We start from the raw sequence: 55671 nt of genomic DNA on the forward strand, positions 1-55671 counted from the left end.
CGGGGCTTTCCCCCAGAACCCAACTCAACGCCACCCACCGGACCAGCCGGGATGCTCATGCAACCCTGGAACCCCGGGCCGATCAAGCGCCGGAGTCCTTTACATGAACCCACGACCCCTTGACCCCCAGCATGGTCAGAGGGGTTCTGGGACCGGGCCCAGCTCGGAGAACCCCTGGTCACCGCGTTGGTCTGCGTTGGTCTGGCGAGGCGTCGCAGAGCGGCTCAGGCAAGATCGTCTCCCAGATTTCTCCCGAAGGGCTGGCCGCAGTGAACTGGCGGACTCTTCGTCCCGAGTTAAGTGCAGGGGTCGTTTTGGCCAGCACCGATATCTATACCGGCTGGTCATGACGCTGGTAGCTGTCGGTCTGCCGAGGTGTGTCGAAGTCCTCTGGATCGCGTTCGCTCCCAAGTTGCTCCCAGACGACAGGGCCGGTGGGGTATCCGTGGCGGTTGCTCTCGCAACATACTTCCGCCCCGGAGAGGCTTCCCGTTGCGCAGGCTCTGCCCGGTCATGCTGTGCCGCCGGGGCGCCACAACGGACGGACCGTTTCACATATGCGAACGCTGGCGCCCCGGTGGTGCGGCATGGCTGCCTCCGGTGCGCAACGGGAGGACTCGGAGCCCACCCCCGGGTTCCCGGGCTGCCGAGGTCCACGGGCGAGCAGCCCTGGCCGCCGGAGGCCACTCCCGGGTCGTAGGGCCGGAGGCCCTGCCCGCCGGAGGCTCTGACTACCTTGATGCAGACTGTTGGCTGGACGCTCCAGTGAAGGTATGTCCGAGGCCAGACGGCTCACCGGTGTGGCGAGGTGGGCTGAGGCCGCCAGTTGCCGTACATCTGGACATAGCTCCTGCCGGTGACCTCCCTGCCTTCGTAGGCGCCGGTGAAGGCGGCCGTGGCCTCCACGTGGGGGCCCAGGCCGCCGGTGAATTCCCGGGCCTCGGTGCTGGTGATGTGCATGGTGAGATGGGTCTTCAGCGACGGGATGTCGATGCGCCAGCGGGTGGGGTAGGCCTTGCCGGTGGCGGGGCTGGCCCAGAGCTTGTCCGCGCCGTCGGCGAGGGGCTTGACCGCCGCCAGTCCGTAGGAGCCGTCCGGGTGCAGGACCGTCACCCAGCAGTTCTCGGTCTCGCCGCTGACGCCGTCCCAGATGGCGGCGTTGTCGCCGCCGGGGAGGCGGAGGGTCATCCAGGTCCAGCGCATCCATGGGTCCTCCGCGGGCACCCGGCCCCACTGGCGGGCCATCCAGCTTTCCCCGGAGACGTTGTGGGTCTGGCCCTGGACGGTCAGGCTGCCGGTGGTCCGCATGGACGGGAGGTCAAACTGCCAAATCGGCACACCGAACGATGGGTAGGTACCGGTACCGGCGTACTTCATGACCGGGCCCGTGGCCTCAAGATGGACGTCGAGGCAGCCCCACGGCGTGGTCGTCTTCACCGACATCTTCTGAATGTTGCCCGTCCAGGTCAGGCCGGGCATCTTGATGTTGAGCCCGCTCGCGCCCCAGGCGTAGTCGCTCTCGGCGATGTCGGTCTGGTAGTCCTTATACCAGCCGGTGGTCTCGTCGGTGACGGCGAAGGTCAGCATCCGCTTGTTGAGATTGGGAAGGTTGCACGTCCACACCAGGACTCCGAAGTCGTGACCGGCGGCCGTCACCTCGCTGGTGAGGGAGATCGCATCGCCCCACGTTCGTTCGGCGCCGGGGGGGTGGGCGGCAAGGTCGGTGGCGGGGTCGACCGCCGACGGGATCCCCGTGTCAACGATCGCGTCAATGCCCGGGCCAGTCCTCTTCATACGGGCTTCCCTAACCCGACACGGGCGCTACCTAACCTGTGAGGCCACAGCTGCCTGGTGAGTTTCTGCTGATCTTGGACGCTGTGCTAGGCGGCTCCGTTCGAGCGGACTCCCTAGGCCCCGGGCCGCAGGTTCGTCACGCTCGCATCTCCTGCCGCCTGATCAGCGTGGTGGCCATCGAGCGTGTAGCCCCGGTCGTCCTCGGCGACGATGGTCGGGGCATCGGCGTGTCCGCTGGCCCTGGCCGCGCCGCCGGGGTCGGCGCGCCGGGAGCGAAGCTCGGCGGGCGCGAACGGCACCAGTCGCAATTCACCTCATCAAATGCCCTCAGGGTGACGCTCTGTTTACGGACAAGGACGTGGGCCGTCCACGCCGAGAATCCGGATCTGCTTGAGATGAGCGTGTCGCCGGGGAGCCCGGTAGCGCGCGGTGTGGTCGTGTCCGTATCCGCTAACTGATGACTGCTGTGTGCGGCGGCTCATGCCCTTGTGGCTACGGAGAGTATAAGGACCCTCCATGACGCACTGCTGGCCTGGTCGGCTCGGCGGAGGCGCGGGTAAGCTGTAGCAGGCGCCCGGAAGGCAGAGAATTGGCTGCTCAGGGCCACGGGCGGCCGCAGAACATGGAGATTCTCACGCGATGACCGTTGCAGACTCTTCCTGGCCTATCTATCAGATTCTTTCCGACACGGATGAACAGACCGGGCAACTGGCGACATCACGGTGCGTAATCGATCTCGTGGGGCGCACGGCCGAGCTGGAATTGATCGACTCGCTGCTCGACGGGCATGGCCGGGTCGGCCCCGGCCTGCTGCTGCGCGGCGATCCCGGAGTGGGCAAGACCGCACTGCTGGACGCCGCCGCAGCACGGGCCGCAGCCGTCGGTATGCAGGTGCTACGCGCCTCCGGCGTTGAGTTCGAGGCCGAGATCAGCTTCTCCGCACTGCACCAGCTGCTCTACCCGCTGCGCGAACGTGCCGTTCGGCTGGCCGGCCACCATCGCGACGCCCTCAACCGGGTCTTCGACCTCGCACCGGGGCCGTCGCCGGACCCGCTGTTCATCACGGCCGTGCTGGCCCTGCTGGACGAGGTCGCCGCCGAACGTCCGCTGCTGCTGATCGTCGACGACGTGCCGTGGATCGACCGCGCCAGCGCAACCGTGCTGGCGTTCGCCGCTCGTCGCGTCGGCGCTGAGCCGGTCGTGTTTCTGGCCGCCGCACGTACCGGTGCCGGCGGCTTCTTCGACCAGGTACAGCTGCCCGAGCGGGAGATCGGCCCGCTGGCCGAGGAGTCGGCGGCCATCCTGCTGGACATCCGGTATCCGGACCTGGCACCGACGGTACGACAACGGCTGCTCGATGAGGCCGCTGGTAGCCCGCTCGCGCTACGGGAACTGCCCGGATCGCTGACCGACCGGCAGCGCTGCGCCCTGGACTCGCTGCCCGCGTTCCTGCCTCTGAACAGGCGGTTGGAGGCGGCCTTCGCTGCCGGGATGCACGCCCTGCCCGCAGCCACCCGACAGTTGTTGCTGCTGGCCGCGTTGGAGGCCGATGCGAGTCTGGCCACGATCCGAACAGCTGCGCAGGGCCGCGCGGACATCGATGACCTTGCCCCCGCGCAACGGGCCAACCTCATTCGCACGGATGCACACGAGGGCCACCTGGCGTTTCGCCATCCGCTGATTCGTTCGGCGATCGTGCAGACATCGTCGGCGAGTGAACGCCGAGCGGCGCATCAGGCCCTGGCCGCCACCCTGGTCGGCGACCCGGGTCGCCGGGCGTGGCATCTGGCCGAAGCCGCGGTCGGGCCAGACGAAACGGTGGCCCGGGCGCTGGAGGAGGCGGCTCTATCCGCCTCGCGGTGCGGCGGCGCGTCCGCCGCGGTGACAGCGCTGGTGCGCGCCGGTGAACTCAGCCCGCAACCGGCCGACCGGTCCCGCAGGCTGGTCGAGGCTGCCTTCATCGCCAGCAGGACCGGTCCGATGGACCGGGCGACCCGGCTGTTGGCCGACGCCCGGCAGGCGCAGGTCGCTCCGGCCGGATCGATCATCGACGGCATCACGGCGGTCTACCTCGCGCACGGTGAGGGAGACGTCGATGCCGCGCACCATCTCCTGGCCCGGGCGCTCGACGACAGCGCCGACACCGACCAGACCAACAGCGACTGGGACACCGACGCCCTGTACGCGCTGGTGTTGGTTTGTATCTACGGCGACCGGCCAGAGTCGTGGGAACTCCTCGGGAGCGCGCTGGCTCGGCTCGACCCGGAGGGGGTAACGCCCCTGCGGCTGTGCTACGACACGTTCACCGACCCGGCCCGCGCATCCAGCCCGGTGGAGGAGGGCCTCGCCCGCGCTTTCGACGCCCTGCCCGCCGACGCGGCAGCCTGGCAGCTCGTCCCGCTAGCCTACGCGGCCCTGTGGGTGGACGCCCTGTCCGACTATCGCCACCTGGTCCGGCGCATGATCGAACGAGAACGCGACGGCGGTGCGATCGCCATGGTCATTTCCGGGTTGCTGCTGCTCAGCGGCGACTCCTATCAACACGGGCAGTGGGACGAGGCCGAGAACCTGGCGCGGGAGGGGCTGGATCTGGCAGCCGCCCATGGCTACCACCTTCTCCAGGGGCAGCTTCGGTGCCTGTTGGCGTTCGTCGCGGCCGGCCGCGGCAAGGTGGACCTCGCCCTGACCCTGACCGACGAGATCACCACCTGGGCGGCGCCACGCGGCATCGGAGTAACGCAAGCGTTCGCCCGGTACGCGCGCACCATCGCGGCCCTGGCCCAGGGCGACTACGAGGACGCCTACGCCCAGGCGTCCCGGGTCACCCCGCCCGGCACACCCCCGTCCAGCGCTCCCGGCCGTTGGATGGTCATGAACCTGGTCGAGGCAGCCATCCGCACCGGGCAGATAGTTCAGGCCCGTGCCCACGTCGCCGCCGCCCAACAGGCCGGCATCGCCCGCATTTCCTCCCGCAGAGCCCTCATCACCGCCGGGGCCGCAGCCCTGGCCGCCGACGACCACGAAGCCGGCCGACTGTTCGAGACCGCCCTGTCCCTGCCCGAGGCCGATCGGTGGCCGTTCGAACACGCTCGCATCCACCTCGCCTACGGACAATGGCTACGCCGCACCCGCGACACCACCCGCGCCCGCCTACACCTACGCGCCGCCATCGACACCCTCGACCGACTCGGTGCCCGACCCTGGGCAGTGCGGGCCCACAACGAACTACGCGCCACCGGGATCGCCACCACCGCACGACCCGACACCCGCACGGCCGCACTCACCGCGCAGGAACGACAGATCGCCACGCTGGCCGCCACCGGCCTGACCAACAAACAGATCGGCCAACAGCTGTTCCTGTCCCACCGCACCGTCGGCGCCCACCTGCACCGGATCTTCCCCAAGCTCGGCATCACCTCACGCGCCGCCCTACGTGACGCGCTGGAGACGGTCACACCGGACGAGAACGACCAGGCCCCACAGCCAACGTCCCCCAGCGAAGATCAAGACGGCCAACGATCCCGGTCGGCAACGCACCGCTGAAACACTGCCGGATCGCATAACTCCAGGCTCAACGTGCTGAACACCCGCCCTGATTTGCCGCCGACAAAGCCCGCCGGCCGTCGGCGTCCATCACTGTCCGTACGCTTGTCGGCTGTCGCTGGCCGGCCCTGTTGGCCGAGTAGTCGGTCGTCCTGTCCCGGGGCTTGGGGCCGTTCACCTCTGTGGTGGTGATCCAGATCGCACCAGGACTCGATCGCGGCGTTGTCCGAGGTCGGCTGCAAGATCCGACCGCCCGGGCACGTCTAGGAGTTCGACAACCAGGCCGACCTGGCTCAACTGCTAGCCTCGCGCTTTCGCCAAGGCGGCCGGACGGTGGCGGCCGGGAACACGAAAGCGCCCTCTGGTCCGGGAAGATAGGACTTGTCGAGGGTCTTATCCATCCCGCCACAGGGCAATTCCAAGGTGAAGCGGGTCTTGTCCAATGTGGACGAACTGGCGTTGGCCCGGCTGCGTGACGCCCGTGCCCGGGCGCGGAACTGGCCTGGGCACAGGTATCGGAGACTGGCACGGGCCGACCGGAGTGCACGGCGGCCGGCCAGCCGGTCCCTGGTCTGGTCCTGGACTTGGACGCCACCATCGTGCTCTGCCACTCCGGGAAGGAATCCGCCACGCGGACCTGGACGAAAACGTTCGGGTACACCCGCGGCTGTGTTTCCTGGAGTGTTCTTCACGGTCGGCCCCGAGGTACGCCGCGAGTTCGCGATCGGGGAGCTGACGAGCTGGTCTCGCGCGATGCTGGCCGTCGCCGCAGCCATCGCGGGCCAGGTGATGCCCGCACTCCTGTTCGTCCTCATCTTGAGGGGCTCCGGAAACGAGTATCCGTGGGGAGTCGTGATTTCGACCGACACGGCCTTCCTCGCTTCGGGTGCGCATCCGGACCCTCGCGGGTGTCGCGATCGCGCTCCCTGTCCCGGTGTACCGTCCCAGCCGCACCGAAACTGACCACGCGGAGCTCGCGCGCACCTTCCGCCTATCCACTGTGCGCCCTCGCCAACGCGGGCGTCGTGCTGAGCCTCGAGTCCAACTAGATCGAGGACGACCACAAGTCCGGAGACGAACTGCAGGAGTTCGCCAGTACGGGCCCACCACAGCACGGTATGCCCTCAAAACGGCTCTGCAACAGCCGAGCGCCCACTGAACCAAATGCGCCAAGCGTGAACGAACGACACGGCCGTTGCGCTAGTGGGGCACAGCGACCTTCTGGGGTCCGGCCTGCAGTGCGATCCGCTGGAAGACCTCGGCCTGTGTCGGGTAGCAGTGAACCGTGTTGGCCAGCGCCTCCAGGGGCAACCGGTTCGTGATGGCCAGCGTAAGCTCGCTGATCATCTCACCGGCGTGCGCCGCCACCAGCGTCGCTCCTGCGATCTCGCCGCTGCCGCTGCGCGTGTAGATCACCCCGAATCCCTCCTCCTCGCCGTCGATGAACGCCCGCTCCACCTTGTCCAGGTCAACCCGGTAAGCGTCGATGGCGACACCTTCGTTGCGGGCTCGGCGCGGTGTCAGGCCCACCTCGGCCACCTCGGGATCGGTATAGGTGCAGTGGGGAATGACGAGGTCCCGTGCCGGGCGATGCGCTCCATCCAGCGCGTTCGCGATAGCGAGTCGCGCTGTCGCAATGGCCGCGTGCGTGAACTTCTGCGGGAAGGTTGCATCGCCAGCGGCATAGATGTCGGAGTTGCTGGTGCACAGGTATTCATCTACCTCCACGCCGTCTCTGGCGACGTGCACCCCTGCCGCGTCCAGGGCCAGGTGCTCCACGTTCGCCTTGCGGCCGGTGCCTATCAGCAACGCATCATAGGGCAGCTCGCGTGTCTCGTCGGCGGACTGCACCAGCAAGCGGCCGGCGCCCGCCCGCACTGCCACGAACCCCAGATGGAGCCTGATCCCCTCCTGCTCGAACCGGCGACGGATCAGCTCACCGACCTCCGGCTCATCATGGGGCAGCAGGGTCCCGGGGTGGCCGACCAGATCCACCTCGCTGCCGAGACGCCGGAAGGCCTGGGCCAGCTCGCATCCCAGCGGGCCGCTGCCGATGACGACCAGCCTGGCCGGCAGCTCGGTCAATGAGAAGACGGTCTCATTGGTCAGGTACTCCCCGGTCCGCAGTCCCTCGATGGGGGGCACCACGGGGTCCGATCCGGTGGCGATCACAGCCTTCCGAAATCGCAGCAGCCGGCCCTCGACCTCCACGGCATTCGGCGCGGTGAAGCGCGTATGTCCAAGGTAGACCTCCACCCCCGCTTGCTCGGCCGCCTCGACCGCATCGAACGAGCTGCTCATGGAACGGATCCTGCGGACCCGATCCATGACCGAGCCGAAATCAGTCTGGGGTGGTGCGTCGAGCCGAAAGCCGAACTCGGCACCGCGGCTCGCATCGTGTACCGCGCGGGCGGAGCGAATCAGCGCCTTGCTCGGCGTGCAGCCGAAGTTGACACAGGTGCCCCCGGTCAGTCGCTGCTCTGTCATAGCGACGCGGTGCCCGCCTGCGGCAGCAGTCGTGGCGGCTGTCAGGCCACCCGGTCCGCCGCCGAGCACCACCAGGTCATAGTCACCACCTTCGCGGTTGACCCAGTCAGGTGGGTGACCCTGGCGGATCGTCCGCTGGTTGTGAACGTCGTCCGGATACAGCTCGATAGTCGTCATGACGCATCCTCCGTAGGCCAAGTTGGTCTGCTTCAACACCGACGAGCCGACCGGTGGAGGTTGCGGTCGGCTTCACGCGTCGAGCCTTCTGTGCGACGTACGGCAGTTACTTTCCGGGTGCATCGTCCGTAAACCTAGGGCCTCACGTCCCCACATCAAGGGCCCTCGGGCCGTCGGTCGTTGCGGTGGCGCGCCCACGTGTCGGATTCACACCGGCGGGCCTTTGCACACCTCGCTGACGGTGTGGACTTGGAGATGGCCGCCTGGTCGCCGAGCGCGCCTTTCGGAGTCGCCTGCACGCGCTCGAGCCGGCGCCCGGTGGATACCCATCCTCATTTGCCCCAGCCCTGAGGACGATCTGCTGCTGTGCGCGTCGACGGTCAGCGGCCGACCGTTGCCGGGATCGGCGGGCAGGTCCAGGTAGACCAGGTCGGTCAGGCTGTCGCGTTGGGCACGGAATCCGATCCGACCGGCGGCCGGGTCGTGGAAGGGCGTGAAGGTGACGCCAACGCCGGTGGTGATCGGCTTGCCGGCGTCGAAGGTTCCCTCGTTGGTGCTGGTCATGGTCGTGTTCCCTTCGGCGAGACAGGTGGGTGGTGGGGAGGTGGCAGCGCACGGCAGCGCCGCCTCCGGCCCGGCTCCGGGGCTGGAAGCGGCGCCGGACGCTAACGGCGAGCACCGCCCGGCTGCATGCGGCGGTCAGTCGGTGCGGGAGATCTCGACGGCGTGGTAGGTGCCGTCAGGCGACCCTGCGGGGCGCCGGCGGCTGGCGGCGTGGCTCGTCGAGCGCGGCGACGCGGACGAGCTGCGCGCCCGGGCTGGCGCGGGCGACCGCCCGGCGCTCGAACGCCTGGTCGACCTGCTCGCCGAGCGAGGGGCCGAGGACGAGCTGCGCCGGCTCTGCGAGGCGGGCGACCGGCGCGCCTTGCTGCGCCTCGCCGAGGTCGTGGCCCAGCGCGGCGACGCCGACGCCGACGGCGCGGACGTCGATTTCCGCAGGCTGTCGGCGGAGCGCGGCCTGCTCGACGAGCTGCGGTTGCACGCGGACCGGGCGACTTCTTCGCCCGCAGTGACCTCGACAACGTGCTCGTCGGGCTGGGGCGCCTCGACGAGGTGAGGGTTCGCGCGTATGCCGGGGACCGCAATGCCGAATGGGCAGTGTGGCGCCTGTGGTGAGTCAGGCGATCTCGAAGGGGGCGCGCAGCAGGTCGGCGGGCTTGGAGCTGCGGCCGACCTGCAGCTCGAAGCGCCCCGGCTCGACGACGCGGCGGTTGTCGGACGACACCAGGGAGCAGGCCGACGCCGGCAGCTCCAGTGCGACCTCCACCCGCTCGCCGGGGGCGACCGTGACCTGGCGGAAGGTCTTCAGCTCGCGCTCCGCCCAGGTGACGCTGGTGACGGTGTCGCTGACGTACACCTGAATCGTCTCCGGAGACGGCCGCTCGCCCGTGTTGGCGATCGTGACGCGGGCCCGGATCACGCCGTCGGGGGAGACCAGGTCCTCGTCCAGGCGCAGGTCCGAGTACTCGACCGTCGAGTACGACAGGCCCTCGCCGAACGCGAACAGCGGCTCCTGCGTGAGGTCCGCGTAGCGGTTGCCGTGCTGGCCGCGGAGCTGGTTGTAGTACACCGGCAGCTGGCCGGCGTGGCGGGCGAAGGAGATCGGCAGGCGGCCCGACGGCTCGATGAGGCCGAGGAGCAGCTCGGCGATCGCGCGGCCGCCCAGCATGCCGGGGTTGAACGCCTCGATGATCGCGGCGGCGCGCTCGGCCGACGCCGGCAGGGTCGACGGCTTGCCCTGGACCAGCACGACGATGACCGGGCGGCCGGTGGCGACCAGGGCGTCCAGCAGCGCCGACTGGCCGCCCTGCAGGTCGAGGGTGGCCGTGGACTTGCCCTCGCCCGTCAGCGCCACGTTGTCGCCGAGGACGCACACGACGGCGTCGGCGGACTCGGCCAGCGACACAGCCTCGGCGATCGCGGCGGGGTCGGCCGCAGCGGCCTGGAACAGGGGCGGGCGGGGCTGGCCGTCGGGGAAGTGGCTGCCGGCCGGGTCGGGCTGCAGGCTTCCGATCTCGGCGCCCTTGGCGTAGGTGACCTCCCAGCCCTCCGGCGCCAGGGCGCGCAGGCCGTCGAGGACCGTGGTGATGGTCTCGCGCGGGTGGCCGTCGGGCATCCAGTCGACCTGGCCCGAGGCGCCGGCCCAGTCGCCGAGCTGGTTGTGGACGTCGTCGGCGTTGGGGCCCACGACCGCGATGCGGCGGGCGGCGCCGGTCAGGGGGAGGGTGCCGTCGTTGCGCAGCAGCACCAGCGAGCGGCGGGTGAGCTCGAGGTTGACGGCGGTGTGCGGGGCCGAGCCGATGACGGCGGCCTGACGCTCGGCGTCGGCGGCGCGCGGGTTCTCGAACAGGCCCAGCTCGAACTTCAGGCGCAGGATGCGGCGCACCGCGTCGTCGATCTTCTCCTCGGCGAGGCGGCCCTCCGCGACGGCCTGCTGCGCCGCCTCGAAGAACCCGGGCGTCGTCATGATCAGGTCGTTGCCGGACTCGACGGCCACGACGGCGGCCTCGACGTAGTCGGCGCAGACCTGCTGCTCCCAGACCATCCGCCCGACGTTGTCCCAGTCGGTGACCAGCGTGCCCGGGAAGCCCCACTCGCGCTTGAGCACGCCGTCGAGCAGCCAGCGGTTGGCCGTGACCGGCACGCCGTCGATCGCCTGGTAGCCGAGCATGAAGGTGGCGCAGCCGGCCTGCACGGCGCGCTCGAACGGCGGCAGGAACCAGGCGCGCAGCTTGCGCGGGGTGAGGTCGGCCTCGCTGGCGTCGCGGCCGCCCTGGGTCTCGGAGTAGCCGGCGAAGTGCTTGGCGGTGGCGAGCACCGCGGTGGTGTCGTTGAGACCCCCGCCCTGGTACCCCTTGATCATGGCCGCCCCGAGCTCCCCGATCAGGTAGGGGTCCTCGCCGAACGTCTCGTCGACGCGGCCCCACCGCAGGTCGCGGGCCACGCACAGCACCGGCGAGAACGTCCAGTGCAGGCCGGTGGTGGAGATCTCCGTCGCGGCGACCCGCGCGGCGCGCTCGACCAGCGCCGGGTCCCACGAGCAGGCCATGCCGAGCTGGGTCGGGAACACCGTGGCGCCGGGCCAGAACGCGTGGCCGTGGATGCAGTCGTCGGCCATGAGCAGCGGGATGCGCAGCCGGGTCGTCTCCACCATGGCCATCGCCTCGCGGATGCGGGCGGGGGAGGCGTGCAGCAGCGAGCCGGCGGTGCGGGTCAGCACTGCGTCGGCCAGGTCGAGCCGCGCGTCCAGCTGCAGCATCTGCCCGACCTTCTCGGCCAGGCTCATCCGGCGGACGAGATCGTCGACCCGCTCCCCGATCGGCAGTGCCGCATCCTGATACGGGAGTCTCTCGGTCACAGTCGTCACGATCCGCGTCCTCTGGAGTCTTGTCGCCGAAACTTTTTCCTGGTGTTTCCTGTTGATATCGACGTTATGGGTAACCTAGGCTGCTGTCAACGCGCGAAACTGTTTCTGGAGGAAGCATGGGCGACCCGCACGCGCGTGTGACTCTCGAGGACGTCGCGCTCGCCGCCGGGGTGTCCAAGGCCACCGCGTCGAAGGTGCTCAACAAGCGCCCCAACGTCGACCCCCGCACCCGGCAAAAGGTCGAGGAGACGATCAGCGCGCTCGGCTACGTGCCCAGCACCGGCCCCCGCGAGCCGCATGCCGACGTCGCCGTCGACGTCGTGTTCGACTCGATGGTGAGCATGTACTCCCTGCAGGTCCTCAACGGCATCCTGACCGCCTCCCGCGAGCTCGGCGTGGAGGTCGTCGTCGACGTGCTGGACCGCGAGGGCGGCGCCGAGACCCCGCTGAGCGACGCCTGGCTGACCCGCACCGCGGCCCGCCGCCGCCTCGGGGTCCTCGTGGTGTCCCTGGCCCTGACCGCCCGCCAGGTCCGCACCGTGGAGGAGCTGGGCCTGTCGCTGGTCTCGGTCGACCTCACCGGCCCGATGGGCGCGGGACTGGCCAGCGTGGCGTCCACCAACTTCGCCGGCGGCACGCAGGCCACCGAGCACCTCGTGGCGCTGGGTCACCGCCGCATCGGCTTCGCGGGCCTGCCCGCCCAGATCGCGGCGTCGCGGGAGCGCCTGCACGGGTACCGCAACGCCCTCGAACTGGCCGGCATCGACGCCGACCCGGCCCTCGTCGTGCACGGCGGCTTCACCGCCGAGGCCGGCTGCCGCATGGCCCGCGAACTGCTCGCCCGCCCCGACCCGCCCACCGCGATCTTCGCCGCCTGCGACGGCGCCGCCTTCGGCGTGTTCGAGGCCGCCCGCCAGCTCGGCCGGCGCGTCCCCGAGGACCTCTCGATCGTCGGCTTCGACGACGTCGAGCCGGCCAAGCTCTCCTCGCCCCCGCTCACCACGGTCCACCAGCCGATCGCGGACATGGGCCGGGTGGCGTTGCGCACCCTGCACACCCTGGCGCACGGCGGCACCCCCGACTCGCCGCACATCCAGCTCGCCACCCACCTGGTCGTGCGCGACTCGACGGCGCCGCCACCGCCGCGACGTTAGAATTCCAACCGTTCGGCCGGGTGGTTGGGGAGGGCGGCGTGGCGCGGATAGCGGCGAACATCGTCGCCGACGTGTGCCGGCGCATCACCGCCGGCGAGCTGCGCCCCGGCGACCCGCTCCCGACCGGCCGGGACATCGCCCGCGAGCAGGACGTCTCGGTCAGCGTCGTGTACCACGCCCTGGCGCGGCTGCGCCAGGACGGCCTCGCCGAGAGGGCACCGGACGGCACCGGCCTGTACATCACCGAGCGGGCCCCGGCCATCGCCGCGACCTGGCGGCCGCCGAACTGGCGCGGCGCACCCCGCCGGGAGGACGCCGACCCGCTGTACCTGGCCCAGGTCGTGCGCACCGCCATCGACATCGCCGACGCCGACGGCCTGGCCACGATGTCCATGCGCCGCATCGGCGAACGCCTCAACACCGCGAACGTCACGATCTCCAAGCACGTGCAGGGCCGAGCCCACCTGCTGACCCTGATGGCCGACGCCGCCTTTGCCGAGCACCCGCCCCCGCAGCGGCCCGCCGGGGACTGGCGCGCGCAGCTCGAGATCCTGTACCGCCACCAATGGCAGATGTACCGCGCCCGCCCGTGGCTCGCCGAGGCCGTGTGGTTCCGCCGCCCGCAGCTCTGCCCGCACGAGGCCGCGCACGCCGAGTATGCGGCCGCCGCCCTGGAGCCGGTGGTCCCGGCGGCCCCGACCCGCGCCAACCTGGTCGCAACGGCCGCCAACTACGTGCGCGGCAGCGCGATGAACCTGGACCGCCTCCCCGCCGAGTCCGGCGAGGACGAGCCGGACACCGTCGCCTTCGAGTCCGGCCTGCAGCGCCTCCTGGACGGCTTCGCCCGCCTGATCCCCTGACGCCTCAGCGGGCCTCGACGGTCAATCGGCGAGACGGCGCGCAACTACCGGGACTCGTGGAACGTCCGGCCGGCCCCGCGCGTCGCAGTGGTGTGGCCGTCGACAGGGACAAGTACATGGGCATCGTGGGGATTGCCTTGGTGCTCGTGGTCTTCGGGTGCATCTGCGGGTTGGTGTCCGTGCCGCAGCTGGCGATGCGGAACGGCGCCAAGCGGGAGGAGCGGGCCGAGCGGCGCGCCCGGGAGGAGCTTCCGGTGGCCGCGCGCTCGTTCGCCGACCAGGTCGTCGAGGCCGCGCGGACGCGGTCGGGGCCGGACGATGCGGCGCTGTGGGACATCACCCAACACCCGCGCTGCTGCGACAGCGTCCGGGTCTGGGTCGCCGGCCGTGCGCCGGACCTCACGCTGGTCGTGTACACCAGGGCCCCGTACGGGGTGCTGTTCGGCACCGCGGACGTCGACGCCTGTTTCCGGCTGGCGTTCCACGACCTGGGCGGGCCCGCCGCCCGCTACGACCTCGACCCGGCCGACCCCTGCCCGACCGGGTTGCCGCTGGTGTCGCCGAACCCGTCGCCTTCGGTCAGTTAGCCCGGTGCGCACGAAGCGGGCCACCCGGACGGCCGGGTGGCCGCTTCGCCAGCGGATCAGGTCAGGCGACGGTGTTGCGCCAGGCGCGGCCGCTGCGCTCGATCAGGCGGTTGGCGTCCGTCGGGCCCCACGAGGCGGCCTCGTACGTCGGGATCGGGCTGGTGTCCCCGGCCCAGCGCTCGATGATCGGGTCGACGATCCGCCAGCACTGCTCGACCTCGTCCGAGCGGATGAACAGGGTCGTGTCGCCGATCAGGGCGTCGAGCAGCAGGCGCTCGTAGGCCTCCGGGGACTCCTCGCGGAACGTCTTGTCGTAGGAGAAGTCCATGCTCGCCGAGCGCACGCGGAACGAGTGGCCGGGGACCTTCGCGCCGAAGCGCAGCGCGATGCCCTCGTCGGGCTGGATGCGCAGGATCAGGGCGTCCGGCTGCAGTTCGGTGAGCTGCGAGTCGGGGATCGGCAGGTGTGGTGGGCGCTGGAACTGCAGGGCGACCTCGGTCACCCGGCTTGGCAAACGCTTTCCCGTGCGCACGTAGAAGGGCACGCCCGCCCAGCGCCAGTTGTCCACGTCGAGGCGCAGCGCCGCGTACGTCTCGGTGCGCGACAGCGGGTCGACGCCGGGCTCCTCGCGGTAGCCGGCCATGAGCTCCTCGCGGGTGCCGCCCCGCGTGTACTGGCCGCGCACGGCGATGTCGTCGATGTCGCGGCCACGCGGCAGGCGGATGGCCTGCAGCAGCTTCACCTTCTCGTTGCGCACGGCCTCGGCCGAGAACGACGCGGGGGGCTCCATGAGGGCCAGCGCGAGGACCTGCAGCACGTGGTTCTGCACGATGTCGCGCATCGCGCCGGCGTGCTCGTAGAAGCTGCCGCGGGTGCCGACGCCCAGGGTCTCGGCGACGGTGATCTGCACGTGGTCGACCCAGGTGCGGTTCCAAATCGGCTGGAAGATCGAGTTGGCGAAGCGCAGCGCGAGGACGTTCTGGACGGTGTCCTTGCCCAGGTAGTGGTCGATGCGGAAGACCTGGGTCTCGTCGAAGGCGGCGTGGACGGTGTGGTCGAGCTGCTTGGCGCTGACCTCGTCGTGGCCGTACGGCTTCTCGATCACCAGGCGGGCGAAGGAGCCCTCGCGGGCCTGGTGCAGCCCGGCGCCGGCGAGGCCGTTGATGACCAGCGGGAACGCCTCGGCGGGGGTCGACAGGTAGAAGATCCGGTTGCCGGAGGTGCCGCGCTGCTCGTCGAGCTCGTCGAGGAGGGTGGCGAGGTTCTTGTACGTCTCGGGGTCGTCGTAGCCGCCGGCGATGTACCGCACCGCGCCGGCCAGCTGCGGCATGCCGGACAGGCCGCGGTCGCCGAGCACGTTGTGGATGAACTGGTCGTCGTCCATCGGCGTGCGGGCCACGCCCACGACCGCGAAGCGCTCGGTCAGCCGGTTGTGCCGGGCGAGGCTCTCGATCGCGGGGATCAGCTTGCGGCGGGTCAGGTCGCCGGACGCGCCGAAGATGACCACCGTCGCCGGTGGGGCGTGCCGGTTGTCGGACTCCTGCAGGACCGTCTCGCTGGACATTGGTTGGCCTCTCCGTCGGACTGCCGCGGTGACACTACGAGTCAACCGAAGCGGGCAGCAACGATTCCGGAACGTGACCGGCGTCTCTGCCGGGTCCGCGTCAAGCGTAGGCCGTAGGTTTGGCGCCTATGGGACGACCCGCGCGCCATGACACCGACAGCCTGCTGGACGCCGCCGTGCGCCTGGTCGAGGCGGGCGGGCCGCGGGCGCTCACCGTCGCGGCCGTCGCGCGTGAGGCCGGCGGGCCGAGCGGCTCGGTGTACCACCGCTTCGCCGGGCGGCCGGCGCTGGCCGCGGCGCTGTGGCTGCGGACCGTGCAGCGCTTCCAGGCCGGGTTCCTCGCCGCGCTCGCCGAGGGTGAGCTGGCGCGCGCCGCCCGCCACGTGGTCGCCTGGTGCCGAGCACATCGCGGTGAGGCACGGATCCTGCTGTACGGCGCCGCCGACTTCGACCAGGACCGCTGGAGCGACGCCGACCGGGCCGCCCTGGACGCGATGAACGCCCGGGTGTTCGCCGCGGTGCGCGCGCTCGGCGGCGACGTCGACAAGGTGACCCTCGCCCTGGTCGACCTGCCCGCCGCCCTGGTGCGCCGGCACCTGCGCGCCGGCGGGCCGATCCCGGCGCGCGCCGAGGACCTCGCGGAGGAGACGGCGGTGCTAATTTTAGAGACATGTCTCTAAAAGTGTGGGGCACCCTGCCGGGCGAGGACGAACTGCAGTTCGGCGGGGACCGGGTCGCGCCCGGGCGCGAGGGCTGGTTCCGGGCGGTCGACGTGCGCGCGGGCGCCCCGACCGCGTTTCGCTGGCTGTGCCAGCTGCGCGTCGCGCCGTACAGCTACGACTGGATCGACAACGGCGGCCGCCGCAGCCCGCGCGCGCTGACCCCCGGCGTCGAGGCGCTCGCCGAGGGCCAGCGCTGGATGACGATCTTCGACCTGGTCGCCTTCGAGCCGGGCGAGCAGCTGACGTTCCGGATGGCCACCCGCACCGGGCGGCGGCTCTTCGGCGACATCCTGATCACGTACCGCGTGCGCGACCTCGGCCCGGGCCGCTCCCGCCTGGTCGCTAAGCTGCACGTGCCCGAGCCGCACGGCCCGCTCGAGCGGCTCACCCGCCCGCTGCTGGCCGCCGGCGACCTCGTCATGATGCGCAGGCAGCTGCTGAACCTGGCCCGCCTGGCCGAGGCTCAGCTCGTGTAGCGCGCACGCTGCCGTGGTAACTTCGCCCCTCTGCACCGGCCGTTTGGACGTCTCCCTGCAGGCCCCGCGCGCGGTACCGTGTTCGCTCAGGCGGCGCGCGCCGCCCAGGGCAGGGAGCGTGTGCCGGGTGGAGCTGTCGATCAGCGTGCTCGGCGACATGACCGCCACCCTGCGCGGCGACCTCGTCGACCTCGGCGGCCGCCGCCAGCGCGCGGTCCTCGCGGTGCTCGTGCTCAACCGCGGCGACATCGTGCCCACCGACCGCCTCATCGACTGCTTGTGGGGCGACCGCCCGCCGGCCAACGCCGCCGGCGCCCTGCAGGCCTACGTCTCCCACCTGCGCCGCCGCCTCGAGCCCGGCGGCACCGCCCGCGCCCGCGGCAACGTCATCGCCAGCCGCCCGCCCGGCTACGCGGTCGCCCTGGACGCCGAGGCCGTCGACGCCTGGCGCTTCGACGCGACGGTCCAGCGTGCGTTGCGGCTGCAGCAGCGCTACGCCGAGCAGCGAGACCTCCTCACCGGCGCCCTGCGCCTGTGGCAGGGCCCCGCCTACGCCGAGTACGCCGACGAGCCCTGGGCGCAGGCCGAGACCGCGCGCCTGAGCGAGCTGCGCGAGGTCGCCCGCGAGGAGGTCCTGGCCGCGCGCCTGGCCCTCGGCGAGGCCGCGGTGCTCGTGCCGGAGCTCGAGGCGCTCGTCGCCGACCAGCCCCTGCGCGAGAAGCGGTGGCGGCTGCTCGTCCTGGCCCTGTACCGCGCCCATCGCCAGGGCGACGCGCTCGGCGCGCTGCGCCGTGCCCGGCAGACGCTGTCGGAGCAGCTCGGCGTCGACCCCGGCCCGGCGTTGCGCGCCCTGGAGGCCGAGGTCCTGGCCCAGGCCCCGACCCTGAACACGGCCGCCGGGCCGCCCGCGCCGGCCGTTTCGGGCGCCGAGCGCGTTCCCGACACCGCAGCCAAGGGGCGCGACCACCTCGTTGACCGGGAACGGGAGGTTGCGGCGCTGCGGGAGGCCGCGGGCGACGCGTTCGGCGGGACGGCGCGACTGGTGATGATCGAGGGGCCGGCCGGCATCGGCAAGAGCCGGCTGCTCACCGAGGCGCGGCGCATCGCCGACGGGCACGGGGCGCGCACACTCACGGCGCGCGGCAGCCAGCTGGAGAAGGAGTTCGGGTTCGGCGCGGCGCGGCAGCTCTTCGAGACACTGCTCACCGACCCGGCGGCCCGCGACCGGCTGCTGTCCGGCGCGGCCGCCTCCGCGACCGCGGTGTTCGACCTGACGCACGACGGGCAGACGCGCGGCGACCACACGTTCGCGGCGCTGCACGGGCTGTACTGGCTCACCGCCAACGCCGCGTCGGCGGGGCCGCTCGCGATCGTCGTGGACGACCTGCAATGGTGCGACACCGGGTCGTTGCGGTTCCTGGCGTACCTCGTGCGGCGCCTCGAAGGGCTGCCCGTGCTCGTCGTCGCCACACTGCGCACGGGCGAGCCGTTCGACGACGAGGCGCTGCTCGCCGAGCTGCAGCTGGACCCCGCCACGACCGCGGTGCGGCCGGGCCCGCTGAGCGCCGAAGGCGTCGCCGACCTGGTGCGGGAGGGGCTCGGCGACGCGGCCGAGGACCCGTTCATCGCCGCCTGCCACCGCACCACCTCCGGCAACCCGCTGCTGCTGCGCCAGCTGCTGCGGGCCCTCGAGGCCAGCGGCGTGCGGCCGACCGGCGCGCACGCGGGCACCGTGACCGCGATCGGCTCGCGGGCCGTGTCGAGCATGGTGCTGTTCCGGCTGCGGCGGATGCCGGCCGCCAGCACCGCCGTCGCGCGGGCCATCGCGGTGCTCGGCGACGGGGCGGGCCTGCCGACCATCGCGGCGCTCGCCGACGTCGAGGAGGCCGAGGCCGCCCTCGCCGTCGCCGCGCTCGCGCGGGCCGAAGTCGTCCGCCACGAGTACCCGATCGGCTTCGTCCACCCCCTCGTGCGCGACGCCGTGTACCAGGACCTGCCGCCCGGCGAGCGGCAGCTGCAGCACGAGCGGGCCGCCCGGGTCCTCACCGGCGCCGCGCCCGAGCAGATCGCCGCGCACCTGCTGCAGATGCCCGAGCGCGGCGACCCGTGGGTGGTCGAGGTGCTGCGGGCGGCGGCCGACACCGCGCTGCACCGGGGTGCGCCGGACGGCGCCGCGGCGTACCTGCGCCGGGCCCTCGCCGAGCCGCCCGACCCGCAGCTGCGCCCCGCCGTGCTGCTGGCCGCCGGGCAGGTCGAGACGCTCAGCGACGGGCCGGCGGCGATCGCGCACCTGCGCGCCGCCTACGACGACCCGCGCACCGACCCGGCGACGTTCGCGCTGGTCTCCCGGATGCTCATCCACACGCTGATCTTCGCCGGGCCGGAGGGCAACGCGCCCGCGTTCGCGCGGCGGGCCTCGGCCCGCCTCGCGCCCGAGTTCGTCGACGAGCGGCAGGCGATGACGGCGCTGGAGCGCATCGCGGCGTACATGTACAGCGGCGACGCGTTCGTCGCCGGCGACCTCGACGTCGAGATCGCCGGCGACGGCATCGGCGCGCGGATGCTCGCCGCGTGCCGGGGGTGGGAGCTGCTCGCACGTGGCGAGTCCCGTGACGAGTCGATCCGGCTGGCCCGCTTCGCGCTCGACGGCGGCTTCCTGCTCGACGGCGACCCCGGCCTGTTCTGGGTCATCGCCGGCGTGGTCCTGGAGAGCGCCGACATCGGCGCCGGCGCACTCTGGGACGACTCGATCGCGCAGGGGCACACCCGCGGATCGCTGTTCACGGTGCTGGCCGGGCAGCTGTGGTCGGGCTGGCGGGACTGGCAGCGCGGCGACCTGCCCGAGGCGGCGCACCATCTCGTCGCGGCCAACGAGCAGAGCCTCACCTGGGGCGGGGTGCCGGCGCTGGGCATCTCCTACGGCGAGGCGTTCCTCATCCGCGTGCTCATCGAGCAGGACCGGCTCGCCGAGGCGCGCGCGTTCGTCGACGCGCACCTGGACCGGCCCCGCGTCGGCGACGGGATCCGGCTGGTCAACCAGGCACACGCATACCTGCTCATCGCCGAGGGCCGGCCCGCCGACGCGCTGCGGCTGCTGCCCGCCGAGGTCAGCGCCGGCAACCCGCAGTGGTACGAGGAGCGCTGCCTGCGCGCGCAGGCGTTCGCCGCGCTCGGCCGCGCCGGCGAGGCCGTGGAGCTGGCGATGGCCGACCTCGCCGAGATGCGCGACTGGGGCAGCCCGCGGGCGGTCGGGCGGGCGTTGCGCGTGGCCGGCGAGATCGGCGGCGACACCGAGCTGCTGCGCGAGGCCGTCGACATGCTGAGCGGGACGCAGGCGCGGCTGGAGTACACCCGCGCGCTCTTCGCCCTCGGCCAGGTCGTCGAGGAGCCCGTGGACCTGCTGCGGGAGGCGCTGAAGCTCGCCGAGGAGTGCGGCGCCCTGGGCCTGCGCTCCGACATCGCCGCCGCCCTCGCCGCCCGGGGCGAGGACGTGCCCGCCGAGCCGCCGGTGCAGCTGACCACCGGCGAGCGGCGCATGCTCGCGATGGCCGAGTCCGGCGCCGACGAGCGGGAGATCGCGCAGGCGCTGTTCCTCACCCCGCACACGGTGCGCGACACGCTCGTGGCGATCCGTCGCAAACAGACGGCCAGCTGACACGTCGGCTCACGTTGCGCTCAGGTCCGGCGCAAGTGCGTCCCAACCGCGCGGCGGCACGGTGTTCTCCGAAGCGATCGAGACTGGGAGAACACCGTGACGACCATTGCCAACTCTCTGCGCGGCCTGTGCGGCGGCGCCGTCCACCTGCCCGGCGACCCCGGCTACGACACCGCCCGCATGCCCTGGAACGTGGCCGTGCAGCAGCGCCCGGCCGCCGTGGCCTACCCGGCCGACGCCGGCGAGGTCGCCGAGGTCGTGCGGGCCGCGGCCGCCGCCGGGCTGCGGGTCGCGCCGCAGGGCACCGGCCACAACGCCGGCCCGCTCGGGCCACTCGACGACGTGGTGCTGCTGCGCACCTCGGCGATGACCGCCGTCACGGTCGACCCGGTGGCGCGCACCGCCCGGGCCGAGGCCGGCACCCTGTGGATCGACGTGGTCGAGCAGGCCGCGCCGCACGGGCTCGCCGCGCTGCACGGCTCCTCGCCCGACGTCGGCGTCGTGGGCTACTCCCTCGGCGGGGGCATCGGGTGGTACGCCCGCCGGCACGGCCTGCAGACCAACAGCCTCACCGCCGTCGAGCTCGTCACCGCCGACGGCGAGCTGGTGCGCGCCGACGCCGGCCAGAACACGGAGCTGTTCTGGGCACTGCGCGGCGGCGGCGGCAACTTCGGCGTCGTCACCGCGGTCGAGTTCGACCTCTACCCGATCGCGACCGCGCACGCCGGCTGGCTCGTCTGGGACTGGCGCGAGGCCGAGCGGGTCATCCCGGCGTGGGCGCAGTGGGCCGAAGGCGCGCCCGACCACGTGACCACCGCGCTGCGGCTGCTGCAGGTGCCGCCGATGCCGCAGATCCCGGCGATGCTGCAGAACCGGCAGCTGCTCGTCGTCGACGGCGCCGCCCTCGGCGACCCGGACGTCCTCGCGCCGCTGCGGGCGCTGCGCCCGGAGATGGACACGTTCGCCGACGTGCCCGCCCCGGCGCTGTCCCGCCTGCACATGGACCCCGAGGGCCCCACGCCGGCGATCGGCCGCGCGGCGATGCTCGGCGGCCTGGACGCCGCCGCGATCGACGCGCTGCTCGCCGCGGCCGGCCCCGGCTCCGGCACCTCGCTGCTCGTCGCCGCGGAGCTGCGCCAGCTCGGCGGCGCGCTGGGCCGCCCGGCGCCGCGCCACGGCGCCCTGCCCCGCCTCGACGCCGCGTACGCATTGTTCACCTGCGGCATCGCCGCCACGCCCGAGCTCGCCGCGGCCGCGGTCGCCGACACCGCCCGCGTGGCCGAGGCGATGGCGCCGTTCTCCAACGGCCGGGAGTACCTCAACTTCGCCGAGACCAGGGTCGACGCCTCCCGCGCGTTCGAGGCCGCCGCGTGGCAGCGGCTGCGCCAGATCCGGGCCGCGGTGGACCCCGACGGGCGCTTCGTCGCCAATCACGTCATCTGACGGTTCCGGGCTGGCATCCTTCTCGCGGGGTGCCAGCCATGACCGGCCTCTATGGTCCGGCGCATGACCACGGCGGTGAAGCCCCTCCTTGGCCGCAAGCGCCCCATACCGGCGCACGTCGCGGTCTATGCATTCGTCATCATCCCGTTCCTGGCCCTGCTGGCCGCCGTACCCATCGCCTGGGGCTGGGGGCTGGCCTGGCTGGACATCATCCTGGCCGTCGCCTTCTACGCCGTGACGTGCCTCGGAGCGACGGTCGGTTTTCATCGGTACTTCACCCACGGCGCCTTCAAGGCCAGCCGCGCGCTGCGCATCGGCCTGGCCGTCGTCGGCACCATGGCGGTGCAGGGCCCGATCCTGCACTGGGTCGCCGACCACCGCCGCCACCACGCCTTCGCCGACAAGGAGGGCGACCCGCACTCGCCGTGGCTGTTCGGCACCGGCCCGGTCGCGCTGGCCCGCGGCTTCTGGCACGCCCACCTCGGCTGGGTGCTCGAGCGCGACCTCACCAACCAGGAGCGCTTCGCCCCCGACCTGCTCGCCGATCGCGACATCCGCATCATCCACCGGCTCTTCGGCCCGCTGACCATCGTCACGCTGCTGTCCCCGGCCCTGCTCGGCGGGCTCATCAGCTGGTCGTGGCAGGGCGCGCTGACCGCGTTCTTCTGGGCCGGCCTGGTCCGCGTCACCGCCCTGCACCACGTCACCTGGTCGGTGAACTCGGTCTGCCACATGATCGGCGAGCGCCCGTTCGCCGCCCGCGACCGCTCCGCGAACTTCTGGCCCCTGGCGATCCTGAGCATGGGCGAGTCCTGGCACAACCTGCACCACGCCGACCCGACGTCCGCACGCCACGGCGTGCTGCGCGGGCAGATCGACATCTCGGCCCGGCTCATCTGGGTCTTCGAGAAGCTCGGCTGGGCGTGGGACGTGCGCTGGCCGACGCCGGAGCGCCTGGCCCGCATCTCGGCCGCGCCGGCCTGACCCTGAGCGGTCGCCGCCGTCGACGGCGCCAGCACGGCACTGTTCTTCCTGCGCGACCTCGCCGGCGTGCGGCCCGGCCAGCGCGTGCTGGTCAACGGGGCGGCCGGCAGCATCGGCACCTACGCGGTGCAGCGCTACGTCGAGACGGGCCACAAACGCGGCAACGTCGTCGTCACCGTCTGAACACGGCGGGGCGGCCGGCGCGCCGGCCGCCCTCGCGCCTCAGGATGATTTCGTCGGCAGGATGCGCGCGTCGGGGCCGGGGAAGACCAGCCCTTCGTGCCCGTCTTGCCAGCGCACGGTGTACGGCGGTGTGTGGTCGTCGTGGCGCACCTGGGTGATGACGCCCTCCCGCCGGCTGTCGCCGACGTGTGCGCCCTCGACGATCAGGCGATCTCCCACGTTTGCGTGCATCGGGTTCCTCCTCGGTCGCTGCGGGTCGTTGTGCGGCCGGACCCTTCCAGGATGCCCGCGATCGGCGCCGGTGGGGCGGGTTCAGGGCAGCCGGGCGGCGATACCGTCCAGCAACATCCGCAAACCCAGCTCGAACTGCTCATCGGGTGAGCCGGGCGACGGGGCGGCCAGCCAGCTGGTCAGCAGCGGCACGCCGCCGTCGGCCGCCGCCAGCTCGTGCACGGTGGCGAACGCGCCGGGCTCGGCGAGCCGCTCGAAGCGCGCCTCCTGCGCCTCCTGCACGCCGCTGCCGACGATGTGCCGGTCCAGCAGCGCGGCGAAGGTGAGCGCGCGGGGCACCGGCAGCCCCTCGCCGGTCAGCACCCGCAGCATGTGCTCGAGCCGGCGCATCGTGTGCGGGCCGGCCGGGGGCCGGGTGTGCACCAGCTCGGCGTACCAGGGATGGCGCTTGATCATCGCCCGCGTGCCCTCGGCGACCGCGGCCAGGTCCGCCCGCCACCCGGCGCCCGGCTCGGGCAGCGCGACCTCGGCGACGGCCGCGTCGAGCATGAGGTCGACGAGGCCGTCCTTGTGGTGGACGTACCGGTACAGGGCCATCGGCGTATAGGGCCCCAGCCGCGCGGCCACGGCCTTCATCGTCACCGCCGCCGCACCGCCCTCGTCGGCCAGTTCGACGGCCGCGGCGACGATCTCCTCGCGCCCGAGCCGGCGCTGCCGGGCGGGCGGGGCGGGCAGCGCCCATACGGGCGGCGTACCTGGTGGCATGCGGCAACTATACGTGGTACACCTGAGTATATGAACGATACTTTCCGGCTGGGCGTCGTCCGCGGGGTGAGCTACGGCCTGTTCGGCCCGCCCGGCGAGTTCGTCCCGCAGGCCCGCGAGCTCGGCGCCGGCCTCGTCCGCGCCTACCTCTACTGGTCACAGCTCGAGCCCGAGCCGGGCAGGTTCACCTGGGACGCCGCCGACGCGCTGCTGACCCAGCTCGACGGCGACACCGAGGTCTGGCTGACGGTGTGCTCGAGCTCGCCGTGGGCCACCCGGCAGCCCGCGACGTTCCTGCCGCCGTCACCGGCGAAGGACCCCGACGACTACGCGCGCTTCGCCACCGCGCTCGTGGAACACTGCAAGGGCCGGATTCGGTACTTCCAAGCCGACAACGAGCCGAGCAACGCGGGCCTGTTGTGGTCCGGCACCGCCGCCGAGTACGTCACGCAGCTGCGCGCCCTGCACACGGCCGTGCACGCGGCCGACCCGCAGGCGCAGGTCATCCTCGGCGGCTGCGGCTACGACGTGCTGAGCTCCCCCGCGGACTCACCCGCCCGCGCCTTCTTCGACGAGATCCTCGACACCGGCCGCGACGCCTTCGACGTGTTCGACGTCCACCTGTACGGACAACCGTCGAACGTCCCCGACTACGTCGCCCAGGCCCGCGACATGATGCGCCGCCACGGCTACGAGCGCCCCGTCTTCGCCGGCGAGCACGCCGGCCCGGTCCTGTTCGAGTTCCCGGAGCTGGACCCGGTCGTCGCCGAGGCGTTCGCCTCCCTCCCGCCGGACGCCGCCGACCTGGTCGAGCTCGCGGGCGAGGACACCCCGGAGCGCCGCGCCATGGCCGCTCTGTATGCCCGCATCGACGAGCTGCCGCCCCGCCTGCAGATGCTCATGCAGGGCTGCCCCGGCGCCCTGTCCGCCAAGCGCGACCGCATCGCCTGCCGCCAGCTGGTGATGCGCACGGTGCAGGCCATGGCCTGCGGCGTGACCCGGACCGCGTACTGGAACCTGGCCCCGGAGGTCCCCGGATACAGCGACCGCTACCAGATGATGGACCTGATGTTCGGCCGCCTGCCGCTGCTCGACTACGACGCGGTCGGCACGCTGACCCGCCACAACGCCGCCGCGTCGACCTTCACCCTGCTGTCCAGCGAACTGTCCGGCGCCACGGCGGTCTCCCAGCGCGACGGCGCCTACTACGTCGAACGCCCGTCGCGCGGTCCACTGTGGATCGCCTGGGCCGAGGCCGACACCTTCGACGGCGAGGACGACACCCCGGTCGAGCAGTCCCTGCCCTGGCCTTCGGCAACGGCGGCCGCGATCGACGCCTTCGGCTGCCCGGTCCCGACACAGGTACACGACGGCCACGTCCACATCGCGACCACGGTGACGCCCGTCTTCATCAGCTGACGAGCGGCGGCTCAGGCCCAGCGGGTGGCGTTGGCCTCGGACAGCGTGCCGGGGCGGTCGCGGACGACGCAGAAGACCAGGCCGGCCGGGTCGCGCATCACCTGCCAGTTCTCGGCGCGCGACTCGCGGGTGGCGCCCAGGGCCTCCAGGCGGGCGACCTCGGCGTCCAGGTCGTCGGTGTGGAAGTCGAGGTGGACCCGCGGGGCGCCGTCGCCGAGCCGCTGGGTGAGCAGCAGCATGTCGTGTGTGGGCAGCTTCGCGCCGTTGAACTCCGGATATTTCGCCACCACCGGCAGGTCGACGCCGGCCGCGCCCGACCAGAAGGCCACCGTGGCCTCGTGGTCCGGGCGCGGCGCGTCGATCACGATCGCGTAGAGCCTACTGAAGTGAGCCACGCCCAGCAGTATGCAGCGTCGTGGAGTACAGCACCGCACCCGTCAGGTCCCGCAGGCGGACCGTCATGGCGCGGCTGTGCGGGTCGATCTCGACCTCGCCGAAGTGCTGGTGGCCGCCCATCGGGGAGGTGTTGGCCGCCGGCGGGGCGTGCACGAAGACGGCCTCGGGGCCGAACGTGGCGTCCAGGGCGTTCGGGCCGAAGGCGTCCGCGTTCGCCGGGCCGGAGACGAACTCCCAGAACGGCGTGAAGTCCTGCACCGCGGCGCGCGAGGGGTCGTAGTGGTGCGCGGCCGTGTAGTGCACGTCGGCGGTGAGGAACACGATGCCGGTCACGCCGTGGCGGTGCGCGGTGCGCAGCACCTCGGCGAAATCCAGCTCGCGGCCCAGCGGGGCGCCCGGGTCGCCCTGCGCGACGCCCTCCTGGGCGGCCGGGCCGTCGGGGACGACGAGGCCGAGCGGCAGGTCGTTGGCGATGACCTTCCACGTCGCCTTCGACTCGAGCAGGCCACGGATCAGCCAGGCCCGCTGCTGCGCGCCGAGCAGGCCACGTTTCGGGTCGGCGTAGGTGTCGCCGTCGTTGGCGTCCTTGTAGGTGCGCATGTCGAGCTTGAAGATGTCCAGCAGCGGGCCGTAGGAGTGCTTGCGGTACACCGGGCCGGCCGACAGCGGCGTCCACTCGAAGAACGCCTGGCCGGCGCGGGCGGCGAGCACGTCGACGCGGCGCTCGGTGTAGCGGGCGTCGTCGAGGATCTCGCCCGGGTACCAGTTGTTGAGCACCTCGTGGTCGTCCCACTGGTTGAGCTGCGGCACCTCGGCGAGGAACCGCTTGAGGTTGTCCGGTAGTAGGTGCGGCCGTCGCACAGCGCCTCGACGCGCAGCTTGCCGGTGAAGTCGGTCCCGGCGTCCACGACGGGGCCGCGCAGGGTGCGGGCGTGGCGGAAGTCGGGGCGGTCGCTGAGCTCGACCCACATGCGGCCGGGCCCGTCGGCGCGGGTCCAGATGTTCGCGGAGGTGCCGTTCGCCTCGCCGCTCTGCACGCCGTGTGTGAGGACCGGGCGGCCCGAAGGCACGAAGGCGGCGGCGGAGGAGTCGGACAGGAGTGCGGCGCCGGCGGCGGCCGCGGCTGAGGTGCCGAGCAGCCGCCGCCGGCTGAGGGAAAACGTCATGCACGCAGGTCTATTCGCCCGAGGTGGATCACCAGTTGGTCATACCTGCGCCGCAGGGGTACGGCGGGTTGCCGTACGTCGTCGGCACCGGCTGCCCGGCATCGATCTCCCCGGTCATCTCCCCGGTCATCGAAAACGACTCGCCAACCTGTCGGTTCACCGGCTGTTGGGTTGTGCGACCTCGGTCGATCTCGGAGGATCGTTGGATGAGCACCGACGAAGCGACCACGCCCGCCGTCGACTTCTCGGCGGTCGCATCCCACAGCACCGAACCTCTCCACGCGGACGGCGCCACCGACTTCGGCGCGATCGACGAGGACCTCGACGACGAACTGGCCGAGGACGCCGACGACGCCTCGTTCGACCTGGACACGGACATCGCCCACCCGCACCTGGACCACGACGGCCCGGGATTCGACCTGGCCAGGGATGTCTCGCTGTAAGGCTCCCCGGTATCGCTCCAATCCCTGTCGCCCCTTGGTTTGGTTCCGTACGAGGGCTGCATTCGAACAGGTGTTCGAGTAAAGTTGCGTGCGGTTGGTCGTTGGTTCGACGGGTAGGGGTGGTGCCCGATGGAATGCGACGGTTTCGCGGTTCGGCTGGACTGGCCCGCGGTGGGCCGCTCCGGCACGGTCCGGCACGAGTTCACACAGTTCACGACAAGCCTGCGCCGGGCCGCGCGCCGGGCCGAGAGCACGCGACGGTTCTGGTCGGCCGGCCCGCTGCGCCCACTCGCGGTGACCGTCGTGCCGATCGCGCGGGTCGCCTACCGCGCACACGTGGGGGAGTGCGCCTCGGCCCGGTGCCCGACGACGGCGCCGCTGCTGGGCATGTCCGCCGACGCCGACTCCCAGGCGGCACAACACCCCGGCTGACACGCGATCGATGAGCGCCGCTGTAGCACTGTTGCGCGTCGCTGATAGCGTCCAGCCAGGCTTCTGGGGGCTGACGGGGGAAGCATGCGATCGTTGTGGCGCTGGGTCCGGATCACATTGCTGTTGGCCACGCTGGCTGTAGGACTGTCCACCAACCCGAGCCCGAGCGCGACCCGGGTGGTGCTACCGGCGCTGGCCGAGGGCGAGTTCTATTCCCTGATCGGCGACGGGTACGCCTCCCGTCGCTCCGTTCACGACGAGGCCATCGGCGTGCTCGACCTGCACAGCGGACGCGAGCTCTGGCGGCGCGATCCGGGCATCGGCGCCCTGCAGTCGCTGCGCATCGTCGATGGCGTACTCATCGTGAGCGCCATGGGATACGAAGACGCGACGCACAAGATCCTGCGATCCGGCACCGATCAGACGATCGCCCTGAATCTTCGGTCCGGTCGCGAGTTATGGCGCCACAAGGGTGCCCTCCTGTCCAACATGGTCGGTGCCATCTTGCCGATCTGGTGCAACGGCTGTTCCGACGATGCCGTCGGCGTCGACGCGCGTACCGGTCGGGAGATCTGGCGGTCCCCCTGGTTGAAGACGTCGAACTATTTCGATGGCCGCTCGCAGTGGTCGATCGCCCGCGATGGCACGGTGCGGGCGGTGGACCTGACGACCGGAAGTGCACGCCTCGTCGGAACGCTGCCCAAGGACTATTGGATCATCGGCGGGTCGACGAGATACATCCTGGCTGTTCCGCCTTCCCTGCCGGGCTCGGGGTCCGTCGTCTACCCGGGCGTAGGCGTCTTCGACAGCCACGACTTGCGCCAGATCGCGTACTTGAACATTACGAACAGCGCGCGCTTTCCGCCCGACCTGTGGCTCTGCGGAGATCTCATCTGCCAGCGCGGCCTACCCGACATGAAGGTATATGACCTGCATGGCGAGCTCCGTTACGCCAAGGCGCAGTTCCTGCTGAGCACGGTCATCGATCGCGACGACCAGCAGCTCATCATCGGCGTGCAGAGCCGATCCGGTGTCGTCACGCCGGGTGTGCCGATGGACACCAGCCAACTCGTCGAGACCGCGACGGGACATGTCGTTGCCGACATCGGTGTCTGGCGGCTCGTCCGAGTGGACGCCGACCGGATATGGGTGGCTCTGTTCGCCAGTCGCGGTCCCGACACGCTGATCGCCGCGCCCTGGGGGAGCGCTCAGGCTGAGACGATCTTCGGCTACATCGACCTGCGACCGGGGGCACCGCTCGCCGTCACCACGCTCAAGCCGTTGGGTAGAGCGTACGAGGACTGCGACTTCGACTACGGCTGGCTGCTGTGCGGCAACGCCGTCACCGGCATCCGCGAGGTCGCGATCCACGTCGGCGTCAACTTCGCGTGAGCCGTGCGGGCTATTCCTCCTCGGCGGTGTCGGCGGGCGGGGCCGTAGCCGTGCAGGCGGTGAGGTGGCGCAGGTTGTGGCGATCGGCGTTGCCGAACTCGTTGCGTACGTCGGCCAGCAGCTCGTCCCACCACGCGTCCGGGCGGGCCAGTGCGCGCCGCATCGGGCTCGGTGCCGACGACGAGTGCCATGCCAGCAGGAGCGTGCCGCCGGGCTGCAGGACGCGGCGCGCCTCGGCCAGGCCGGCGCCCCGGTCCGGCCACAGCGCGACGTTGTTGATCGACGCGACGTGGTCGGCGCTGTCGTCGTAGAACGGCAGCTCGTCGGCGGCGCCCAGCCGCAGGTCGGCGCTCGGTGCCCGGCGGCGGGCCTGCGCCAGCATGACCTCCGACGGGTCGGCGCCGCACAGCCGGATCGACGGGTCGCGCTCGGCCAGGACCGCCAGGAGCTGGCCGGGTCCGAAGCCGACCTCGCACACCGTCGCGCCGGGAGCGGGGGCGAGCAGGACGGCCGCCTCGCGGTGCGGGCCGTCGTCGCGGGCCATGATCCAGCCGGCGAGGCGACCGGCCACGCCGGTCGGCAGCGCGAACGGGTTGCGTGATGACGAAACGGAGTGCCCGTCGGCCATGCCAACACGGTCCCACGCCCGTCAAGACCGCGCCCGGTTCAGGAGCGCCCGCCACTCCAGCGCAGGATCTCCAGTGCCACGCCGATGTTGAGGCCGTTGGCGGCCAGCGGGCGAGGGAGCAGCGCGTCGGCCCGGGAGAGGCGGCGTAGCAAGGTGTTGCGGTGCGTGAACAGGCGGGCCGCGGCGCGGGTGGCGTTGCCCTGTTCGGCGAGGAATACGCGTACCGCATCCGGGATCTCCGGTGGCGCCGAGCGCAGGTCGCCGAGGGTCCGCGCGACGAACTCCTCGGCGCGCTCGCGGTCCTGCGTGACGAGGGCGACCAGCTCCACCTCGTCGTGCGTGGCCACCTGCTGGGTGGAGGCGAGCCGGGCCAGCATCCGTTGCGTGGTGATCGCGTCGAGGTGGCTGCGGCGGAAGCCGTCCAGGTCCGCGGCGGTGGAGCCGATCGCGATCCGCACGCCGGGGGCGGGGTGCAGCGCGGCGGCGTCGGGGCGGCCGTGCACCCAGACCCAGCGGGTGGCGGCGCTGGCCAGGACGGTGAGCGGGCGCGGCTCGTCGGCGGCCGCTGCGAGGGCGTCGGCCGCGCGGTCGAGCTCGCCGAGGTCCTGACTGTGCTCGTCGCTCCAGATCACCGCGGCGGTGTGGGTGCGGGACAGGCGGTAGCCGAGCCTGGCCTCCGCGTGCTGGCGGCCGATCGGCGCGCCGTCCAGCAGCAGCGCGACCACCTCGCGGCGCTCGGCGTGGGTGCCGCGGCGCAGCTCGGCGCGCTCGGCGCGCATCTGGGCCGAGATCGCGGCCACGGTGTCGTCGACGAACGTCGAGATCGACCGGCACGACACCTCGACGAGCTCGCGCAGCTCGTCCGGGTCGGTGGTCAGGCTGAACGCGACCCGCAGCCACAGGCGCAGCGCCACGCCCTGGCCGATGCGGTACGCGTCCAGCGCCGACTCGTCCAGGCCCCGGCGCACCAGGTCGCGCGCGGTCGCCAAGGGCGCCTCGCCGAGGTTCGGCTGGACTTGCGCGCCCGGCTCGCGGACGTTCGCCGCCGCCCAGAAGAGCAAGTTCGATCGATTGGTACGCCGAGTGCCGGCCGCCAGCACCGGATCGGCCGCGATCGCCCGCATGTCCGCGCCGGACAACGTCGCCTCGTCGAGCTCGGCGAGCCACTCCGGCGGCGGGTTGAGCGCGAACTCGGCGCCCATGCGGATCAGCTCCCGGACCCTCGGCGACGGCGGCTCCCACAGCACGAGCACCACTGTAGTGACAAACTGCACCGGCAACGACTGAATCTGGTGCGTTTTGCCCTTGGTTGGTGGGGCCGGCAACCGCGAGGCTTTAATGAACCCGCACTGGAGGTGCCCATGCCCGGGGTCGAACACCTCGACGTCGTCATCGTCGGCGCCGGACTGTCCGGCATCGGCGCCGCCTACTACCTGCAGCGCTCCCATCCGCAGCGGCGCTACGCGATCCTCGAGGCGCGCGGTGCCAGCGGCGGCACGTGGGACCTGTTCCGGTACCCCGGCATCCGCTCCGACTCGGACCTGCACACGTTCGGGTACGAGTTCCGGCCCTGGCGCGAGGAGCGCTCGATCGCCGATGGGCCGGCGATCCTGGCGTACCTGCGCGAGACCGCGGCCGAGCACGGCATCGACCGGCAGGTGCGCTACCACCATCGGGTCGTCTCCGCCGCATGGTCGTCGCAGGAGGCGCACTGGCGGCTGGAGATCGAGCGCGCCGACACGGGGGAGCGCACCGCGCTGACCTGCACCTGGCTGTTCTGCGCCGGCGGGTACTACCGCTACGACGAAGGGTTCACGCCGCAGTTCCCGGGGCGGGAGCGGTTCCGCGGTACCGTCGTGCACCCACAGGCGTGGCCGGAGGACCTCGACTACGCGGGCAAGCGGGTGGTCGTCATCGGCAGCGGCGCCACCGCCGTCACCATCCTGCCCGCGATGGCGGGCACCGCCGCGCACGTGACGATGCTGCAGCGCACCCCGAGCTACGTCCTGCCGGCGCCGTCACGGGACGCGCTGGCCGTGCGGCTGCGCCGGCTGCTCGGCGAGGAGCGCGCGCACCGGGCCGTGCGCCGGCTCAACATCGCCCGGCAGCGCGCCATCTGGCGGTTCTGCCAGCGCCACCCGGGCACCGCCCGCCGGCTCATCCGCTGGGTCAACGCCAAGGCGCTGCCGGAGGGCTATCCCGTCGACGAGCACTTCAACCCGCCGTACGACCCCTGGGACCAGCGGCTGTGCCTCGTGCCCGACGGCGACCTGTTCCGCGCGATCCGCGCCGGCAAGGCGTCGGTGGTCACCGGGCGGATCGCGACGTTCACCGAGACGGGCGTCCTGCTCTCCTCGGGCGAGGAGCTGCCGGCCGACATCATCGTGACCGCGACCGGGCTCAACGTGCAGGCGTTCGGCGGGGTCGCCCTGAGCGTCGACGGCGCGCCCGTCGACCTCGCGCAGACCATCGCCTACAAGGGCGTCATGCTCTCCGGGGTGCCCAACCTGGCGTACGCGATCGGCTACACCAACTCGTCGTGGACGCTCAAGATCGGGCTGCTGTGCGAGTACTTCTGCCGGCTGCTGTCCTACCTGGACGAGCACGGGTACGACGTGTGCCGCCCCGAGCCCGCAAACCCGCAGATGCCGACGCGGCCGTTCCTGGACTTCGACGCCGGGTACATCCAGCGCGCCATCGCCAAGCTGCCCCGCCAGGGCGACCGGGCGCCGTGGCTGACGTCCATGAACTACCAGTCCGACGTGAAGCTGCTGCGCCGCGGCGCGGTTGCCGACCCGCAGCTGCGCCTGAGCTCCAGCCGTGCGACGGTGTCGGCGTGACCGAGGATCAGTTCTTCGACGCGCCCGGCGGCATCCGGCTGTGCTTTCGCACCGACGGTGATGCCGCCGCGGTACCGCTGCTGCTCATCGCCGGCCTCGGCCTCGACCTGACGTCGTGGCCGCGGCCCATGCTCGACGGCCTGCTGGCCCGCGGCTTCCGGGTCGTCCGGTTCGACAACCGCGACGCCGGCCGCTCCACACGGGTCGCCGCGGCGCCGCCGAGCATGCTGCGCCAGCTCGTCGCCCGCCCGCCTCGCGGCGCGTACACCCTGGAGCACATGGCCGGCGACGCCGCGGCCCTGCTCGGGCACCTCGGCATCGAGCGCGCCCACGTCGTCGGCATGTCGATGGGCGGCATGATCGCGCAGAGCCTCGCCGCGCTCGACCCGCCCCGCGTCGCGACCCTCACGTCGATCTTCTCCACCACCGGCGACCGCCGCGTCGGCCAGCCGGCCCGCTCGACGCTGCTGCGCATGGCGAAGCGCCCGGCCCGCACCCGCGAGCAGTGGGTCGCCCGCCACCTGGCGATGCTCGACCACATCGGCTCGCGCGCGTTCCCGTACGACGATCCCGACGAGCGCGCCTGGGCCGCCGGCGCCTGGGACCGCGGCGGCGGCCCCGCCCGCTCCGCCGGCGTCGCCCGGCAGATCGGCGCCATCCAGGCCAGCGGCGACCGCACCGCGGCCCTGCGCCGGATCACCGCGCCCACGCTCGTCATCCACGGCGACGTCGACCGCATGGTCCACCCGAGCGGCGGCCGGGCGACGGCGGCCGCGATCCCCGGGGCTCGCCACGTCGAGATCGCCGGCATGTCGCACCACCTGTCGCCGGGCATCATCGACCGCCTCGTCGACCTCATCGCAGAATCAGCAAATAAGCTGATAAATCCGAAATATTCGGCTGCGGAGTGGCTGGATATTTCGCATTCGGGGGAGAGCGCATGAACCCGTTCCAGGGCAAGGTCGCCGTCGTCACCGGCGCGGGCGGGGGCATCGGCCGCGAGCTCGCCCTCGGCCTGGCCCGCCGGGGCGCCCGGCTCGCGCTGGCCGACGTGCACGACGCCCCGCTCGCCGAGACCGCCGAGCTGGTCCGCGGCCTCGGCGCCGAGGCGCACACGGCACGCGTCGACGTCGCGGAGAGGAGCGCCGTCGAGGCGTTCGCCGACGAGGTCGCCGGCGTCTTCGGCGTGGTGCATCAGGTGTACAACAACGCCGGCATCGCCGGTGCCGGCGGCACGGTGCTGGAGTCGGACTGGGCCGTGTACGACCGGGTGCTCTCGGTCAACCTGTACGGCGTCATCCACGGCACGAAGGCGTTCCTGCCGCACCTGATCGCCTCCGGCGACGGCCACGTCGTGAACGTCTCCAGCCTGAACGGCATCATGGCGCAGGCGGAGCTCAGCGCGTACTGCGCGTCGAAGTTCGCGGTCCGCGGCTTCACCGAGACGCTGCGCGGCGAGATGCTGCTCGCCGGCCACCGCGTGCGCGTCACGGTCGTGCACCCGGGCGGCGTCCGCACCGGCATCGCCAGCGCCGCGCTCGAGGAGGCCCGCCGCGCCGGCGCCGAGGTGACTCCCGAGCAGGAGGCCCGCGTTCGCCTGTACAACGAGAAGCTCCTCAAGATGCCCGCCGCCCGCGCCGCCGAGATCATCCTGACCGGCGTGGCCCGGGGCCGCTCACGCATCCTCGTCGGCGGCGACGCCCGCCTGGTCGACGCCCTGGTACGGCTGCTGCCCACCCGCTACCCGAGCCTCGCCGCACGCTTCTCGGCCCGCCTCACCCGCACGCGCACCAGGACTCCGGTCCGCGCTTAGCCCGGCGTGGCAAACGCGACAAATCGGGCGCGGCCGGCGCGAGGGCGGCCCGCGCATGGCCCGGCCGATGGCGGCGGCGCGGTGACCCGCGCGCGGGCGCGCACGGGCCGGCGGTCGGGCGTAGCATGCCTACGTATGAGCCCGGGCACGGGGCCGCAAACAGACCCTGACGGCGCGATCGCGGCCTACCTGGACGCGGTGACCGGCGCGCTGCCCGCCGGGCGGCGCACCCGCGCGGCGATCCGGGCCGAGCTGGCCGACGGGCTCTGGTGCGACGTCGAGGCCCGCGTGGAATGCGGCGCCGATCCGCTCGCGGCGGCCGCGGAGGCGATCGCGGAGTCGGGGCCGCCGGCCGTGGTCGCGCGCGCGTTCGCCCGGGAGCTGCTCGCCGAGTCCGCGCACCGCATCGGGCTGGGGCTGCTGCTGGCCGGGCCGCTCATCGGGCTGCTCTGGGTGGCCTCGACCCCGGCGGCGCCGGGCGAGTCGTGGCCGGCGCGGGTCGGCGCGGCGTTGTCGGCCGCGCCGATGTACCCGTACCTGCTGATCCTGCTCATCCCGGCCGCGCTCATCGCCTGCGCCGCCGCCGGGCCGCTCGGGCCGCGGCTCGACCGCTTCAGCGCGCCCGCCGCGCGCTTCGCCGTGTGGGGGTGCATGCTCGGCGACGCGCACCTGCTCGCCACCGGGCTGCTGACCCACGCCGCCGGCTGGCCGCTGCTGTTCGCGGCCACCGCCAGTGCCGCCCGCCTCACCGTCACCGCCGCGGCGGCCCACCGGTTCGGGCGCCTCCGCGCCGCCGCGGCCTGACCGGGACGGCGCCGTCCGCGGCGAGGCCGCTTGCCTCACCGTCGCCCACCCCCGGCGGAGCCCACGGACCGGGGCCAGGGCGGCTCGCATCGTCCATGAAGCGCCGCAGCGTGCCGGTTCGGGCGGGCCGCGCACGGCCGCGGCCTGAGTCGCGGACCGGGGTCAGGGAAGCGTCGAGGGCGCGCCCGACAGCTGCGCTGTCCACTGCGGCACCGTATCGGCCGCGGGGAGCGGGCGCACCTCGTCGGCGGTCAGCGGGATCGGGCCCCTGAACTGCCGGGCGACCGCGGCGAACCAGCCGAGGTGGATCTCGTCGCGGTCGGCGACGAACGCGGCGCGCAGCTCATGCCAGCGCAGGCCGGGGTGGCGGTGGTGCACGTTGTGCAGGTTGAACGCGAGGACGAAGAACTCCAGGGCGCGCGGCAGGGCGAGGTTCATCGCGTCGAGCGGGCGCTCCAGGCGGGTGCGGTAGTGGTAGGCGTTGTCGGCCAGGGACACGATGAGCGCCCGGGCGCCGACCGCGCTCCACAGCATCCACGCGTGGCCGCCGTAGGCGACGGAGGATCCGGTGTACGTCACGATGACCGCCAGCGCCTCCAGCCGGAACTTGCGGAGGTTGTCGCGGCGGGCGACCCGCTCGAACAGCAGCCCGGTGACGGAGTCCAGCGAGTCCGTCTTGCGCACCAGCAGTCGCCACCCGGGCCGGGGCAGCAGCACCAGCAGCACCGAGGCGAGCTCCACGGCGTACAGCCCGCCGAGCAGCCGCGGGTAGTACGTGCGCGCGGCGGCGAGCCACGACGAGCGGGCCGGGTCGTACACCTCGGTGCGCTCGCGCTGGGTGCGGCTGAACCGATGGTGCAGCAGGTGCCCGGCCTTGAGCAGCGTGAACGGGCCGCCGTAGCCGACCGCCAGCGCCCGGCCGAGCCGGTCGTTCCACCCTCGCTCGCGCACCAGGGTGCCGTGGATCCCTTCGTGAATGAGCGACCACAGCGGCACGGTGGTGAGCGCGATCGGCACGAGCAGCCAGGCCCAGCGCACGTCGTGCGGCAGCAGCAGGAGGGGCAGTGCGAAAAGCTGGAACAGCAACGTGGCGAACGCGGCGCCCACCAGCGCGATCGCCAGCGCGGACTGACGGCGGTGCATGGTTCGCACGCTAATCCGGCCAAGGAAACAACCGAGTGACTTCTTTGCGAAAGCTTCCCGTCGGAACCCCCTGTCAGGATTGGCGGCATGCTCCTGGAGATCATCGCGCTGGACGCCGCCGACGCCCGGGCCGCCGAGAACGGCGGCGCCGACCGGATCGAGCTGGTCAGCGACATGTCCGCCGACGGCCTGAGCCCGGCCCCGGCCATGCTCGCCGCGGTGCTCTCCGCCACCTCGCTCCCGGTCCGCGTGATGCTGCGCACGCGCCCCGGCTTCGCCGCCGACCCGCCGTCGCTGCGCCGCACGGCCCGCTCGCTGCGCGCGGCCGGCGCCCAGCAGTTCGTCCTGGGCTTCCTCGACGACTCCGGCGCCGTCGACCGCCGCGCCCTGGACGCCGTCCTGCCGGAGCTGGCCGGCGCACCGTGGACATTCCACCGCGCGCTCGACCACGCCGCCTCGCGCACCGCCGCCTGGTCGGCGCTGCGGGACCTGCCGGGCCTGGACGCGGTCCTGACGGCGGGCTCACCGAAGGGCGTCGACGAGGGCCTGCCAGTGCTCACCGCCGAGGCCGCTCACCACGCCCCGCGGATCCTGGCCGGCGGCGGCGTGCGCGAGCCCCACCTTGCCGCCCTGGCCGCGGCAGGCATCACGGCCCTGCACTCAGGCTCGGCGGTACGCCCCGGCGGCGACTGGTCCGCCCCGGTCGACCCGGCACTCGTCGGCCACCTCCGCCAACGCTGGCGGTAGTGCTTCACCCAGGCTGGGTGCCGCCGCCTTCCCGCTGGCCGACCACGTAGTGCAGCGGACTTACCGAGCGACCGCTACGACAGTTTCCGTCCCGAGGTCGCCAGCCGGTCGGCGAGCGCGACGACGCGGTCGCGCAGCTCGTCCGGGCGCTCGATGACGAACGGCAGGTCGAGCGCGGCGAGCACCGCGGGCAGCCAGTCCAGACTCTCCGCCCGAATTTCCACACGCTGCCAGCCCTCGTCCGCACCGTCCCGTACCTCGGCGACGCTGGCCGGTAGCCGCTTGCGGATCTGCTCGAGCGTCCCCTGAATCCGCAGCGTCACCTCGTGCTGGTACGGGGCCCGCGCCATCGAGGTGAGAAGGCGCTGCGCGGGCTCGAGCCCGGCGGGCGGCTCGAACGAGCCGGGCAGCGTCCTCGCGTCGGCGATGCGGTCGAGCCGGAGGGTCCGATCCTCGCCGATCTCCGGATCGGCACCGGTGACGTACCACCGGTTCGCGTGGTTGACCAGCCCGAACGGATGCAGCGTGCGGACGCTGCTGCGGCCGCCGCCCGAGGTGTATTTGATCGAGATCGGCCGGTGGTGGCGGACCGCGTCGGCGACGGTGAGCAGGACACCGGTCTGCGGCGTAGGGACGTCGTCGGGCTCGGCGGTGAAGGCGAGGGATTCGAGTACTGCGTCCAGCCGATCCGCGATCCGCGATGGCAGGACGCGACGGATCTTCGCGGCGGCTGTCTCGCTCGCCGTACCCATACCTGTTGTCGTTGCTGACCCGGCGCGCCGGCCGGCAACCAGGCCGAGGAGCACGGCCAGGGCTTCGTCGTCACTGAGCATGAGCGGCGGCAGACGATAGCCGACGGCGAGCCGATATCCGCCGTAACGGCCGCGCACCGACTCGACTGGTACGTCGAGGTCGATCAGATGCCCCACGTAGCGCCGCACCGTGCGCGGATCGACACCGAGGCGGTCGGCGAGCTCGGCCATCGTCCGAATGCCGCCAGACTGCAGGAGTTCGAGCAGCGTGAGCACCCCAGCTGTCGGTCGTGCCATGTTTCGAACTGTACCGAAAATACTGGACCGTTTCTGTCCGGTATTCGTTCTAGCGTGGATCTCGACAGGCAACACGGGACCTCACCGAACAAGGAGAGAAACCATGGATTTCGTCTCGATCCGCGTTATCACCGGCGACATCAACCGCCTGGTCGGCTTCTACGAGAAGGTCACAGGCGTGCAGGCGGTCTGGGGCAACGAGGACTTCGCCGAGTTGCGCACCGACCACGGCACGCTGGCGATCGGCAGCACCCGCACGGTCCCGCTGTTCGCGCCCGGTTCGGCCCGCCCGGCGGACAACCGCACCGCGATCATCGAGTTCCTGGTGGACGACGTGGACGCGCTCTACGAGGACCTGAAGAGTGTGGTGGAAGACTTCGTGAACGTGCCCACGACGATGCCCTGGGGCAACCGAGCCCTGCTCTTCCGCGACCCCGACGGCAACATGGTCAACTTCTTCACCCCAGTGACCCCCGAGGCGACCGAAAAGTTCAGCCGCTGACCGAGCCGGTAGCCGGCGGCGATCGCGGTCGCCTCGTCTGCGAAGAAGACGCGGTGCTGCACGTAGCCGCCTCGCGCGATCGCTCGCAGCGCGGAGGGGCAGTCGAGCCGGCCGTAGATCTTGTTGCCGCAGTGGCCGCCCCACTCGCCTCTGGCGGGAGACGAGTGGGGGCGGCCGTCCGCGCCGATGAGCGTGTAGGTCCTCGTGGTGCTCATGCCGCGTCGTGGAAGACGAGGCCGAGCGTGTGCCGCTCGCCGGAGCGGATCACGGAGACCCCGTGCCGCACCGGCGCCGCCGACCAGCCGCGAGCGGAGCGGACGGGGCGGTCGCGAGTGGTGAAGACATACCCGTGACCGTGCGGCAGGAGTGTGGCCGTGCCGCGGGACTGCGCCCGCGGCCGCTGCTCCAGCAGGAGGAACTCGCCGCCGGTGTGATCGACTCCGGGCTCGTTGAGATTGATCACGACCTGGAGGGGAAAGACGAGGTCACCGTAGAGGTCGCGGTGCAGGGCGTTCCAGTCGTTCGCGCCGTAGCGCAGCAGAATCGCCGTCGACTTGGTCTGCCCGGCGTCGTGGCACATCTGCAGCCACTCATCGAGGGTGTCCGGCCAAGGGGCGGGCCGGCCGAGCTTGGTCCACCAGTCACGGGCGATCGGCAGCAACCTCGGGTAGAGAGCCTGCTTCAGTGCCTCGATCGGCTCGGGGTACGGTGCGGCGAAGTACCGGTACTGCCCTTCGCCGAACCGATGCCGGCCCATGTTGATCGTGCTGCGGAACAGCTCATCGCTGTCGTACAGCTCGCGGATCTCTTTCGCCTCCTCGGGGGCGAGGAGCTGCGGGAGCAAGGCGCCGCCGTACTCGTCGATCTCGGCCGCAACGGCGGCCCAGTCCGCGGATTCGACGCGATTGCGCCAGGGGTTGGTGGTCATGCCGCGACCTCCAGCTCGAGCAGGACGGTCTTGGCCTCGAGCCCGCCGACGTAGCCGCCGAGGGAGCCGTCGGCGCGCAGCACACGGTGACAGGGCACGACGACGGGCAGCGGGTTGGTGGCGCAGGCGGTGCCGACGGCGCGCACGGCCTTGGGGTTGCCGACGAGCTCGGCGACCTCCCGGTAGCTGCGGGTCTGGCCGTATCCGATCTCCGGGAGGTGCTGCTGGACGAGCAGCCGGAAGCCGCGCGAGAGGGACAGATCGAGCGGCAGGTCGAAAACCTTCCGGCGGCGCTCGAAGTACTCATCGAGCTCGCGCGCCGCGTCGTCGAGTCGCTTCGGTGCGCGCAGGATGCGGAGGCTGACCTTCTCGGCCAGGTTCTCCAGCACCCGGTCGTGGTCCTCGCGGGCGTAGGCGACGCGGATCAGGCCCTTCGGGGTCGCCGCGAGCAGCAACTTCCCGAGCGGGCTGTCAACGGTCGTGTACGCGACGTCGACGAGACCTTCGGCCTGCGCCTCGATTTCGAGTCGGGTGTGCAGCCGTGCCAGGGTCTCGGGGTCGATGGGCGCCGACAGGGCGGTGAGGGCGTCATTGTTGCGGACGTCGCTCATTGGAGTGCTCCTTTCGTGTGTGCGCCCGGATAGTGCTTCCTGAGGGTTTTGAGTCCGTCGGCGGCGGCTCTTCGTGCTGCGTCGACGGTTCCGCCGAGGATCGCCGCGATCTCCGCATGTGACATGCCGGCGAGGTAATGAAAGGTGATCGCCTGCCGTTGCTTGCCGGGGAGACGGCCGACGAACTCCCAGAGGTCGGTGTCGTCGGCGCCCGGGATTCCGATCGAGGTCGGCGCTTCCGGCAAGGTCTCCACCGGCAGGGGGTCCCGCTTCGCGGCCCGCTGGACATCGATCGCCTTGCGGCGGGCGATGGTCACGAGCCAGGCCTCGACGTTCGCGGTCTCCGGAAGGTCCGGGTAGGCGCGCAACGCGGCAAGGAAGGTCTCCGACCAGGCGTCGTCCGCATCTTGCACCCCGAGGAGCGCTCGGCAGACGCGCAGCACGGTGACGCTGTGCTGCGCGACCACTGATTCGAACGGCTGTTTCATGTTCATCCCATTGAAGACGGGGAAGGCGGTGCTTTCGTGAGATTCGTCAGAACAATCGTCCGGCGCGCACCGCAGCGGGTTCCTCGAGCTCCAGCAGCGCCTGCTTGCGCCGAAGCCCGCCGGCGTAGCCGGTGAGGTTCCCGTTCGCACCGACGACGCGGTGACACGGCACGAAGATGCACAGCGGGTTCGCGCCGACTGCCTGGCCGACGCGGTAGGCCAGAGACTTGTCGCCGAGCCGTTCCGCGATCTGCCCGTAGGTGGTGGTCTCACCGAACGGGATTTCGGCGACGATGCTCCACACGGCGTGCTGGAACGCATCACCCGCGGCGTCGAACGGAAGGCCGAACTCACGTCGGCCGCCGGCCAGGTAGTCGATCAGCTGCTCAGCCGCCTCGGCAAGCAGCGCATCCTCGGCCGTCGTCACTTCCTGCCCGAACGTTTCCTGCGCGGGCCGGCGGATGTGATGGCGGAAGTAGAGGCCGATGATCGCGTCACCGCTCGCGACGATCGTGACCGATCCGAGGGATGTCTCCACCAGCATGTGTCGCGTGCTCATCGCGGCTCCTTTCTCTGTACGTCTCTCTGTAGACGTCAGATCGGAGCGAAACGTGAGACGGCAGTTGCAGATCACCCCACGCTGACGGTTGACGCCTGACCCGCCGTAGCGGCGGCGGGTCAGGCGTCAGCGAAAGGGGGAACCGTCAGGACGGCAGGGACCAGTTCTGGTTGGCGCCGCCGCCGCACGTCCAGATCTGCAGGCGCGTGCCGTTGGCGGAGCTGGGGCCGGTCGCGTCGAGGCACTTGCCGGAGCCGGTGTTGACGTACGTCGAGCCGCTGCGCGTCCACTTCTGCGCGTTCGTGCCGTTGCAGTCGTAGAGCTGCACCTTGGTGCCGTTGGCGGTGCCGGCCGCGGTCACGTCCATGCACTTGCCGAGGGCGCGCAGGGTGTTGTCGGAGGCGCGGGTCCAGCGCTGGGCGGTCGTGCCGTTGCAGTCGTAGAGCTGCACCGCGGCGCCGTTGGCGGAGCTCGCGCCGGCGACGTCCACGCACTTGCCGCCGTAGCCGACGATCTGGCCGGCCGAACCCGTCGGGCCGCTCGTCGGGGTGGTCGGGCCGCCGGTCGGGGTGGTGCCGAGCCACGCGTTCGCGGCGTTGGCGCCGGTGTTGTCGATCGCGGTGTTGCTCTCCACGGGGCTCGGCACGGAACTCGGGAAGACGATGAACGTGACCGGGCCCGCGGTGCCGCCGGTGGCCGGGTTCGAGTCGATGCCGAGGGCCGTGGCCAGGGCGTAGGAGCCCTCGCCGATGATGTTGTCGGGGCCCTCGTCGGCGAAGACCGCGTAGGCGACCTGGTTGTTGTAGACGACCGCGGCGACGGCGCCGGGGCGGATGCCGCTCGCGCCGTAGTCGAAGCGGCTGCTCGGCAGCGGGATCACGTAGTAGCGGGTCACGTCCGAGGTGAAGAACGCGCCGGCGCTCGTGGTGAACGAGGTCTGCGGCTGGTACCACGGGTCGGTCGCGGCGTTGCAGCGCGACGTGCTGATGCCGTCGCAGTCGATGTCCATGTCGGCGCTCCAGAAGTACGCCGACCCGCTCTTGCAGATCGCGACGGTGGCCGCGCCGCCGTCGTCGGTGGCGTACTTGCCGTTGGACACCTGGTTGCAGGTCTGGGTGCGGGCGAGCAGCTGGCTCGCGCTCGGCCCGGCGGCGAGCGCGGCCTTGCTCGACTGGGTCAGCGCGAACGCGGCCGACGCCGTCAGCGACAGTGCGACGGCGACGACCGCGACGAGCGGCAGGCGGTACCTGGTCACGGGCAGGCTCCTAGGAAGACTCGAACGGGTCTGGTCTCCCGACGGCGAGCGGACGGTAGCGCCGAAGGTTGAAGGACAGGTAACCTTACTGACAGATGTCTGTCAATACTCTCGCTCGGCCGGCAGCAGGTCACGGGCGGTATCGAGGTCGCCGGCGCGCACCAGAGCGTGCACGCTGTGTGCCAGCTCGGTCACGTCGGTGATGGCGACGGTCCACTCGTCGGCGTAGCGGCGGGAGGCCTCGCCGGACAGTCCCAGCTGTAGCGAGCGCACCCCCGGCACCGGCCGCAGGTGCAGGTCGCGCTCCGGGTCCCACTGCACCCGCACGGGGCTCTGGCGCAGCTCGCGCTGCCACGCGGCGGCGCTGTCGTGCACCCGCGGGTCGTAGTGGCTCAGGCAGGCCCGCTGCAGGGCCCACTCGAAGCCGTCGCGGCGGATCTCGACGGCGAGGACGTGCTCCTGGCCCGGCTTGGTGGCCCAGCCGCTGCGGTACATCATCCACAGGAACGACGGCTTGATCCATGTCATCCGGTCGCGCGAGAACGCCGCCGTAAAGCGGCCCTCGGCCACCGCGGGAAGGGCGATCGTCGCGCTGTACGCCTGATAGACCGTGATCGTCTCCGCGGTGTACACGGCGCGGACCGTCGTCGTGCTCACGCGCCCACCGCCGCGCGGGTCGCCGCGGTCAGGGCGGCCACCTCGGCGATCGACGCCGCGATCGGCTCCGGTCCGGTGCCGACGGCGCCGAGTGCCGCGCCGAGCCGGGCGGCGAAGCCCGGCGGCGCGCAGTCCAGGCGCCCCGCCGCGGCGACCATCGCCTTCTCGTTGAGCAGCCACCGGCCCGCGTGCCCGTGCAGCGCGTGGCACAGCACGCCGGCCGCGCGGAACAGGCATCCGGCGGCGTACACGGGATCGGCGCCGGCCGCGCCGTAGCCGGCGGCGCGCACCACGAAGTCCGCCTCCCACAGGCCCGCCACGAGCGCGTCGCGCAGCGCCGGCGGGTAGTCGCGCGTCTGGCCGGCGAGCGCGCCGAGCGCGCCCGACGGGTCGGCGAGCACCCGGCCGAGGGCCACCTCGCCCGCGTACGCGTGCGAGTAGAAGCCGAGCGGATGCCCCGGCTGGAAGCCGATCTGGTACCGCCCGAGCCGGCACTCGTCCCAGACGCGCTCGACCCGGTCGAGATCGCGGTAGATCCAGTCGACGCGGCGCCCGCCGACGGTGAGCCAGGCGCCGCCGTCGACCCACGGCCCCCAGCCGCCGGGCGCGGTCACCTCGGCCGGCTCGTCGCCGACCTCGGCGGCCAGCTTGCGCAGGGCGTCGACGTCGAGCGCGCCGCGGTAGTACAGCCCCAGGTCATAGTCGGAGTCCGGCCGGTGCGTGCCGCGGGCCCGGCTCCCGCCGAGCGCGACCGCGACGACCCCGCCCACGCCGGTGAGGTGCTCGGCCAGCGGGCGCAGGAACTCCGTCATGCTGAGCATTGTGGACAACACCCGCCCCTTCACGCTCCCGGATTTGCCGGCGGTGGCCGCCGACATCGCCGCCAAGCTGACCGATGCCGGCTTCACCGACGCGCCGCACCTGCGCCAGGCCCTCGCCCTCGCCGAGGAGGCCGGCGAGTTCGTCGGCGCCGTGCGCCGCCACTACGGGCTGGCCCGCCGCACCGGGCCGTTCGCCGACGTCGAGGCCGAGCTCGCCGACGTGGTCATCACCGCCTTCGTGACCGCCGACACGATGGGCATCGACCTCGAGCGGGCGGTCGCCGCCAAGCTGCAGCACGTGTACACCCGCGGCTGGCGGGAGCAGCGATGAGCTGGCTGGAGATCGTCGGCTGGGCGGGCTCGGCCCTGCTCGTGTGGTCCCTGCTGCAGCAACAGCTGCTGCGGCTGCGGGTGTTCAACCTCATCGGTTCGATCATCCTGATCGGCTACAACGCCGGCGTGCGGGTCTGGCCCATGGTCGGGCTCAACCTCACGCTGGCCGGGATCAACATCTGGCAGTTGTACTCCCTGCTGCGCACCCGCCACGACGAGCGCAAGTACGAGGTCGTCGAGGTCGCCACCGACGACAACTTCCTGGCGCACGTGGTGCGGGTCCACTGGGCCGACATCGCCCGCTTCAACCCGGACTTCCGCTTCGACGACGAGCACCGCCTCGCGTTCCTGACGCTCAACGGCGACGAGGTCGTCGGCGTGCTCATGCTGCGCCCGACCGACGACCCGGCGGTGGCGCAGGTCGAGCTGGACTACGTCACCCGCCGCTACCGCGACCTCAGCCCGGGCGAGTTCGTATTCCGCCGCAGCGGCCAGCTCACGGCACACGGCTTCCGCCGCGTGCTCACGCCGCCCGGCATGGTGGCTCCCTACTACTCGCGCCTGGGCTTCCAGCCCTCCGGCGACCGGTACGCGCTCGAGCTCCCGGTTGATTAGCTCTGCTAACGAGGTATTATCGGAGTGTGGATCACGAGGCCCTCGCGGAGTCGCTCGCCGCGCAGCTCAACGGCGTCCGCCGGGTGCTGCGTCGGCAGGTGCGCGCGGGCCTCGGCGTGCCCGAACTGAGCGGCAGCCAGGTCGAGCTGCTGCGGCTGGTCGAGTCGGCCCCGGGGATCGGGGTCGGCGCGGCGGCGCAGCAGCTGCACCTGGCGGGTAACTCGGTGAGCACGCTGGTCAACCAGCTGACGGAGGCCGGGCTGCTGCTGCGCGAGCGCGACCCGGCCGATCGCCGCTCGGCGCAGCTGTTCCTGACCCCGGCCGCGCAGCAGCGCCTGACCGCCTGGCGCGCCGCCCGCGTCTCCCTGCTCTCCGGCGCGCTGGCCGCGCTGGACCCGGGCGAGCGCGACACCCTGGCCGCGGCGATCCCGGCGCTTGCGCACCTGGTCGAGGCGCTGACCGCGCCCGATGTCTCGGCCGGTTCACCTTCGACCGAGGTGGGTAGGTCACATCCTAGCTTCCTAGGAAGCGAAACACGACGCGACGAGGACGACGGCGCACCGATCGGCGAAAGGAAGAACGGCGTGCAGAGTGGGACGAGGGGTGGCGATGGCGACGGCGGCCGTTGAGATTCGTGGGCTGCGGCATCGGTTCAAGGAGACCCTGGCGGTCGACGACCTGTCGCTCAGCGTCGCGCCGGCCGAGATCTTCGGGCTGCTCGGGCCCAACGGCGCCGGCAAGACGACCACGATCCGGGTGCTCACCACGCTGCTGCCGCCGCAGGCGGGGGAGGTGGCGGTGTTCGGGCTCGACGTGCGGCGCAACCGGATGGCGGTGCGGCGGCTGATCGGGTACGTGCCGCAGGCGCTGTCCGCCGACGCCGGGCTCAGCGGGCGCGAGAACGTCGCCCTGTTCGCCCGGCTCTTCGACGTGCCGCGCGCCGAGCGGCGGGCCCGCGCCGACGCGGCGATCGAGGCGATGGGGCTGGCGGAGGCGGCGGACCGGCCGGCCGGGACGTACTCGGGCGGGATGATCCGCCGGCTGGAGCTGGCGCAGGCCCTGGTGAGCGCGCCGCAGCTGCTGGTGCTGGACGAGCCGACGATCGGGCTGGACCCGGTCGCCCGCGCCGGGGTGTGGGAGCGCATCACGCAGGTGCGGGCCGAGACCGGGATGACGGTGCTGGTGACGACGCACTACATGGAGGAGGCCGAGGAGTTCTGCGACCGGGTGGCGCTGATGCACCGCGGCCGGGTCCGCGCGCTCGGCACCCCGGCGGAGCTGATCGCGTCGGCGCAGGGGGAGAGCCTGGACGACGTGTTCCGGGAGTACACAGGGGACGACCTCGATTCGGGAGGGTTCAGCGATGTCCGTGCAGCTCGCCGCACCGCACGTCGGCTCGGTTAAGTCCCGGCCGGCGGGGCCGGTGCGGGTGTTGTGGACGCGGGTCGTGGCGATGTGCCTGGTCGAGCTGCAGAAGCTGCGGCGGGACCGGACCGAGGTCGTCACGCGGGCGATCCAGCCGGCCTTGTGGTTGATCATTTTCGGGCAGACGTTCACGCATCTGCGGGCGATCCCGACGGGCGGCATCCCGTACCTGGACTTCCTGGCACCGGGGATCCTGGCGCAGTCGGCGCTGTTCGTGTCGATCTTCTACGGCATTCACATCATCTGGGAGCGCGACGCCGGGGTGCTGGCGAAGCTGATGGTGACGCCGACGCCGCGGGCGGCGCTGGTGACGGGGAAGGCGTTCGCGGCGGGGGTGCGGGCGCTGGTGCAGGCGGTGGTGGTGATCGTGCTGGCCGCCGTGCTCGGGGTGGCGCTGACGGCCAACCCGTTGAAGCTGCTGGGCACGGCGCTGGTGCTGGTGCTGGGTTCGGCGTTCTTCTGCTGCCTGTCGATCACCCTGGCGGGGCTGGTGCTGAAGCGGGACCGGATGATGGGCATCGGTCAGGCGATCATGATGCCGCTGTTCTTCGCGTCGAACGCGCTCTATCCGGTGTCGGCGATGCCGGGGTGGCTGCGGGTGCTCAACCACGTCAACCCGCTCAGTTACGAGGTCGACGCGCTGCGGGGGCTGCTGATCGGCACGCCGATGCGGCTGGTGCTGGACCTCGGGGTGCTGGTCGGTTCGGTTGCGGTGGCCGTGTTCGCGGCGTCGGCGATGCTCGGCCGGCTCACCAGATAGGCGGTGATGGCCTACGATGCGTATCCATGACGGATGCCGAGGCCTGGTCCGACCGGATCGACACGACCACGCCGCATCCGGCCCGGCGGTATAACTACTGGCTGGGCGGCAAGGACAACTTCGCGGCGGACCGGGAGTCCGGTGACGCGATCGCGAGGGTCTATCCGGCGATCCGCACGACCGCGCTGGAGAACCGGGCGTTCCTGCAGCGCGCGGTGCGGTTCCTGACCCGCGAGGCCGGCATCCGGCAGTTCCTGGACATCGGCACCGGCATCCCGACGGCGGACAACACGCACGAGGTGGCGCAGTCGATCGCGCCGGACTCGCGGATCGTCTACGTCGACAACGACCCGATCGTGCTCACGCATGCGCGGGCGCTGCTGACGAGCACGGCGCAGGGCGCGACGGCCTACATCGACGCGGACCTGCGGGACCCGGCGTCGATCATGTCGAACGAGAGCCTGGTCAAGACCCTGGATCTGCAGCAGCCGGTGGCGCTGATGCTGATCGCGATCGTGCACTTCCTGTTCGACGAGGACCGGCCGTATGAGACGGTGGGCCGCATCGTGGATGCGCTGCCGGCGGGCAGCTATGTGGTGATGACGCACGGCACGAGCGACTTCGTGCCGAAGGAGCTTCGGGAGTACGGGGAGGCCGAGGTCCGGGCCGGCCGGTTGAAGCTCGACGCGGTGGGCCGCTCGAGGGACGAGGTCGCGAAGTTCTTCGACGGCCTGGAGGTCGTGGAGCCGGGCGTGGTGCCGATCGTGGAGTGGCGCAACGAGGTGCCGCAGGACGACCGGCCGCCGCTGGCCGACACCGCGCTCTACGGCGTGGTGGCGCGCAAGCGTTAGGCGCGCGCCGGCACGGGGCCGGTGGAGCCGCGCACGGTGAGGTGCACCGGGAGCATCACCTGCTGGCGGGTGGTGGGCGCGGGCGCTGCGGTGCGGTCGAGGCGGGACAGCAGCATCGACACGGCGACCCGGCCGGCCTGTTCGATCGGGGCGGTGAGTGTGGTCAGCGGCGGGTGGCAGAAGTCGGCGCCGAAGATGTCGTCGCAGCCGACGACGCTGATGTCCTCGGGGACGCGGATGTGGCGTTCGCGCAGGCGTTGCAGGATGCCGATGGCGAGCAGGTCGTTGAAGACGATGCAGGCGGTGGCGCCGGTGTTGAGCACGGCGTCGGCGGCGGCGGGTCCGGAGCCGCGGCCGGACGGGAACGGCCCGACGCGGGTGAAGGTGAGGCGGTGGCGGGCGGCGACGGCGCGCATGGCGTGCCAGCGGGCCTCGTTGGGCCAGGAGCGCTGGGGGCCGCTGACGTAGGCGATGTCGCGGTGGCCGAGGGAGAGCAGGTGCTCGGCGGCCTGGCCGATGCCGGCGGGGGTGTCGATGATGGCGCTGGGCACGCCGCGGACGTTGCGGTTGAGGGTGACGAGGGGGATCTCGCCGGCGAGGGCGGCGAGGTCGCGGTCGGGCAGGCGGGAGGCGGCGAGGATGGCGCCGTCGAGGGAGCGGCGCATCTTGTGCAGCATCTCGATCTCGAGCTCGCCGGTGTCCTCGGTGTCGATGAGCAGCTGGGCGTAGCCGGAGGCCTTGAGCTGTTCCTGGGTGCCGCGGATGACGCCGAAGTAGAACGGGTTGGTGACGTCGGAGACGAGCACGGCGATGGCGCGGGTGCGGCCGGAGGACAGGGCGCGGGCGGGGCTGCTGGGCACGTAGCGCAGTTCGCGGGCGGCGGCTTCGATGCGCTCGCGGGTGGCGGCGTTGACGCGGCCGGGGTTGTTGAGGGCGCGGGACACCGTGGAGGCGGCGACGCCGGTGGCCGCGGCGATGTCGTTGATCGTGACCGGGCGCTTCCCGGTGGTACCGCGGGGCAGGGGCACAGTGCTCAGCAAAGCAGGTTTGGCAAAAGATGGCAAACGATTGCCACCCTTCGAGCTGCGCTGATAGCTTTCGCCTCGATCCGCCGTCAAGCCGTATCGATGCGCCGTCACACCCCCTACCGCCCGGCGGCGCACCGCTCACTGAGGAGTGGACACCCCTATGAACCGATTGAAGATCTTCGCTGTCGGCGCGGCCGCGGCGCTGGTGCTCGCCGGCTGCGGCGACGACGCCAAGAGCGACGGCAACAGCGACGGTGCGCTCAACGGCGCCGGCAAGACGCTCAACGTGCTGATGGGCGCCAACACGATCTACCCGCAGCAGCAGAAGCAGTGGTTCACCGACATCAGCAACGCGTTCAAGGCGCAGACGGGCGCCGAGGTGAAGTTCGAGACGTTCGCGTCGGCCAACGACGAGCTGACGAAGATCCAGACGTCGGTGGTGTCGGGGCAGGGCCCGGACATCTACGCGCTGGGCACGACGTTCACGCCGACCGCGTACTCGACGGGCGCGTTCCTGGAGCTACAGGACGCCGACTGGCAGAAGGTCGGCGGCAAGGACCAGTTCCTGCCGGCGACGTTCGGCATCTCCGGTCCGGACGCGCAGCACCAGGTCGGCATCCCGTTCGCCAGCCGCCCGTTCGTCATGGCGTACAACACCGAGCTGCTCAAGGCCGCCGGCATCGACAAGCCGGCGGACAGCTGGGACGGGCTGCGCGAGCAGGCCAAGAAGCTCACGACCGGCGGCAACTACGGCATGGCGGTCGCCTACGCCGACGGGTTCGACCCGTGGAAGTTCATCTGGGCGATGAGCGTGCAGGCCGGCAACCCGCTCGTCGCGGGTAAGAAGGCGTCGCTGGACGACCCGGTGACGCTGAAGGCCTACCAGACCTACCTGGGCTGGCTGGCCAGCGACAAGGTCGTCGACCCGGCGGCCGTGGGCTGGAAGAACGCGCAGGCGATCGCAGAGTTCGGCGCCGGCAAGGCGGCATTCCTGCCGATGGTGTCGGCATCCTCGAAGGTGACGCTGGACAAGTCGCAGGTCGCGGGCAAGTACGCGTACGCGGTGATGCCGGTGATCCCGCCGGGGCAGTCCAGCAAGCCGTCGAACGGGGTCCCGGCGACGAGCATCCTGTCCGGCGACAACCTCGTCGTGGCGAAGTACAGCAAGAACAAGGACCTGGCGCTGGCGTTCATCAAGCTGATCACGAGCGCGGAGCAGCAGAAGTCGTACTACAAGACGTTCGGCGACCTGCCGACGAACGCGACCGCGGCCAAGGAGCTGCAGTCCGACCCGGCCCTGGCCGCGATCGTCGACTCGGCGGGCCGCTCGGCCGGCACGCCGTTCAACGGGGGTTGGAGCAAGGTGCAGCTGGCCCTGCTCAACGTCGTCGTGCAGTCCGTGCCGGACCTCAAGGCCGGCAAGGTCGACGAAGGCAAGCTCAAGTCCCTGGTGGCCGCGGCGCAGAAGGACGCCCAGGCCGCCGTCGACGAGGCGAAGTGACGACTGCGGCCCGCCGGACCGTCAGCCGGCGTCAGCGTCCACTGTGGATGCTGGCGCCGGGTGGCGTCCTGCTGATCGTCGTCATCGTGGTGCCCCTGGCCGTCGCGCTGCTGGTCTCGACGCTGGATCTCAACCAGTACACGCTGCGGCAGTGGACCGACGCGCCGAACGTCGGGCTCGACAACTACGTCGAGGCGTGGCGGGAGACGGCGCTGCCGCACGCGATCTGGGTCAGCGTCGGCTACTCGGTGATCGTGACCGTCGCCGCGGTGCCGCTGGGCCTGGCCGCCGCCCTGGCCACCCAGCAGCGTTTCCGCGGCCGGGCGCTGGTGCGTTCGGTGTTCCTCGTGCCGTACGTGCTGCCGGCGTTCGTCGTCGGCACCGTGTGGCGCACGTTCCTGCAGCCGGACGGGCCGGCCAACGGGCTGCTCGGCGAGCAGTACCTGTGGCTCAACGGGCCCAACAGCTACTGGGCGCTGATCGTGGTGCAGCTGTGGACGTCGTGGCCGCTGCTGTACCTGCTGGCGCTGTCCGGGCTGCAGGGCGTCCCCGACGACGTGCACGAGGCCGCGGCCCTCGACGGTGCGGGCTGGTGGCCGAAGCTGCGCTCGATCATCCTGCCGCACCTGCGCGGCGTGCTCGGCCTGGGCATGGTCATCGAGTTCCTGCACACGCTCAACAGCTTCACGCTGCCGTACGTGCTGTTCGGGGTGCCGGCGCCGCACGACGTCGAGGTGCTGCCGGTGCTCACGTACGTGGAGAGCTTCCAGAACTTCAAGTTCGGGCTGAGCGCGGCGATGGCGGTGCTGTCGCTGGTGCTGGTCTCGATCCCGCTGTCGGTGTACCTGCGAGCGGTGAGGCTGAACCGCAATGAAGACTGACGTGCAGCGGCTGCTGCCCCGCTCGTTGCAGGCCGTGGTCATCGCCGTGCTGTTGGTGTTCGCGCTCACACCGGTGCTGTACATGCTGTTCGCGAGCGTCAACGACGACCTCGGCGTCGCCGGCGGCGAGTTCTTCCCCAGCGGCTTCAACCCCGGCAACTACGTGCGGATCTGGGACACCGTCGAGCTCGGCGACGGCCTGCTCAACAGCGTCGTCGTCGCCGGCAGCGTCGCGGTGGTGTCGGCGCTGGTGTCGGTGGCGACCGCCTATGTGCTGGTCCGGTTCGCGTTCTTCGGCCGCGGCCTGATCCTGCGGGGGCTGCTGGCGCTGCAGAGCATCCCCGGCACGCTGATGCTGCTGCCGGTGTTCGTGCTGTTCGCCAACCTGTCGCGGGTGCTGGGCATCGACGTCATCGGCACCCGGTGGGCGCTGTTCGTCACCTACCTGACGTTCGCGCTGCCGTTCTCGTCGTGGGTGATGGTCACCTACCTGCGGGGGCTGCCGCACGAGCTGGACGAGGCGGCCCGCATCGACGGCGCCTCGTCGTGGCGGATCCTGCGCTCGATCGTGATCCCGCTGAGCTGGCCCGGCCTGGTGGTGTCCGGCATCTTCGCGTTCCTGCTCGGCTGGAACGACGTGCTGTTCGCCTCGGTCATCACCAACGCCGACACCCGCACCGCCGCGGTGGCGCTGCAGGTGTTCGGGGCCACGCAGGAGGGCGGTGCCATCCCGCTCTACGGGCAGCTGATGGCCTCGGCGCTGATCTGCGCGCTGCCGGTGGTGGTGTTGTACCTGGTGTTCCAGCGGTTCCTGGTGGGTGGCCTGACGGCCGGAGGAGTGAAATGAACCTGCTCAACGTGGCGATCGTCGGCAGCGGCATCATCGGCGGCAACCATGCCGAGGCGATCGGGCGGCATCCGCGGCTGCGTGTCGCCGCGCTCGTCGACGCCCGCATCGAGGCCGCCGAGGCCCTCGCCGCGAAGCTCGACCCCCGCCCGTCCGTCCACCTGACCCTCGGCGAGGCGCTCGCCTCCGGGCGCATCGACCTCGTCGCGATCTGCACGCCGAGCGGCCTGCACGTCGAGGCGGCCGAGCAGACGCTGCGGGCGGGCGCGCACCTGCTCGTCGAGAAGCCCCTCGACACGAGCCTGCCGAAGGCGCGGGAGTTCGCGAAGACGGCGCTGGAGGCCGAGGCGCGGGGCCTGGTCTGCGCGATGGTGAGCCAGCACCGCTTCGACCCGGCGATGGCCGCGGTGCTCGGCGCGGTGCGGGCCGGGCGGCTGGGGCGGGTCACGTCGGCGGTGGTGTCGATGCCGTGGTGGCGCGACCAGGCGTACTACGACTCGGCGGACTGGCGCGGCACGTGGGAGTTCGACGGCGGCGGCGCCGTGGCCAACCAGGGCATCCACCTCGTCGACCAGATGCTGGCGCTGCTCGGCCGGCCCGAGGAGGTGTACGCGCGCACCGCCCTGGTGTGCCACGACAACATCGAGGTCGAGGACCTGGCCGTCGCCACGATCCGCTTCGCCGGCGGCGCCCTCGCCGTCCTGCACGCCACGACCGGCGCCCGGCCGGGGCTGCCGGTGCGCCTGGCCCTCTACGGCACCGAGGGCTCGGCGGTGCTGCACGACGACCAGCTCGAGTACTTCTCCTCCGCCGACAGCCCGGACCTGCCCGCCGCCCGCCAGGCCCTGGATCTGGTACCGCACGAGGAGCTGTTCGGCGCCCCGAAGGCCCCCGACGGTTTCGTGGTCGGGCACCTGCGGCAGTACCAGGACATCGTCGAGGCCGTCGACACCGGCCGGCACCCCGGCGTGCGCGTCGAGGACGGCCTGCTCGCCCTGGCGCTCGTGCGCGCCGTCTACGTCTCCGCGTCGCTGCACCGCCCGGTCGACTTCGGTCAGGTCCTCGACGGCGCGTACGACAATGTCACCGTCAAAACCCAGGAGTAAGTAACGTGAGGTTCTCCGTCTTCACCGCCTCGACGCCCGACTGGACCCCGCAGGAGGCCGCCGACACGCTCGCCGCGCAGGGCTGGGACGGCGTCGAGTGGCGCATCATCGACCAGGACCCGGCCGACCCACCCGGCTTCTGGGCCGGCAACCGGGCCACCTGGCCGCTGACCGGCCTCGAGGACAGCCTCGCCGACATCGACCGGGTCACCCGCGGCGCCGGCCTCGACTACTCCGGCATCGGCGGCTACGCCCGCACCTTCGAACGCGACGACGTCGCCCGGCTGCTCGCCGCCACCGCCGCCCTCGGCGCCGGGCGGGTCCGGGTCAACACGCCGCTGCTGAAGACCGGCGACTACCGGGACCTGTTCGCCGAGGCCCGCAAGGACCTCGAGTGGGCGACCGCGGAGGCGGCCCGCCTTGGCGTCGCCGTCCTCATCGAGCTGCACCACGAGACGATCGCGTCGTCGGCGTCGGCGGCGCTGCGCCTCATCGACGGCCTCGACCCGGCCACCATCGGCGTCATCCACGACCTCGGCAACCTCGTCATCGAGGGTCACGAGGACCACCGCGCCGCGTGGCAGCTGCTCGGCCCCTACCTGCAGCACGTCCACGTCAAGAACGTCGCCTGGCACCGCACCGCGACCGCCGAGGACGGCACGGTGACGTGGCGGCACGACTGGGCGACGCTGCGCGAGGGCCAGGCCGACGTCGGCGGCTACCTGCGGGCGCTGCGCGAGTACGGCTACGACGGCTGGGTCACCCTCGAGGACTTCTCCACCGCCCTGCCCCTGGCGGAGCGTTGCGCCGACAACCTCGCCTACGTGAAGGCCGCGCTGGCCTAGACGCGGCGCAGGTGGGTGACGGCGCTGTCGTGGTTGCGGGACAGGCCGGCATCCAGGCCGTGGGTGGCGAGGAACGCCTGCGGGTAACGGCGGCCGGTGTCGGCGTCCTGCCACGTGCCGGGCGGCAGGAACGGCAGCCGGGCCGGCGGGGCCGGCTCGCCGTAGCGGTGCCCGTCGAGGAACTGGAACACGGCGGCCTCGTCGCCGCCGGCGGACAGGTAGGCCAGCGCCGGCGCGCTCGACTCCCGCGGCGAGCGCAGCCGGTGCAGGCCGCCGTGCTGCACGATCGGGCGGATGCGCTTGTACTGGGCGATGAGCGCGGCCGCGCTGGCCTGCTCGTCGACGCCCCAGTGGGGCAGGTCGCCGCCGATGCCCAGGACGCCGGCCATGGCGACGTGGAAGCGGAACGTCAGGGGCAGCCGGTTGCCGGTGAGGAAGTTCGGGGCGTCGGTCACCCAGGCGGTCATGGCGCGGGCGGGGTACAGCTGGCCGAACCCCTCCTGGATGTGCAGCCGGTCGCTGCCGTCGGTGTTGTCACTGGGCCACACCTGGTCGGTGCGGGCCAGGATGGCGAGGTCGACGCGGCCGCCGCCGGACGCGCACGACTCGAACCGCACCCGCGGGTGGTCGCGGCGCAGCCGGTCGAGGATGCCGTACAGGTTGCGGGCGTGCGCGGTCGACCACAGCAGGTCGCCGCGCAGGCCGGGGTCGGTGACGGGCCGGTTCATGTCCCACTTCACGAACGCGATGTCGTGCTCGGACAGCAGCGCGTCGAGCCAGCCGTGCAGCCACGCCGCCACCTCGGCCTTGCCGACGTCGAGGACGAGCTGGTTGCGCAGCTCGTGGCGGGGGTAGCCGGGTGAGGCGTACACCCAGTCGGGGTGTGCGCGGTACAGGTCGCTGTCGGGGTTGACCATCTCGGGTTCGACCCAGATGCCGAAGCGCATGCCGAGCTCGCCGACGCGTTTGACGAGCGGGCCGAGGCCGTTGGGGAACCGGTCGGGGTTGGGCCGCCAGTCGCCGAGGCCGGCGGTGTCGCTGATCCGGGCCCCGAACCAGCCGTCGTCCATGACGAACAGCTCGCAGCCCAGGGCGGCGGCGCGTTCGGCGAGGGCCATCTGGCCGGCCTCGTCGACCCGGAACTGTGTCGCCTCCCACGAGTTGTAGAGCACGGGCCGCAGCTCGTCGCCGTGCGGCAGCACCCGGGCGCGGACGTAGTCGTGCCAGGCGCGGCTGGCGGCGCCGAAGCCTTCGCCGCTGAACAGCCCGCACGATGTGGGTGTGGCATAGGTGGTACCGCGGGACAGGGCCGCGACCGGCTCCTCGTGCCCGGC

At 71.9% G+C, this 55671-nt stretch carries 54 protein-coding genes and 2 pseudogenes (1 of these 56 only partly in view); 33 read left to right on the forward strand and 23 right to left on the reverse strand.

The window, feature by feature from the left end:
* Positions 1 to 792: 792 nt before the first annotated feature.
* Together ABD901_RS49705 and ABD901_RS49710 are read right to left on the reverse strand one after the other, a co-directional pair.
* Positions 793 to 1794 carry a lipocalin family protein gene (locus ABD901_RS49705; protein ID WP_345140185.1) on the reverse strand — a complete coding sequence of 334 codons (1002 nt, stop codon included), beginning with the start codon at positions 1792 to 1794 and terminating at the stop codon, positions 793 to 795.
* 113 nt (positions 1795 to 1907) lie between these two features.
* On the reverse strand, positions 1908 to 2093 hold the full coding sequence (locus ABD901_RS49710) for a hypothetical protein (RefSeq protein WP_345140188.1): 186 nt from the start codon (positions 2091 to 2093) through the stop codon (positions 1908 to 1910).
* Positions 2094 to 2532: 439 nt separating this feature from the next.
* Between ABD901_RS49710 and ABD901_RS49715 the strand changes: the two genes are divergently transcribed.
* Entirely contained in the window at positions 2533 to 5337 is a 2805-nt protein-coding gene (locus ABD901_RS49715) for an AAA family ATPase (protein ID WP_345140190.1), read from the forward strand.
* A 681-nt stretch (positions 5338 to 6018) separates the two neighbouring features.
* Complete coding sequence (locus ABD901_RS59330; protein ID WP_425556837.1) at positions 6019 to 6300, forward strand: Na+/H+ antiporter NhaA; 282 nt, start codon at positions 6019 to 6021, stop codon at positions 6298 to 6300.
* A 237-nt stretch (positions 6301 to 6537) separates the two neighbouring features.
* On the opposite strand, the gene ABD901_RS49725 is transcribed toward ABD901_RS59330, so the two are convergent.
* Both ABD901_RS49725 and ABD901_RS49730 read right to left on the reverse strand, forming a co-directional pair.
* On the reverse strand, positions 6538 to 8001 hold the full coding sequence (locus ABD901_RS49725; RefSeq protein ID WP_345140193.1) for an FAD-dependent oxidoreductase: 1464 nt from the start codon (positions 7999 to 8001) through the stop codon (positions 6538 to 6540).
* 207 nt (positions 8002 to 8208) lie between these two features.
* The gene (locus tag ABD901_RS49730) at positions 8209 to 8565 is read right to left on the reverse strand and encodes a hypothetical protein (RefSeq protein ID WP_345140196.1); all 357 of its coding nucleotides are present in this window, start codon (positions 8563 to 8565) and stop codon (positions 8209 to 8211) included.
* A gap of 169 nt (positions 8566 to 8734) precedes the next feature.
* Here ABD901_RS49730 and ABD901_RS49735 point away from each other — a divergent pair, with 169 nt between their 5' ends.
* Entirely contained in the window at positions 8735 to 9118 is a 384-nt protein-coding gene (locus tag ABD901_RS49735; protein ID WP_345140199.1) for a hypothetical protein, read from the forward strand.
* Positions 9119 to 9178: 60 nt separating this feature from the next.
* Here ABD901_RS49735 and ABD901_RS49740 read toward each other — a convergent pair whose 3' ends face one another.
* Positions 9179 to 11419, reverse strand: a complete 2241-nt coding sequence (locus ABD901_RS49740; RefSeq protein ID WP_345140201.1) for an exo-beta-d-1,3/1,6-glucosidase — start codon at positions 11417 to 11419, stop codon at positions 9179 to 9181.
* A 125-nt stretch (positions 11420 to 11544) separates the two neighbouring features.
* Here ABD901_RS49740 and ABD901_RS49745 point away from each other — a divergent pair, with 125 nt between their 5' ends.
* The 3 genes from ABD901_RS49745 to ABD901_RS49755 all read left to right on the forward strand — a co-directional run bounded on the left by ABD901_RS49745 (position 11545) and on the right by ABD901_RS49755 (position 14029).
* Positions 11545 to 12582, forward strand: a complete 1038-nt coding sequence (locus tag ABD901_RS49745) for a LacI family DNA-binding transcriptional regulator (protein WP_345140204.1) — start codon at positions 11545 to 11547, stop codon at positions 12580 to 12582.
* 38 nt (positions 12583 to 12620) lie between these two features.
* Positions 12621 to 13442: a GntR family transcriptional regulator gene (locus tag ABD901_RS49750; RefSeq protein WP_345140208.1), complete on the forward strand. Its 822-nt coding sequence runs from the start codon at positions 12621 to 12623 to the stop codon at positions 13440 to 13442.
* A gap of 116 nt (positions 13443 to 13558) precedes the next feature.
* A complete protein-coding gene (locus ABD901_RS49755; RefSeq protein ID WP_345140211.1) occupies positions 13559 to 14029 on the forward strand; it encodes a hypothetical protein in 471 nt (156 codons plus the stop codon).
* Positions 14030 to 14090: 61 nt separating this feature from the next.
* Here the strand turns inward: ABD901_RS49755 and zwf are convergent, their stop codons facing one another.
* Complete coding sequence (gene zwf, locus ABD901_RS49760; protein ID WP_345140214.1) at positions 14091 to 15593, reverse strand: glucose-6-phosphate dehydrogenase; 1503 nt, start codon at positions 15591 to 15593, stop codon at positions 14091 to 14093.
* A 128-nt stretch (positions 15594 to 15721) separates the two neighbouring features.
* On the opposite strand from zwf, the gene ABD901_RS49765 reads away from it, so the two are divergent.
* The 6 genes and pseudogenes from ABD901_RS49765 to ABD901_RS49790 all read left to right on the forward strand — a co-directional run.
* Positions 15722 to 16273, forward strand: a complete 552-nt coding sequence (locus tag ABD901_RS49765; RefSeq protein WP_345140217.1) for a TetR/AcrR family transcriptional regulator — start codon at positions 15722 to 15724, stop codon at positions 16271 to 16273.
* Positions 16264 to 16791, forward strand: coding sequence for a hypothetical protein (locus ABD901_RS49770; RefSeq protein ID WP_345140220.1), 528 nt, complete (start codon positions 16264 to 16266; stop codon positions 16789 to 16791). The genes ABD901_RS49765 and ABD901_RS49770 overlap by 10 nt, the downstream gene beginning before the upstream one ends.
* 127 nt (positions 16792 to 16918) lie before the next feature.
* Positions 16919 to 20446: an ATP-binding protein gene (locus ABD901_RS49775; protein WP_345140223.1), complete on the forward strand. Its 3528-nt coding sequence runs from the start codon at positions 16919 to 16921 to the stop codon at positions 20444 to 20446.
* Between the two features lie 96 nt (positions 20447 to 20542).
* Positions 20543 to 21889 carry an FAD-binding oxidoreductase gene (locus ABD901_RS49780; protein WP_345140226.1) on the forward strand — a complete coding sequence of 449 codons (1347 nt, stop codon included), beginning with the start codon at positions 20543 to 20545 and terminating at the stop codon, positions 21887 to 21889.
* A 63-nt stretch (positions 21890 to 21952) separates the two neighbouring features.
* Positions 21953 to 22873, forward strand: coding sequence for an acyl-CoA desaturase (locus ABD901_RS49785; RefSeq protein ID WP_345140229.1), 921 nt, complete (start codon positions 21953 to 21955; stop codon positions 22871 to 22873).
* A gap of 6 nt (positions 22874 to 22879) precedes the next feature.
* Positions 22880 to 23005: pseudogene (locus ABD901_RS49790) on the forward strand (NAD(P)-dependent alcohol dehydrogenase); the annotation flags it as partial.
* Between the two features lie 90 nt (positions 23006 to 23095).
* Here the strand turns inward: ABD901_RS49790 and ABD901_RS49795 are convergent.
* Both ABD901_RS49795 and ABD901_RS49800 read right to left on the reverse strand, forming a co-directional pair.
* Positions 23096 to 23287: a DUF1918 domain-containing protein gene (locus ABD901_RS49795; RefSeq protein ID WP_345140232.1), complete on the reverse strand. Its 192-nt coding sequence runs from the start codon at positions 23285 to 23287 to the stop codon at positions 23096 to 23098.
* 81 nt (positions 23288 to 23368) lie between these two features.
* The gene (locus tag ABD901_RS49800) at positions 23369 to 24052 is read right to left on the reverse strand and encodes a TetR/AcrR family transcriptional regulator (RefSeq protein ID WP_345140235.1); all 684 of its coding nucleotides are present in this window, start codon (positions 24050 to 24052) and stop codon (positions 23369 to 23371) included.
* A gap of 30 nt (positions 24053 to 24082) precedes the next feature.
* On the opposite strand from ABD901_RS49800, the gene ABD901_RS49805 reads away from it, so the two are divergent.
* Positions 24083 to 25471: a hypothetical protein gene (locus tag ABD901_RS49805; RefSeq protein WP_345140238.1), complete on the forward strand. Its 1389-nt coding sequence runs from the start codon at positions 24083 to 24085 to the stop codon at positions 25469 to 25471.
* 11 nt (positions 25472 to 25482) lie between these two features.
* Here ABD901_RS49805 and ABD901_RS49810 read toward each other — a convergent pair whose 3' ends face one another.
* Together ABD901_RS49810 and ABD901_RS49815 are read right to left on the reverse strand one after the other, a co-directional pair.
* Complete coding sequence (locus ABD901_RS49810; RefSeq protein ID WP_345140241.1) at positions 25483 to 25866, reverse strand: VOC family protein; 384 nt, start codon at positions 25864 to 25866, stop codon at positions 25483 to 25485.
* Positions 25850 to 27033: pseudogene (locus tag ABD901_RS49815) on the reverse strand (alkaline phosphatase D family protein). The gene ABD901_RS49810 and the pseudogene ABD901_RS49815 overlap by 17 nt, the downstream one beginning before the upstream one ends.
* Before the next feature lie 206 nt (positions 27034 to 27239).
* Here ABD901_RS49815 and ABD901_RS49820 point away from each other — a divergent pair.
* From ABD901_RS49820 to ABD901_RS49830, 3 genes are all read left to right on the forward strand, one after another.
* Complete coding sequence (locus tag ABD901_RS49820; RefSeq protein WP_345140244.1) at positions 27240 to 27476, forward strand: hypothetical protein; 237 nt, start codon at positions 27240 to 27242, stop codon at positions 27474 to 27476.
* A gap of 129 nt (positions 27477 to 27605) precedes the next feature.
* Positions 27606 to 27908, forward strand: a complete 303-nt coding sequence (locus ABD901_RS49825; RefSeq protein WP_345140247.1) for a hypothetical protein — start codon at positions 27606 to 27608, stop codon at positions 27906 to 27908.
* Positions 27909 to 27992: 84 nt separating this feature from the next.
* Positions 27993 to 29300, forward strand: coding sequence for a PQQ-binding-like beta-propeller repeat protein (locus tag ABD901_RS49830; RefSeq protein WP_345140250.1), 1308 nt, complete (start codon positions 27993 to 27995; stop codon positions 29298 to 29300).
* A gap of 10 nt (positions 29301 to 29310) precedes the next feature.
* Here the strand turns inward: ABD901_RS49830 and ABD901_RS49835 are convergent, their stop codons facing one another.
* Positions 29311 to 29928 carry a class I SAM-dependent methyltransferase gene (locus ABD901_RS49835; protein WP_345140253.1) on the reverse strand — a complete coding sequence of 206 codons (618 nt, stop codon included), beginning with the start codon at positions 29926 to 29928 and terminating at the stop codon, positions 29311 to 29313.
* Between the two features lie 38 nt (positions 29929 to 29966).
* Positions 29967 to 31202 (reverse strand): PucR family transcriptional regulator, encoded by a 1236-nt coding sequence (locus ABD901_RS49840; RefSeq protein ID WP_345140256.1) that lies wholly within the window; start codon positions 31200 to 31202, stop codon positions 29967 to 29969.
* A gap of 87 nt (positions 31203 to 31289) precedes the next feature.
* Between ABD901_RS49840 and ABD901_RS49845 the strand changes: the two genes are divergently transcribed.
* From ABD901_RS49845 to ABD901_RS49860, 4 genes are all read left to right on the forward strand, one after another.
* Positions 31290 to 32768, forward strand: coding sequence for a flavin-containing monooxygenase (locus ABD901_RS49845; RefSeq protein ID WP_345140260.1), 1479 nt, complete (start codon positions 31290 to 31292; stop codon positions 32766 to 32768).
* The gene (locus ABD901_RS49850; RefSeq protein ID WP_345140263.1) at positions 32765 to 33712 is read left to right on the forward strand and encodes an alpha/beta fold hydrolase; all 948 of its coding nucleotides are present in this window, start codon (positions 32765 to 32767) and stop codon (positions 33710 to 33712) included. The genes ABD901_RS49845 and ABD901_RS49850 overlap by 4 nt, the downstream gene beginning before the upstream one ends.
* Complete coding sequence (locus ABD901_RS49855; protein WP_345140266.1) at positions 33709 to 34581, forward strand: SDR family NAD(P)-dependent oxidoreductase; 873 nt, start codon at positions 33709 to 33711, stop codon at positions 34579 to 34581. The genes ABD901_RS49850 and ABD901_RS49855 overlap by 4 nt, the downstream gene beginning before the upstream one ends.
* Before the next feature lie 135 nt (positions 34582 to 34716).
* Positions 34717 to 35385 (forward strand): hypothetical protein, encoded by a 669-nt coding sequence (locus ABD901_RS49860; RefSeq protein WP_345140269.1) that lies wholly within the window; start codon positions 34717 to 34719, stop codon positions 35383 to 35385.
* A gap of 162 nt (positions 35386 to 35547) precedes the next feature.
* Here ABD901_RS49860 and ABD901_RS49865 read toward each other — a convergent pair whose 3' ends face one another.
* Positions 35548 to 36528 (reverse strand): fatty acid desaturase, encoded by a 981-nt coding sequence (locus ABD901_RS49865; RefSeq protein WP_345140272.1) that lies wholly within the window; start codon positions 36526 to 36528, stop codon positions 35548 to 35550.
* Between the two features lie 87 nt (positions 36529 to 36615).
* Here ABD901_RS49865 and ABD901_RS49870 point away from each other — a divergent pair, with 87 nt between their 5' ends.
* On the forward strand, positions 36616 to 37275 hold the full coding sequence (locus tag ABD901_RS49870; RefSeq protein ID WP_345140275.1) for a copper homeostasis protein CutC: 660 nt from the start codon (positions 36616 to 36618) through the stop codon (positions 37273 to 37275).
* 74 nt (positions 37276 to 37349) lie between these two features.
* Here the strand turns inward: ABD901_RS49870 and ABD901_RS49875 are convergent, their stop codons facing one another.
* Positions 37350 to 38324, reverse strand: a complete 975-nt coding sequence (locus ABD901_RS49875; protein ID WP_345140279.1) for a helix-turn-helix transcriptional regulator — start codon at positions 38322 to 38324, stop codon at positions 37350 to 37352.
* 103 nt (positions 38325 to 38427) lie between these two features.
* On the opposite strand from ABD901_RS49875, the gene ABD901_RS49880 reads away from it, so the two are divergent.
* Complete coding sequence (locus tag ABD901_RS49880) at positions 38428 to 38826, forward strand: VOC family protein (protein WP_345140282.1); 399 nt, start codon at positions 38428 to 38430, stop codon at positions 38824 to 38826.
* 211 nt (positions 38827 to 39037) lie between these two features.
* Here ABD901_RS49880 and ABD901_RS49885 read toward each other — a convergent pair whose 3' ends face one another.
* From ABD901_RS49885 to ABD901_RS49915, 7 genes are all read right to left on the reverse strand, one after another.
* On the reverse strand, positions 39038 to 39754 hold the full coding sequence (locus ABD901_RS49885; RefSeq protein WP_345140285.1) for a 2OG-Fe(II) oxygenase: 717 nt from the start codon (positions 39752 to 39754) through the stop codon (positions 39038 to 39040).
* The gene (locus ABD901_RS49890; RefSeq protein ID WP_345140288.1) at positions 39751 to 40365 is read right to left on the reverse strand and encodes a methylated-DNA--[protein]-cysteine S-methyltransferase; all 615 of its coding nucleotides are present in this window, start codon (positions 40363 to 40365) and stop codon (positions 39751 to 39753) included. The genes ABD901_RS49885 and ABD901_RS49890 overlap by 4 nt, the downstream gene beginning before the upstream one ends.
* Complete coding sequence (locus ABD901_RS49895) at positions 40362 to 40859, reverse strand: RNA polymerase sigma factor (protein WP_345140290.1); 498 nt, start codon at positions 40857 to 40859, stop codon at positions 40362 to 40364. The genes ABD901_RS49890 and ABD901_RS49895 overlap by 4 nt, the downstream gene beginning before the upstream one ends.
* A 40-nt stretch (positions 40860 to 40899) precedes the next feature.
* On the reverse strand, positions 40900 to 41412 hold the full coding sequence (locus ABD901_RS49900) for a methylated-DNA--[protein]-cysteine S-methyltransferase (RefSeq protein WP_345140294.1): 513 nt from the start codon (positions 41410 to 41412) through the stop codon (positions 40900 to 40902).
* 145 nt (positions 41413 to 41557) lie between these two features.
* A complete protein-coding gene (locus ABD901_RS49905; protein WP_345140296.1) occupies positions 41558 to 42667 on the reverse strand; it encodes a ricin-type beta-trefoil lectin domain protein in 1110 nt (369 codons plus the stop codon).
* A 102-nt stretch (positions 42668 to 42769) separates the two neighbouring features.
* Positions 42770 to 43324 (reverse strand): DUF4291 domain-containing protein, encoded by a 555-nt coding sequence (locus tag ABD901_RS49910; protein ID WP_345140299.1) that lies wholly within the window; start codon positions 43322 to 43324, stop codon positions 42770 to 42772.
* Positions 43321 to 44136 (reverse strand): nucleotidyltransferase domain-containing protein, encoded by an 816-nt coding sequence (locus ABD901_RS49915; protein ID WP_345140302.1) that lies wholly within the window; start codon positions 44134 to 44136, stop codon positions 43321 to 43323. Before ABD901_RS49915 ends, ABD901_RS49910 begins: the two co-directional genes overlap by 4 nt.
* Here ABD901_RS49915 and ABD901_RS49920 point away from each other — a divergent pair.
* Genes ABD901_RS49920 through ABD901_RS49945 form a run of 6 tightly spaced genes read left to right on the forward strand, consistent with a single transcriptional unit; the run spans position 44135 to position 48129 of the window.
* Complete coding sequence (locus ABD901_RS49920; protein ID WP_345140305.1) at positions 44135 to 44476, forward strand: MazG nucleotide pyrophosphohydrolase domain-containing protein; 342 nt, start codon at positions 44135 to 44137, stop codon at positions 44474 to 44476. The two genes, ABD901_RS49915 and ABD901_RS49920, sit on opposite strands and share 2 nt — an antisense overlap.
* On the forward strand, positions 44473 to 45093 hold the full coding sequence (locus tag ABD901_RS49925; RefSeq protein ID WP_345140308.1) for a hypothetical protein: 621 nt from the start codon (positions 44473 to 44475) through the stop codon (positions 45091 to 45093). Before ABD901_RS49920 ends, ABD901_RS49925 begins: the two co-directional genes overlap by 4 nt.
* 26 nt (positions 45094 to 45119) lie before the next feature.
* Positions 45120 to 45722 (forward strand): MarR family winged helix-turn-helix transcriptional regulator, encoded by a 603-nt coding sequence (locus ABD901_RS49930; RefSeq protein WP_345140312.1) that lies wholly within the window; start codon positions 45120 to 45122, stop codon positions 45720 to 45722.
* On the forward strand, positions 45703 to 46497 hold the full coding sequence (locus ABD901_RS49935) for an ABC transporter ATP-binding protein (RefSeq protein WP_345140317.1): 795 nt from the start codon (positions 45703 to 45705) through the stop codon (positions 46495 to 46497). Before ABD901_RS49930 ends, ABD901_RS49935 begins: the two co-directional genes overlap by 20 nt.
* Positions 46457 to 47278 carry an ABC transporter permease gene (locus tag ABD901_RS49940; protein WP_345140320.1) on the forward strand — a complete coding sequence of 274 codons (822 nt, stop codon included), beginning with the start codon at positions 46457 to 46459 and terminating at the stop codon, positions 47276 to 47278. Before ABD901_RS49935 ends, ABD901_RS49940 begins: the two co-directional genes overlap by 41 nt.
* Before the next feature lie 26 nt (positions 47279 to 47304).
* Positions 47305 to 48129: an SAM-dependent methyltransferase gene (locus ABD901_RS49945; RefSeq protein ID WP_345140323.1), complete on the forward strand. Its 825-nt coding sequence runs from the start codon at positions 47305 to 47307 to the stop codon at positions 48127 to 48129.
* Here ABD901_RS49945 and ABD901_RS49950 read toward each other — a convergent pair.
* Complete coding sequence (locus ABD901_RS49950; RefSeq protein WP_345140326.1) at positions 48126 to 49157, reverse strand: LacI family DNA-binding transcriptional regulator; 1032 nt, start codon at positions 49155 to 49157, stop codon at positions 48126 to 48128. The genes ABD901_RS49945 and ABD901_RS49950 overlap by 4 nt on opposite strands.
* A gap of 160 nt (positions 49158 to 49317) precedes the next feature.
* Between ABD901_RS49950 and ABD901_RS49955 the strand changes: the two genes are divergently transcribed.
* From ABD901_RS49955 to ABD901_RS49975, 5 genes are read left to right on the forward strand one after another with little or no spacing between them, the layout of a single operon-like run.
* Positions 49318 to 50658: an ABC transporter substrate-binding protein gene (locus ABD901_RS49955; protein ID WP_345140329.1), complete on the forward strand. Its 1341-nt coding sequence runs from the start codon at positions 49318 to 49320 to the stop codon at positions 50656 to 50658.
* Complete coding sequence (locus ABD901_RS49960) at positions 50655 to 51539, forward strand: carbohydrate ABC transporter permease (protein WP_345140332.1); 885 nt, start codon at positions 50655 to 50657, stop codon at positions 51537 to 51539. Before ABD901_RS49955 ends, ABD901_RS49960 begins: the two co-directional genes overlap by 4 nt.
* Positions 51529 to 52386, forward strand: a complete 858-nt coding sequence (locus ABD901_RS49965) for a carbohydrate ABC transporter permease (RefSeq protein WP_345140335.1) — start codon at positions 51529 to 51531, stop codon at positions 52384 to 52386. The genes ABD901_RS49960 and ABD901_RS49965 overlap by 11 nt, the downstream gene beginning before the upstream one ends.
* The gene (locus tag ABD901_RS49970) at positions 52383 to 53492 is read left to right on the forward strand and encodes a Gfo/Idh/MocA family protein (RefSeq protein WP_345140338.1); all 1110 of its coding nucleotides are present in this window, start codon (positions 52383 to 52385) and stop codon (positions 53490 to 53492) included. Before ABD901_RS49965 ends, ABD901_RS49970 begins: the two co-directional genes overlap by 4 nt.
* 5 nt (positions 53493 to 53497) lie before the next feature.
* Positions 53498 to 54337, forward strand: coding sequence for a sugar phosphate isomerase/epimerase family protein (locus ABD901_RS49975; protein WP_345140341.1), 840 nt, complete (start codon positions 53498 to 53500; stop codon positions 54335 to 54337).
* On the opposite strand, the gene ABD901_RS49980 is transcribed toward ABD901_RS49975, so the two are convergent.
* Positions 54334 to 55671, reverse strand: partial view of an alpha-galactosidase gene (locus tag ABD901_RS49980; RefSeq protein ID WP_345140344.1) — the 3' portion only. The gene runs 765 nt beyond the window's last position; the window shows 1338 of its 2103 coding nt (coding positions 766–2103); its start codon lies beyond the right edge, outside the window — the gene reads right to left on this strand; its stop codon occupies positions 54334 to 54336. The two genes, ABD901_RS49975 and ABD901_RS49980, sit on opposite strands and share 4 nt — an antisense overlap.

The sequence above is a fragment of the Dactylosporangium darangshiense genome (genome assembly GCF_039537565.1).
GTDB classification, from domain to species: Bacteria; Actinomycetota; Actinomycetes; order Mycobacteriales; family Micromonosporaceae; genus Dactylosporangium; species Dactylosporangium darangshiense.

Excerpts from the sequence above, each read along its gene's own strand:
- ABD901_RS49965 (WP_345140335.1), top strand. The coding sequence starts at position 51,529 with ATGAAGACTGACGTGCAGCGGCTGCTGCCCCGCTCGTTGCAGGCCGTG.
- ABD901_RS49845 (WP_345140260.1), top strand. The coding sequence starts at position 31,290 with ATGCCCGGGGTCGAACACCTCGACGTCGTCATCGTCGGCGCCGGACTG.
- ABD901_RS49795 (WP_345140232.1), bottom strand. The coding sequence starts at position 23,287 with ATGCACGCAAACGTGGGAGATCGCCTGATCGTCGAGGGCGCACACGTC.
- ABD901_RS49885 (WP_345140285.1), bottom strand. The coding sequence starts at position 39,754 with ATGACCACCAACCCCTGGCGCAATCGCGTCGAATCCGCGGACTGGGCC.
- ABD901_RS49900 (WP_345140294.1), bottom strand. The coding sequence starts at position 41,412 with ATGAGCACGCGACACATGCTGGTGGAGACATCCCTCGGATCGGTCACG.
- ABD901_RS49940 (WP_345140320.1), top strand. The coding sequence starts at position 46,457 with ATGTCCGTGCAGCTCGCCGCACCGCACGTCGGCTCGGTTAAGTCCCGG.
- ABD901_RS49880 (WP_345140282.1), top strand. The coding sequence starts at position 38,428 with ATGGATTTCGTCTCGATCCGCGTTATCACCGGCGACATCAACCGCCTG.
- ABD901_RS49860 (WP_345140269.1), top strand. The coding sequence starts at position 34,717 with ATGAGCCCGGGCACGGGGCCGCAAACAGACCCTGACGGCGCGATCGCG.
- ABD901_RS49935 (WP_345140317.1), top strand. The coding sequence starts at position 45,703 with ATGGCGACGGCGGCCGTTGAGATTCGTGGGCTGCGGCATCGGTTCAAG.
- ABD901_RS49765 (WP_345140217.1), top strand. The coding sequence starts at position 15,722 with ATGGGACGACCCGCGCGCCATGACACCGACAGCCTGCTGGACGCCGCC.
- ABD901_RS49945 (WP_345140323.1), top strand. The coding sequence starts at position 47,305 with ATGACGGATGCCGAGGCCTGGTCCGACCGGATCGACACGACCACGCCG.
- ABD901_RS49770 (WP_345140220.1), top strand. The coding sequence starts at position 16,264 with ATGTCTCTAAAAGTGTGGGGCACCCTGCCGGGCGAGGACGAACTGCAG.
- ABD901_RS49800 (WP_345140235.1), bottom strand. The coding sequence starts at position 24,052 with ATGCCACCAGGTACGCCGCCCGTATGGGCGCTGCCCGCCCCGCCCGCC.
- ABD901_RS49870 (WP_345140275.1), top strand. The coding sequence starts at position 36,616 with ATGCTCCTGGAGATCATCGCGCTGGACGCCGCCGACGCCCGGGCCGCC.
- zwf (WP_345140214.1), bottom strand. The coding sequence starts at position 15,593 with ATGTCCAGCGAGACGGTCCTGCAGGAGTCCGACAACCGGCACGCCCCA.
- ABD901_RS49820 (WP_345140244.1), top strand. The coding sequence starts at position 27,240 with ATGAGCACCGACGAAGCGACCACGCCCGCCGTCGACTTCTCGGCGGTC.
- ABD901_RS49895 (WP_345140290.1), bottom strand. The coding sequence starts at position 40,859 with ATGAACATGAAACAGCCGTTCGAATCAGTGGTCGCGCAGCACAGCGTC.
- ABD901_RS49925 (WP_345140308.1), top strand. The coding sequence starts at position 44,473 with ATGAGCTGGCTGGAGATCGTCGGCTGGGCGGGCTCGGCCCTGCTCGTG.
- ABD901_RS49875 (WP_345140279.1), bottom strand. The coding sequence starts at position 38,324 with ATGGCACGACCGACAGCTGGGGTGCTCACGCTGCTCGAACTCCTGCAG.
- ABD901_RS49725 (WP_345140193.1), bottom strand. The coding sequence starts at position 8,001 with ATGACGACTATCGAGCTGTATCCGGACGACGTTCACAACCAGCGGACG.
- ABD901_RS49835 (WP_345140253.1), bottom strand. The coding sequence starts at position 29,928 with ATGGCCGACGGGCACTCCGTTTCGTCATCACGCAACCCGTTCGCGCTG.
- ABD901_RS49890 (WP_345140288.1), bottom strand. The coding sequence starts at position 40,365 with ATGAGCGACGTCCGCAACAATGACGCCCTCACCGCCCTGTCGGCGCCC.
- ABD901_RS49730 (WP_345140196.1), bottom strand. The coding sequence starts at position 8,565 with ATGACCAGCACCAACGAGGGAACCTTCGACGCCGGCAAGCCGATCACC.
- ABD901_RS49705 (WP_345140185.1), bottom strand. The coding sequence starts at position 1,794 with ATGAAGAGGACTGGCCCGGGCATTGACGCGATCGTTGACACGGGGATC.
- ABD901_RS49830 (WP_345140250.1), top strand. The coding sequence starts at position 27,993 with ATGCGATCGTTGTGGCGCTGGGTCCGGATCACATTGCTGTTGGCCACG.
- ABD901_RS49855 (WP_345140266.1), top strand. The coding sequence starts at position 33,709 with ATGAACCCGTTCCAGGGCAAGGTCGCCGTCGTCACCGGCGCGGGCGGG.
- ABD901_RS49955 (WP_345140329.1), top strand. The coding sequence starts at position 49,318 with ATGAACCGATTGAAGATCTTCGCTGTCGGCGCGGCCGCGGCGCTGGTG.
- ABD901_RS49915 (WP_345140302.1), bottom strand. The coding sequence starts at position 44,136 with ATGACGGAGTTCCTGCGCCCGCTGGCCGAGCACCTCACCGGCGTGGGC.
- ABD901_RS49920 (WP_345140305.1), top strand. The coding sequence starts at position 44,135 with ATGCTGAGCATTGTGGACAACACCCGCCCCTTCACGCTCCCGGATTTG.
- ABD901_RS49805 (WP_345140238.1), top strand. The coding sequence starts at position 24,083 with ATGAACGATACTTTCCGGCTGGGCGTCGTCCGCGGGGTGAGCTACGGC.
- ABD901_RS49970 (WP_345140338.1), top strand. The coding sequence starts at position 52,383 with ATGAACCTGCTCAACGTGGCGATCGTCGGCAGCGGCATCATCGGCGGC.
- ABD901_RS49865 (WP_345140272.1), bottom strand. The coding sequence starts at position 36,528 with ATGCACCGCCGTCAGTCCGCGCTGGCGATCGCGCTGGTGGGCGCCGCG.
- ABD901_RS49785 (WP_345140229.1), top strand. The coding sequence starts at position 21,953 with ATGACCACGGCGGTGAAGCCCCTCCTTGGCCGCAAGCGCCCCATACCG.
- ABD901_RS49755 (WP_345140211.1), top strand. The coding sequence starts at position 13,559 with ATGGGCATCGTGGGGATTGCCTTGGTGCTCGTGGTCTTCGGGTGCATC.
- ABD901_RS49745 (WP_345140204.1), top strand. The coding sequence starts at position 11,545 with ATGGGCGACCCGCACGCGCGTGTGACTCTCGAGGACGTCGCGCTCGCC.
- ABD901_RS49825 (WP_345140247.1), top strand. The coding sequence starts at position 27,606 with ATGGAATGCGACGGTTTCGCGGTTCGGCTGGACTGGCCCGCGGTGGGC.